The following is a 50,682-nucleotide window of genomic DNA, read 5'->3' as shown; positions in this document are numbered from 1 at the left end:
CCGGCAAGAAAATGATCCAGGACCTGGTGAAGTTCACCGACGACCCCGCCGTGAGGCACCGGATCGTGTTCCTGCCCAACTACGACATCGCCATGGCCCGCACCCTGTTCCCGGGCTGCGACGTGTGGCTGAACAACCCGCTCCGGCCCTTGGAGGCCTGCGGGACCTCCGGCATGAAAGCGGCCATCAACGGCTCGCTGAACCTCTCGGTCCTGGACGGCTGGTGGGATGAGATGTACGACGGCGAGAACGGCTGGGCGATCCCGACCGCGAACAACGACGCGTCCCCGACCGAACGCGATGACATCGAAGCCGCCGCCCTCTACGAGCTCCTGGAGACCCAGGTGGCCCCGCGCTTCTACGGCTCCACGGTCTCCGCGGACGCCGGCGCCGCCGGGCCCTCGCAGTCCGGCCCGGAAACCATCCCGACGCACTGGGTGTCCATGATCAAGCACACCCTGGCCCACCTCGGCCCGGCAGTCTCGGCCGACCGCATGCTCCAGGACTACGTCAACACCCTCTACCGCCCGGCAGCGGAGTCAGGACGGCGTGCCGTGGCTGGCTCGTTCAAGGAAGCGAAGGAACTCGCGGCCTGGACCACCAAGGTCCGCAACGCCTGGCCGCAGCTGATCGTGGAACACGTCGATTCCATCGGGGTCTCCGAAGAGCCACAGATCGGGGACATCCTCCAGGTCAACGCCTACATCGCCCTGCACACCCTGACACCGGACGACGTCAGCGTCGAGGTGGCGTATGGGCGGGCTGAAGAAAGCGATGAGCTGGAGGACATCACCGTGGCCGAACTGAGCTCGTTCGAGGACCTCGGCAACGGGCGCCACCTGTTCACCGGTTCCATCCTGATCAACCGCTCCGGATCCTTCGGCTACACCGTCCGGGTCTTCCCGAAACACCCCTCCCTGGCCTCGAAGGCCGAACTGGGGCTGATCGCCAACGCGTAGTGACAAGCGGGCCGGGTGGGCATCGCCCACCCGGCCCGCCGCGCTACTCCTGGAAGACCGTTATGACGGCGAGGTCCCGCCCGGCATAGGACTCGGCGTCCTGGAGGATTTCGCAAACCAACCCGAAGGACCGGTCCGTCCGGTAGGCCGCCGGGACCTGCCAAATCAGGGTGACGGGGGGTTGGTCATCCTCGGCCACACTGTCTGCGAAATCGTGGAGCGAATCGTTGAGCGCATCCAGGTCCACCCCGTAGTACTCGGGGAAATCGAGCACCTGGCCGAACACTTCCAAGACGGCCTTCTTGCTTGCTGCCGGCGGCACGATCACGGTGCGGCGGCCGGCGTCGGACGCTTGTTCCTGCAGTTCTTCCAGTGTCCACGTGTCTACGGAATAGATTTTCATGGTTCCTAGGTGCGGTAGACGTTGATGGTGTTGCCTTGGACGACTTCCCGCTCGCCTGCCGAGACCAGTGCTCCCTGCCTGCGGTCATTGAGCTCGGACGTCGTCAGGCGTAGCTCGAACATCCGGCTCCCCGTTCCGGATTCGGCGAGCAGTTTGGGCAGGACGACCTTCTTGTCATCCTTGTTGCCGTTGATCACGATCAAGCCGCGGTAAGCGCCGCCCTCAGAGCTCACCAAGAGCTGCACGATCCGCAGGGAGGGATCGTGCCATCGGGCCGCCGTCATGGGCTGGCCTTTTTCATCAAACCAATCCAGGCCCGTCCCGCTGTCCGGGAAGCCTGCGTCCTGGGCTTGCAGGAACTCTTTCCGGAGCCTTATCACCCGTTTGGTGCTCCGCAGCAGGTCATGCGATTCGGGTGTCTGGGTCCAGTCGATCCATGTCAGGGGGTTGTCCTGACAATAGGCGTTGTTGTTTCCCTGCTGTGTGCGTCCGAGCTCGTCGCCAGCGGTGATCATGGGTACGCCAATGGAGATCATCAACGTGGTCATGAGGTTCCGCTTCGAAAGGGCACGGGCAGCGAGAATGGTCTCGTTTTCCGTGCGGCCTTCGAATCCGTGGTTGTAGCTGAGGCTGTTGGTCTGCCCGTCGCGGTTTTGCTCGCCGTTGGCCTCGTTGTGCTTACGGTCGTAGGACACTAGATCGGTCAGGGTGAAGCCGTCGTGGGCCGTGACGAAGTTGAGCGAGGCGAGCCTGGAGCGTCCTGAAGGTTCAAAGACCCGGGCCGAGCCCGTCAAGGCGTCGGCGAGATCTCCCATGGTGCTGCCGGACATCCCGCCGTCCACAGCGGACCGCTCTGACAGCCAAAAACGGCGCACGCCGTCGCGGAAGTGATCGTTCCAGTCCACCCAGCCCTCCGGGAACCGGCCGGTCTGCCAGCCACCGTAGCCCACGTCCCACGGCTCGGAAATGAGCTTGGTCTTGGAAAGCACCGGGTCCTGGGCGATCCGTTTCAAGAATGGGTGCTCAGGGTCGAATTCATTGCCCGCATTGCGGCACAGCGTCACGGCAAGGTCGAAGCGGAAGCCGTCTATGTGGAATTCGTCCGCCCAATATCGCAGCGAATCAATGGCCAGGTCCACCACCCTGGGTTCGGCGAAGTCAAGGGTGTTGCCGCAGCCTGTCGTATCAAGGTAACGGCCATGGGCATCGTGGCGGTAGTACTGCCGCTCCCCCAGGCCCCTGAAACTGGAGGTATCGCCGTCGGGGCCGCCTTCGGCGGTGTGGTTGTAGACGACGTCGAGGATCACTTCGATCCCCGCGGCGTGCAGGAGTTTCACCATGCCTTTGAATTCGTCCTGGACGGCGTGGGGGCCCGCCTGCTGGGCGGCTTGCGTGGCGTAGTCCGCGTGTGGTGCAAAGAACGCGGCGGTGTTGTATCCCCAGTAATTGGTCAGGCCCAAGTACTGAAGGTGCTGCTCGTCCATGTGGAAGTGGATGGGCAGCAATTGGACGGCAGTCACTCCCAATGAGTGGAAGTGCTCGATCATGGCGGGGTGCGCCATGCCTGCGTAGGTGCCGCGGAGGTGCTCGGGGATATCCGGGTGCAGCATGCTTTGGCCGCGGACGTGAGCCTCGTAGACAATGGTGTCCCGCCACGGCGTGCGAAGCAGGGGATCGTTACCCCAATCGAAAGCCGATTCCATCCGCACGGAGGTCAGCAGCTCTCCGCGCTGGTGCACCGCCCGACCGTAGGGATCCAGCAACAGCTGCTCGGCGTCGTCGGCGTCAAAGTCCGGGGCAGGAACGGACAGCGGAATCGCGTCCTCGTGGACTGCTGCGCGGAAGCCGTACCGGGTGCCGGACGGTAGCCCGTCCACAATCCCGTGGTGCACGCCGTCCTCAAGCTTCGGCAGCGTGTGGACTTTCCAGGAGTCGCCGGGGGCCTTGTAGGCGATTTCGACTCGCGTGAGTCCCGGGGCCCATACAGCGACGTTGACCCTGTCCGGCGAGGGAGTGTCGTCGTCGGATATTCCAGGCCGCGGCAAACTCAGCCCGAGCGGCGAAGGCCGCGAGGCGTCCACTGTAGATGCTGTGTCAAAAATCGGCATAACCATTACTTGAGAGTTTAGTCTCCGACGCCAATTCTCCCTTGCCGGCGGCCCATATGACAGTGGTCATGCCCGGCGGTCGGAACCAAACCGGCAGTCCGTACAAACGCAAACAAGCCGCTCACCTGCTGAAACGTCGAATCACCCGGCTCGTTGCGCTTTTCGTGAAACCGGTCGTTTGAGCGGATTGTGTCGGTTGCGCCGAATACGGCCGCCCGCGCACGTGAGTTCGTATCCTCAACGCGGCCGTTGCATACTTTGGCTATACACCAATGTGGAGGTAATTGTGCGAATCGCTCTTGCTCAACTCATCAGTGGCCGCGAGCTGGCAGACAACCTGATCCTGTTGGAAGACTACGCCCGCCGGGCCAAGGAGGGCGGCGCCGAGCTCGTGGTATTCCCTGAAGCAACCATGCGGGCGTTCGGGAATTCCCTGCTCGACATCGCCGAGCCCCTCGACGGGCCATGGGCCAGCCAAGTGCGGAAGATCGCCCAGGATCTTGGGATCGTGATCGTGGCCGGAATGTTCACCCCCGGGCTGGCCTCCGACGGCGGCAGCAACGGCAAGGTCCGGAACACCCTGATCGCGACCGGGCCCGGAGTGGACACCAGTTACGACAAGATCCACCTCTTCGACGCCTTCGGCTTTGCGGAATCGGACACCGTCGACCCGGGCACCGATCCCGTGACGTTCGACGCCGGAGGCCTCACCTTTGGCCTGGCCACGTGCTACGACATCCGCTTCCCGGCCCTCTTCACTGCCAATGCCGACCGCGGAGCCGACGTGAATATCGTGTCTGCTTCCTGGGGAGCCGGGCCGGGTAAGGCGGAACAGTGGAAGCTGCTCGCTCGAGCCCGGGCGATCGACACCACAACCTTCGTGTTGGCTTGCGGGCAGGGCGATCCCGCGAGCCAAGGCCGTGAACCCAAGGGTGCGGCGCCCACCGGAGTGGGGCACTCCGTCGTCGTGTCCCCCTTGGGGAACGTGCTCGAAGAGCTCGACGCCGAACCCGGCCTCTTGTTCGCGGAGCTGGACTCCGCCGCCGTCGAGGAAGCGCGGGTCAAGCTCCCGGTCCTGGCCAACCGCCACGACTTCTAACTTGACTTCCAAGGGGAACAGCAACGCCCGCTCACATCTGGCGCCAAATGGACGGACGCTCGCTCACATCAAGTGAGCGAGCGTCCGTCGGAAACACCCTATAAGTGAGCGAGCGTCCGTATTTGGCCGGCGGCTGTGCCGCCACCCAACTGGCTACTTGGTGGCGCGCTGCCTTGAGACTTCGTACAGGGAGATGCCCACGGCCATCGAGGCGTTCAGCGATTCCATGGCGGAGTCGATCGGGATGGAGATGATCTGGTCGCAGTTTTCGCGGACCAAGCGGCTGAGCCCCTTGCCCTCGGAACCCACAACAATGCACACGGGATCGGTGGCCAGGGCGAGATCCGGCAGCGAGACATCGCCGTCGCCATCCAGGCCCAGCACAAAGATGCCCATCTGCTTGAACTGCTTGAGCGCATTGTTCAGGTTGGCGGCCCGGGCCACGGGGACGCGGACCGCCGCGCCTGCACTGGTCTTCCAAGCCGAAGCGGTGACGCCGACTGAGCGGCGCTCCGGGACAATCACGCCGTGGCCGCTAAAGGCGGAAACGGAGCGGATGATGGCGCCCAGGTTGCGGGGGTCGGTGATGCCGTCGAGCGCAACGAAGAGGGGCGCGTTGGGGATGTACCCCTTCTTCCATTTGGTGACCGTCTCTTCGGCGAGGTCGTAGGCGTCCTGGTATTCGTACGGCGGGATCTGCAGCACGAGGCCCTGGTGGACGGCGTCTTCGGTCATGCGGTCCAGCTCGGGCTTACCGGTTTCCAGCAGCGGGATGCCACGTTCGGCAGCAAGCTTGAGGGACTCCTTGACGCGGTCGTCCATCTCGATCCGAATGGCAACGTGCAGTGCCTTCGCGGGGATTCCGGCGCGGAGCGCCTCCACCACGGAGTTGCGTCCGGTGACTACTTCCTCGGTAGCGCGGCCCTTCGGGCCTGAGCGGGCTCCCGGGTTGGAGCGGCTGGCGCCCCCGGCCGCGCGCTTGGCCGCGGAGCGCTCGGCAAGCTGCTTGCTCTTGTACGCCTTGTGGTACTCGCGGTCCTCAGCCTTGGGGGTTGGACCCCGGCCTTCCAAGGCCTTTCGACCGTGGCCACCGGTTCCAGTGGTGGGGCCCTTCTTGTTTTTGACAGCCCGGCGACCGTTGTTGGCCATGAATTCCACCCTTGATTGTGTTGAGTACGTCTGCAATCAAGTCTACTGAATCAACTTAAATCGGGACGACGGCCCTTTCTCAGTCCCGTTTCAGGCTCCAGCTGGCTCCATCGGCGCCGTCTTCGACGGCGATACCGGCTGCCGCGAGAGTGTCGCGGATGGCGTCGGAAGCCGCCCAATCCTTGTTGGCCCGCGCCTCGGCGCGCGCCTGCAACTGGGCTTCCACTAGGACCTCCAGGGCTTGGGCGCCCTCGGAGTTCTCCTGGACTTCGCCGCGGACGTCGTTCAGTCCGAGCACAGTGGTCATGGCCATCACGGCCTGGAGCGCCTGCTCGGCAGCGGCGTCGTCTCCTGACGCCAGCGCCGTATTTCCTGCACGGACAGTCTCGTGGAGGGCGCCGAGGGCCTGCGGGACGTTGAGATCGTCATCCATGGCAGCAGCAAAGGCATCGGGAACGGGGCTCGACTCAGGGTGCGCGGCGAAGTCGCCACCGAACTTCTTGGAAGCCTTCGCGACAAAACCATAGATGCGTTCCACGGCGGCGGCGGCCTCCTGAAGCGAGGTGGGCCGGTAGTCCAGGATGGAACGGTACTGTGCCTGGCCAAGGTAGTACCGCACAACCCGGGGGCTCGCGAGCTCGAGCATCTCTCCGGGGCTCACCGTGTTGCCTACGGATTTGGACATCTTTTCGCCCTCATACGTGACCATGCCGTTGTGCAGCCAGAAGTTGGCGAACCCGTCACCGGCCGCCTGAGATTGTGCCATCTCGTTCTCGTGGTGCGGGAATCGGAGGTCCAATCCGCCGCCGTGGATGTCGAACTGCTGGCCCAGGTATTTCGTGGCCATGGCGGAGCACTCAAGATGCCAACCCGGGCGGCCGGTTCCCCACGGCGAAACCCAGCTCGCCGTCGTCGGCTCCCCGTCTTTGTAGCCCTTCCACAGCGCAAAGTCGCGCGGGTCGCGCTTCCGGTTGCTGAATTGAGGCTCGACGTCGGCGGCCCCCTGCATGTCGTCGATGTTCTGGCGGGTCAGCGAGCCGTACTTGCTCCAGGAGCGGACGTCGAAGTAGACGTCCCCGGAGTCGTCCAGCGCAGGATAGGCGTGGCCGCGGTCGATGAGCCTTTGAATGAGGGCGTGCATCTCCGGGATGTGGCCGGTGGCGCGAGGCTCGTAGGTGGGGCGGGAAACGCCCAGGACGTCGTAGGCCTGCTCGAATTCCTGCTCGTAGCGGTAGGCCAGGGCCCACCATTCTTCCTCGGCCTTGGCTGTGGGTTCCTCTGCCCAGTCCGGCCCGAAGGACTGCGCGGACTTGGCGAGGATCTTGTCGTCGATGTCAGTGACGTTGCGGACAACGGTGACACGCAGGCCACGGTATTCAAGCCAACGGGTCAACTGGTCGAAAGCGATCGCCGAGCGGACATGTCCCACGTGCGGCATCCCCTGCACCGTGGCACCGCAGTAGTAGACGCTGGCCTTGCCGGCTTCAAGGGGAACGAAGTCGCGGACTTCGGCGGATGCAGTGTCGTAAAAGCGCAGGGTCACCGCTCCAGATTAGCGGATGCGCACCCTCTGGCTTCGTTGCACACCCTCTATCTCTGTTTAGGCGCCATCGCTTTGGTGCGCTGCCGGCACGGCGTAGACGAGCGCCGTGGCAACGGCAGAGATGCCCTCGCCACGCCCCGTGAAACCCAGCCCATCGCTCGTGGTTGCCGTGACGCTGACGGGTGCTCCTGCGGCGGCGCTGAGGACACGCTGCGACTCTTCACGCCTGGGCCCGAACTTTGGCCTGTTGGCAACGAACTGCACTGCCACGTTGCCGATCTCGAAACCCGCAGCCCGGACAATCCTGGCTGCCTCCCCCAGGAGTTTCACCCCCGACGCACCTGCGAACTCGGGGCGGTCGGTACCGAAATGCGTGCCCAGATCACCAATGCCGCAAGCGGAGAAGAGCGCGTCAGCGGCCGCATGGGCAACGCAATCGCCGTCGGAATGCCCGGAAAGTCCGCGTTCCCCGTCCCAAAACAGCCCGCCGAGCCATAACGGCTGCGGATCGTTCTCAGGCGCGTAGGCATGCACATCCACCCCGATGCCCGTGCGCGGCAGAATCATGGCTGCGTTCTCGGAGGCGGCCATCAGCCTTCCACCCAGCGGACTCCGAGCGGCCCCTCCAGCAGGCCTTCGGCAATGATGAGATCCAGCGGCGTGGTGATCTTCAGTGATTGGCTGGCGCCCCGGACTGCGTGGACAGGCACGCCCAGGAGCTCGACGAGCATCGCGTCATCCGTGACTGCCGCCGACTGCTTGTCGTCGAAAGTCGCGGCCGCCGCGTGGGCCCGCACCAAAGTCTCATAGTCGAATCCCTGCGGGGTTTGCACGGCACGAAGTTGTTCGCGCGGGGCGGTGCCGGTGACGATCTCCGGCGCGATTCCGGCGTCGTCCCCGGCGGTCTCCTCAACCATCTTGACGGTATCCACCACCGGAATGGCGGGGATAACCGCCTTGGCGCCCGACGAGAGCGCCACGGCAACGCGGTGGAAGACCCGTTCGGGAGTCAGTGCACGCGCGGCGTCGTGAACCAGCACGGCGCGCGTTCCCTCAAGGACCGCCCCAAGGGCGGCGCGGACCGACGCGGCACGGGTGGATCCGCCGTCGACCACTGTGATCAGCGGACCGTCCGCGCCCAGTTCTTGCCGGAACTCCTCGCAAAGCTCGCGCAGCTCCAGGTCCCCTGCGGGGACGGCCACGCAGATCTGGCGGGCAACGTCCGCCGTCGCGACGCCGCGAAGGGCATGCGTGAGGATCGTTTCGCCGCCCAGCGGAACTTTCGCCTTGGGCATGCCGTAGCCAAGCCGCTCCCCGGAGCCTGCCGCAACGACGACGACGGCGGTGGCCTCGCGCTGGGATGGTGTAGTCATGCGCCCAAGCCTACGTGGTGCCCACCCGCCCAACTAGCTGGCATTAGGTGTCGTTTTGAGCGCTGAAAACGACACCTACTGCTAGTCAGTTGGGCTGCGGGGCCGGGAGCCGGGCTTTCGGGCAAAAGGAAACCCCGGCGGCACGTTGCCACCGGGGTTCAAATCTTTGAATCTCTGTTAGGAAGCCAGAACTTCGTCGAGAACGCTTGCGGCCTTCTCTTCGTCGGTCTTCTCAGCCAATGCCAGTTCTGAAATCAGAATCTGACGGGCTTTGGCCAGCATTCGCTTTTCACCTGCGGAAAGGCCGCGATCGTGATCACGGCGCCAAAGATCGCGGACGACCTCTGCAACCTTGATGACGTCGCCGGAAGCAAGCTTCTCCAGGTTTGCCTTGTAGCGACGCGACCAGTTGGTGGGCTCTTCAGTGAACTCGGCGCGGAGAACGTCAAATACGTGCTCCAAGCCTTCCTTGCCCACTACGTCGCGGACCCCAACAAGGTCTACGTTTTCTGCTGGAACTTCAATGGTCAGATCACCCTGAGCCACCTTGAGCTTGAGATACATTTTCTCTTCGCCCTTGATAGTGCGCATCTTGATTTCTTCAATTTTTGCTGCACCGTGGTGAGGGTAAACTACTGTCTCGCCGACCTCAAAAACCATGTGGACTTTCCCCTTTCCCGCAGACCAGTTTATCACGCTTAAGGCATACGATTGGCACGGAAAGGGGTCCCGAGCCCAGTAAATACGCGGAAAATGGCCTTTTCGGCCCTCCGGCGCCCCCTTGACGGGAGGGCATAAAAGTGCATAGGACACAGCGTTCCGGATGACCCTACTCCTTCCGGAGGGCCGCCACAATGGTGATCGGAATCCTTGTTCCTGCTAGTTTGCCGATAGGCTATGGCTGAAAAGTGTTCCAATGACTCTTAGAGGAGTACGTGTCGTGCGCATTACTGCGATGAACCGTGTCCAGCGCGGCAAACTGGCGATGGCGGCGGCCGCCATCAGCATCGGTCTCTTGTCCGTGACCGGCTGTGGCTATATCAACCCCCAGCAGACCAACGAGCAGTATTCTCCGTCTGACGGCGTCAGGGAAGACCTCGGTCCGCTTCAGCTGCGCAACATGCTCATCGTCTCCACGGATGCCAACAAGCCGGGACGCGTCATTGGTGCCGTGTTCAACACCTCCTCGAGCGATGCAACCCTCACCATCAGTGGCGCGGGCGGGTCACTGGCGACCATTCCGGTCAAGGCCAAGTCCCAGACCTACCTCAACGAGACCACCGACGCCGCCGTTCTGAGCACGAGCGGCGGAGCCCCGGGTTCCACGGCTTCCGTGACCATCAAGACCGGCTCCGATTCCCGGGCCGTGCAGTTCCCGGTCCTGGATGCTTCGTTGAAGGAATACGCGAAGTACCTCCCCACGCCTTCCGCTTCTCCGAGCCCTTCGGTCAGCGGTTCCGCCACCCCAAGCAGCGGTTCCACCGGTTCAAGCAGCAGCGCGACCCCGACGCCGAGCACGAGCGCCACTGGCCACTAGGCGGCCGGCGGCCTGCGCCGCTCCCGTCGGAACCAGCCGGGTCCACGAAGACAAAAGGAAGGGCTCCCGCCACGGGAGCCCTTCCTTTTCGTCGTTGCCCTTGCAAGTTGCTCTGGCCGTGCGGCTTCCTACGGCTCGAACTTGTAGCCCAGGCCCCTCACAGTGACGAGGTAGCGGGGAACCGAGGGGTCCGGCTCGATCTTGCTGCGCAAGCGCTTCACATGGACGTCCAAGGTCTTGGTGTCGCCCACGTAGTCGGAGCCCCATACGCGGTCGATCAGCTGCCCGCGGGTAAGCACCCGGCCCGAATTGCGGAGGAGCATCTCAAGGAGTTCGAATTCCTTCAGCGGAAGCGATACCTGTTCGCCGTTGACGCTCACTACATGCCGCTCGATGTCCATGCGCACCGGACCGGCCTGCACAGTGGATGTGATGAGTTCCTCCGGCTCCCCTTGCCGGCGCAGCACAGCACGCACGCGCGCCACGAGTTCCCTGGAGGAGTACGGCTTGGTGACATAGTCGTCCGCGCCGAGCTCCAGGCCAACCACCTTGTCGATTTCCGAGTCCTTGGCCGTCAGCATGATGACCGGGACGCTGGAACGCTGGCGCAGTTGCCTGCAAACCTCGGTGCCAGGGGTCCCCGGAAGCTGCAAGTCCAGCAGCACGAGGTCGGCCCCGTTGCGGTCGAACTCCACCAAGGCGTCACTGCCGTTGTCCACCACTTGGACATCGAAGCCTTCCTTGCCCAATAGGTAGGACAGGGGGTCGCTGAACGACTCTTCGTCCTCCACGATCAGAATCCTGCTCAAGCGCCAGCTCCTTGCTCTAGGGCGCGTACGGCGCCCGTCGTTTGAATCACGTTTCGGGGCTTCGCCCCGGCGTCGTCCTCCTGGCCTTCCATTTCCGGAAGGCGGATGGTGAAAGTGGAACCTTGGCCTGGCTGGGACCAGACGGTGACCTCGCCGCCGTGGTTGGACACCACGTGCTTGACGATACTCAGGCCCAGGCCTGTTCCCCCGGTCTGCCGGGACCTCGCCGCATCCACGCGGTAGAAGCGTTCGAAGATGCGTTCCTGGTCCTCCGGGCTGAGACCCTCACCCTGGTCAGTGACTGAAATGGCCACCACGCCCTCTTTGGCGCGGACCCCCACTCCCACACGGGTGTTCTCCGGCGAATAACGGATGGCGTTGTCGATCAGGTTCCGCAAGGCGGTCACCAAAAGGTCCTGGTCGCCGAAAACCATTGTTTCCGAGCGTCCGCCGACGACGATCTTGATGTTCTTGAGCTCGGCCGGGAGCTGAGAACGGTCCACGGCCTCGGCGACCACCGTATTGATGTCCACGGCGTGCCCTTGCTGTGCGACGTTGGCGCCCTGAAGCCGGGACAGCTCAATAATGTCCTGGACCAGCGCGGCGAGTCGTGTCGATTCCTTGTGCATGCGCTTCGCGAAGCGACGCACGGCTTCTTCGTCGTCCGGGCTCGCTTCAAGCGCCTCAGCCAGCAGGGAGATAGCGCCCACTGGCGTCTTAAGTTCGTGCGAGACGTTCGCCACGAAGTCGTTGCGGATCTCTTCGGTGCGGGTGATTTCGGTACGGTCATCGGCCAGCAGGACGATATATTCCCATCCGAGCATGGCTGCCCGCACCTGCACCACGATGGTTCCCTTACCCAGGGGACCGCGGGGCAACTCGAAAGTCTCTTCCAGGATCACGCCGTCGCGCCGCACCTTTGCCGTCATGTCCAGCAACTGCTTGTGCACCACCGTGTGGCCCCTCACGAGGCCGTATGCGTAGGCCGCGGGACTGGCCCGGACGACGCCGTCGATCGCGTCCACCACGACGAAAGCGCGCCCGACGACGGACAGCACCTCCGCGGCTCCCTCCGGAAGCAGCGGCTCGGTGACGTCCAGATCCACGATCTTTCGTTGCCGTTCACTGAGCCTGAACGCGAGCACGCCAAAGACGCCGCACGACAGGCCGACTAGACCTGCGATGACACCGATGAGCACTGGATCCACGGATCTAGCTTATGCGCTCAAAACACTGCAAAATATGGAACGGTCACCAAACGGCCCCGGTTCAGCTAACGTTCACCTAAAGGTGCGCAATCGTTCATTGACCACTGCCACCCTTACTAGTTGGACCGTAGTTAGCTGTGATGATTTTCGCGCCGCCAGAAGGGTGCGGAGGAGATTTCCAAGGAGAGGACGCCACCGTGCGCAAGGTTTTTCAGGAGGAGCTCATCCAGGTCGGTGAGGACCTCATCGAGATCTCAAAGCTGGTCACTGAGGCGATCCAGAACGCGACCACCGCATTCGAAGGCGCTGACGTCGATCTCGCCCAGGACGTCATTGCCGCCGATGCCCGCATCGACTTCCTGCAGAACGGCCTCGACGAACGGGCCATCGACATCCTGGCCCTCCAGGGCCCCGTGGCAAGCGATCTCCGGATGATTGTCGGCTCCCTGCGGATGAGCGCATCCCTGGAGCGCATGGGTGACCTCGCCCGGCACGTGGCCCAGCTGGCCCGTTTGCGCTACCCGGCCACCGTCATCCCCGAGCAGCTGACGGCAACGTTCAAGGACATGGCCCGCCTCGACCTCGAAATCATCCAGAAGGTCACCCTGCTCTTGGAGTCTCGCGACCTGGAAGTCGCCCGGGACATCCTCAAGCTCAACATCCGGGTTGACGATCTGCACCTGAGCGTCTTCAGGGCAATCGCCGATCCCGCGTGGGCCGAGACTGCCGCTACCACTGTGGATGTGGCCCTCGCCAGCCGCTACTTCGAGCGTTTCGCCGACCACGGCGTTTCCGTTGCCCGCAAGGTGACCTACTTGGTCACCGGTGAATGGCAGCCGGAAGGCTTCTAACCAGTCATAACTAACAACGACGCCGGCCGGCCCACCTCGCGGTGGGCCGGCCGGCGTCGTTTCTCAAGAGCTTATTTCTTGCCTTGGGCAGCTACAGCCTTGATGGATTCTGCCGCGGCCTCGGGGTCGAGGTAGGTTCCGCCGGGGTTGATCGGCTGGAAGTTCTCGTCCAGCTCGTAGACCAACGGGATGCCCGTGGGGATGTTCAGACCGGTTATGTCTTCGTCGCTGATGCCGTCCAGGTGCTTGACGAGGGCGCGCAGGGAATTGCCGTGGGCCGTGACCATGACTGTCTTGCCGGCCTTGAGGTCTTCCTTGATGTCGGATTCCCAGTACGGCAGGAGACGTACGAGGACGTCCTTGAGGCACTCGGTGCGCGGCAGGGCGTCGCCGAGGCCCGCATAGCGCACGTCGTTCACTTGGGAGAACTCGCTGTCATCGGAAAGGGCGGGCGGCGGGGTGTCGTAGCTGCGGCGCCATTCCATGAACTGCGCTTCACCGAATTCGGCCAGGGTCTGGGCTTTGTCCTTGCCCTGCAGCGCGCCGTAGTGGCGCTCGTTGAGGCGCCAGTCACGCTTGACCGGAATCCAGCCGCGGTCGGCCTTGTCCAGGGAAATGTTCGCGGTGTTGATAGCCCGCTTGAGCAGGGAGGTGTACAGGATGTCCGGGAGAACGTTGTTCTCGACCAGGAGCTCTCCGCCGCGCGCTGCTTCCTCGCGGCCTTGGTCGTTCAGGTCGACGTCCACCCAGCCGGTGAACAGGTTCTTGGCGTTCCAGTCGCTGTGGCCGTGGCGCAGCAGAATCAGCTTGTAAGTCATGGTTTTCATCCTAAGCGATCAGGCCTTGCCGTTGCCGGGCGTTACGCCATGACCCTTTGACCGCAACGCGGGGTCACTTAGCGCCGGTGTTTGGGCGCCGGATGGGCCGTAAGTGACCCCGCGTTGGAGGATAAAGTGGGAGGGTGGTGCAAAAAGCAGAGCGGGTCCAGGGAGGACGCGGCAAACCCGTCGGCAACATCACCAGGGGCACCACGAATCCCAACCGCATGCGCCGCCTGGACCGCTGGTTGGCGGGCCCGCAGGCATGGCGGCTCCGCTCCGCCGTCGACCCCTTGGTAGTGGATCTGGGCTACGGCGCTTCCCCGGCCACCGCCGTCGAACTCTTCGAAAGGCTGCAGGCAGTCCGCCCCGACGTCCGCGTGTGCGGGATCGAGATCGAACCCGAGCGCGTCAGTATCGCGAAATCCCTGGAAAGGCCCGGGCTCAGCTTCCACGTGGGCGGTTTCGAGGTTCCCGTTCCAGGCAATCCCGTGTTGGTGAGGGCCTTCAATGTACTGCGGCAATACGAGGAATCGGATGTGGCCGGGATCTGGTCGCTGGTTCAGTCGCGGCTGGCTCCGCAGGGATTGTTCATCGACGGCACGTGTGACGAAATCGGCCGCAGGGTGACGTGGGTTGCGTTGGATCCGAACGGACCGTTGAGCCTGAGCCTGTCCATGCGGTTCGGCGGTTTCGAACTGCCCTCCGACGTGGCCGAACGCCTCCCGAAGGCACTCATCCACCGCAACATCCCTGGGGAACGCATTCATGCTTTCCTGAATGCGCTGGACCAGGCCTGGTTGGAGGCCGCACCGCTTGCGTCCTTTGGCAGCAAGCAGCGGTGGACCGCCATGTGCCAATCAATGCGCGACGCCGGTTGGCCCCTTCAGGACGGAACGTCGCGCTGGCGTCTGGGGGAACTTACCGTCGACTGGTCAGCCGTGGCTCCGGCCCTAAAGCCTGGGGCCCACGCCGGCAGGGTTCCCTGAGCGTGGGGTCACACCGGCGAGGGCCCCGGCCTGAGCTTGCGAAGGCTGGGAGCCGGTGGGGACTTGCGAGCTTAGGGGGCCGGTGGGGATTACCAGGGACCGTACGGCCCCTGGTTGCGGCCGCTGTTGCCGATTTCTCTCACCGCGGGACGGACGTCCGCCAAGTAGACACACGCCGCGGTGACGGCGGCGATGCCAAAGAGGCCAAAGCCACCGCCGCCACCGAGGACGGAAAGGCCGCCGATCACCGCGGCGACGCCGGTCAGGGCCAGCCAGAACGTCTTGGTGCGCTTGGATGCGGCTTCGAAGGACGAGGGCTTGTGGCGCAGGCAATCGACCAGCGCCCACAGCTCCAAAGCGAAGGCAACCAGTCCCAGAATGAACCAAATCCCATTCTGGATGTATGAAATCAAAATTTTTCCGTCCACGCCCTCAAGCCTAGCGGTCAAGCGACTTGAGTGCTTGCTCCACATCCGCCCAGAGGTCTTCGACGTTCTCGATCCCAACGCTCATCCTGACCAGGTTGTCCGGCACGCTGTGCGGCTCGGCGGTGTGCCGGCGTCGGCGTTCGATGAGGGACTCGACCCCGCCCAGCGACGTCGCCGGGATCCACAACCGCAATGCACGAACCAGTTGATCCGCTGCGTCGGCACCGCTGCGGGTTCCGTCTCCGGCCAACTGGATGCACAGGATGGAGCCGAAGCCCTTCATCTGGGACTTGGCCCGTTCGTGGCCGGGGTCGTCAGGCAGACCCGGGAAACGCACGGACTCGACGCGCGGGTGGGTACTCAGCCGCTCGGCCAACGTTGCGGCAGAAGCTTGCGAGCGCTCGATCCGGAGTGCCAGCGTGCGCAGGCCCCGGAGCGCGAGCCAGGCCTCGAAAGGACCCGCGATGCCGCCATGGATGATGCGGTGGTGGAGGAGTTCCGCGCGCAGCTCCGCATTCGAGGTAACCAAGGCGCCGAGTACTACGTCGGAGTGTCCAGCCAGGTATTTGGTCACCGAATGGAGCACGACGTCGGAACCCAGGCTGAGGGGCTGCTGAACAAGCGGGGTGGAGAAGGTGTTGTCCGTGACCACGATGGCGCCGGCCTCATGGGCAGCGGTGGCGAGGGCATGTACGTCGGCAATGCCGAGCATGGGGTTGGTGGGGCTTTCAATCCACAGCATGCTGGCGGGTCTTCCATCCGCGGGGGCGAGCTGGGCCTTGACGGCGTCGGTGTCCGCGATGTCAACGGTCCGCAACTCAAGGATGCCCTTGGCCGCGAGTTCGGTGGCCATGACGAGCGATCCTGCGTAGCTGTGCGTGGGCATGACGAGCACCCCGCCGGCCGGCACGAGCGACAACGCGGAGCTCACTGCGGCCAAGCCCGAGGCGTAGAGCAAGCCGGGCAGCTCGGCGCCCTCCAGCTGGGCCAGTGCTTCCTCGAACGGATCCCACGTGGGGTTCGCATAGCGCCCGTAGCCGCGGTCGCCGTCGCTCAATGCTCCCGTACCGAAATACGTGGAGGACAAAACGATCGGCGGGTTGACGGGTTGGTCATGGCAACGTTCGGGACGGCCTGCCGCCACCACCACAGTGTCAGGGGACAGATCTGCGGCATGCTCTCGGGAAAGACTCATTTCTCCAGCCTACGGCGCGGGGAGCGGGCGCTGGAAAGGTGTTACGGCTGGGTCTCGCCGAGCGGCAGGGTGCGTCCCGCGCGGGTCGGCGAGCGGCGTCGTCGGGCAGTGTCAGTGTTCCTCTGTACGCTTAGATCCGTGACTACGCAGCGCCTCAAGCAGGACCAGAGCCCCATGCCGGACCAGCGCCCAGGACTCTTCATCGCCTTCGAGGGCGGAGACGGGGCCGGCAAGTCCACGCAGGCCGCCCGCCTGGCCGAGTCGCTCGAATCGCTCGGCTTTTCCGTACTGCGCACCCGCGAGCCCGGGGGCACGCCGATCGGCGAGAAGCTGCGTTCCCTGGTGCTGGACCACGGCCACGGCACCATTGATCCCAGGACCGAAGCCCTCATGTTCGCAGCCTCCCGGGCAGCCCACGCAAGCCAGGTCATCCGCCCGGCCTTGGCACAGGGTTCAGTGGTGATCACGGACCGCTATATAGACTCCTCCGTCGCCTACCAAGGTGCCGGCAGGGACCTCGGGACCGTGGACGTCAGGCGGCTCAACGAATGGGCCACCGAAGGACTCGAACCGGACCTGACAGTACTCCTCGACGTCCACCCGGGCGATGGCCGGGACCGCAGAACTGCCGGAGACGCCGCCGAGGACCGCCTCGAGTCGGAACCGGACGATTTCCACGCCCGCATCCGTGCGGCGTTCCTGGAACTCGCGGAGGCCCACCCGGAGACGTACCTCGTGCTGCCCGCCAAGGATGCCATTGAGGGCCTCGCCGCGCAGATCCTCCGGCGCGTGCAGGACTTGCTCGGGAGCCGCACGTGAGCGTCTGGGACGAGCTCCAGGGCCAGGCGCCCGTCGTCGCACAATTGCGGGCGGCCGCCCAAGGCGAAGGCCTCACGCACGCGTGGTTGTTCACCGGACCGCCGGGTTCGGGCCGCTCCAACGCGGCCAAGGCATTCGCGGCGGCCTTGAACTGTGAGCAGGACGATGTCGCACTTCGAGGCTGCGGCGAATGCGCATCCTGCCGGACCATCCTCGGCGAGACCCACTCAGACGTGACCTTTGTCCGCACCGAGAAAGTCACCATCACCATCGAAGAAGCCCGCCAGCTGGTGTCCAAGGCCGGCGACCGGCCGGCGTCGGGCCGTTGGCGCATCATTGTGGTGGAGGACGCGGACCGCATGGCCGAACGCACCACCAACGTACTCCTCAAGGCCATCGAGGAACCCACGCCCCGGACCATCTGGATGCTGTGCGCGCCGTCGCCCGCGGATGTGCTGGTCACCATCCGTTCGCGCTGCCGCCCAGTAAGCCTCCGGATTCCGCCGGCCGCCGACGTCGCCGCCCTGCTGGTGAGGCGCGACGGCGTCGACCCCGCCATTGCTGACCGGGCCGCCCGCGCTGCCCAAAGCCACATCGGAATTGCGCGTCGGCTGGCCCGCGATCCGGAGGCCAGGGAGCGCAGGATGGAGACCGTCCGGTTCCCGCTGGGCCTGCGGGGAGTCACCGCAGCCGTGATGATGGCCGAAAAGCTGGTCAAGATCGCGACCGATGAAGCCAACAGCTCCAACGACGAACGTGACGCCGCCGAGAAGGTCGCCCTGCTCGCGAGCCTGGGCGCTCCGGAGTCGGGCACCCTGCCGCCGTCGATGCGCAGCCAGGTGAGGCAGCTTGAAGACGACCAGAAACGGCGTGCCAAGCGCTCCATCACAGATTCCCTCGACCGCACGCTGACCGATCTGCTGTCCTTCTACCGGGACGTCCTGGTCATCCAACTGGGGAACGCTGTGGAGTTGGTCAACGTTGAGCTCAGGAGCGAACTGGAGGCCTACGCGGCCGGCTCCACGCCTGAAATCACCTTGGCGCGAATGGATGCCATCAACAAGGCGCGCGTGCGGATCACCACGACCAACGTGGCACCGCTGTTGGCCGTCGAATCCATGGCGAGCGGCCTGATTCAGCAATAGCCGGATAGTTTAGAAGTACAGCACGCTTCCCCAGCCTGAGGAGAAACGCATGACCCCCGCACGACGCCGGCCCGCCGGGTCCAGTTCCAGGACACGGTTCCCCTCACTGCGGCGGGCGGCAGCGGCAGTCGCTGCCACGGTCTCCGCCAGCCTGCTGCTGAGCGGCTGCGTGTTCTCGGTACCGGTGCCCAACGATGGCGCCAGCAACGGGTCCGGCGGCGGCAACGTCAGCAGCCCCGACGCGTCCATCGCGGCCGCGGCGCCGGCAGGACTGGAGAGCTTCTACTCCCAAAAGGTGAACTGGACGTCCTGTGAGCAGGGATTCCAGTGCGCCAACATCAAAGTGCCGGTTGACTATGCCAAACCCGATGGTGACAGCATCTCCATCGCGGCGATCCGGCTCAAGAGCCAGGGCCCGAAGAAAGGCTCGCTGCTGGTGAATCCCGGCGGCCCCGGCGCTTCAGGCTATGACTTCGTCAGGGATGCGGCGAAGACGCACTTCACCAGCAAGCTGCGGTCCAGCTTCGACCTGGTGGGCTTCGACCCGCGCGGCGTCAAGCGGTCGGCACCGGTGACGTGCCTCAGCGATGCCGAGCGGGACGCTTCCCGCGAGAAGGTCTACAACTATGACACTGACCAGGGCATCGCCGCGGCACTGGCCGACACGAAGGCCATCAATGCCAAGTGCGTGGAAAAATCCGGGCCCGCACTGCCGCACATTGACACCGCCAGCTCCGCCAAGGACATGGACATCCTCCGCGCAGTGCTGAACGACGCAAAACTCAACTACCTCGGCTTCTCCTACGGAACCTCGCTCGGCGCCACCTATGCGTCCTTGTTCCCGAACAACGTCGGCAAGCTTGCTTTGGACGGCGCAGTGGATCCGTCCCTCAACAACGAAGACCTCACCGCGGGGCAGGCAGAGGCGTTCGAAAAGGAGCTCCGCACTTATGTGGCGGATTGCCAGGCAAAGTCCGGATGCCCCATGACCGGCAGCGTCGATAACGGCGTCCAGCAGATCCAGGACCTCATTGCCGACGTCGAGCAAAATCCCAAGCGCGCCAAGGACGGCCGGCTGGTCACCGGAGCGACCTTTGTCAGCGGCATTTTCACCCCGCTCTACGACAACGAATCGTGGCCTGTCCTGACCCAGGCGTTGGTGGCCGCGTTCAAGGGCGACGTGTCACTCATGCTTCGGATTGCCGACTTCGGCGCGGACAGGGACCCGAACGGCACCTATACGTCAAACACCACGTTCGCGTTCAACGCCATCAACTGCCTTGACTACCCCATGGTCACGGACACCGCCGGGATGCGTTCCGAGGAAGCCCGGCTGAAGCAGCTCTCCCCCACCTTCGGCTACTACTTCGCCTACGGCGGCATCAACTGCAAGGACTGGCCCTACAAGCCGGTGCATACGCCGGCTCCCGTCAAGTACACAGGCACGGCGCCGATTGTGGTTGTTGGCACCACCGGGGATCCCGCGACGCCTGTCGCCTGGGCTGGTTCGCTTCGGAAACAACTCGGCAACGCTTCCCTCGTGACGTGGAAGGGCGAAGGCCACACCGCCTACGGCCGCTCCAACCAATGCGTGTCCGACGCCGTCGACAACTACTTCGTGGATGGAAAGGTGCCTTCGGACGGGACTATGTGCTGACTGTTGGGCCAAGTGGTCATTTGTTGACGCGTAGCCCGGATGGCGGCCTGCACTTCCGCGACCATGGCCTCCGGGCAGTGAACAACGTCCTCGTAGAAGTACCTCAACACAGTGAAGCCGCCGGCAACAGAAGTGTTGTCCCGGCGCCGATCCCTCTTGATGGCCCGGGGTTCGAAGTGCGTCTTGCCGTCCAGCTCAACGATCAAGAAGCGCTCGACGACGAAATCAACCTCCCCGACCCCGGGCAGTTCCACCTGCTGCACGAAAGCGATTCCAGTCTGCTGGAAGTGCATGGCCGCCAGTGGTTCAAGGAGGGAATCGGCTCTGCGGCGCACGAGATCCAAGACGTCCCTCGCCCGGCCGTTCCGGTTGCCGGGCAGCTTGCCGCGTAGGAACTCCACGGTTATGTCGCCACGCGCAACGGCACATTGAACCATGACCAACGCTTCAGCTGGCGGCCGACACCGCAACCCATGCACCAGCACGTCGGCAAGAGCTGCCACCGGTCGGTCCGGCAAGGGTGGCAAGTGGTAGATCGTTGAGGAGCCGGCGCTAGAGCCGTGCCGCGCGGGGCTCCAGCAGCGCGGGAAGGTACTTGACTGAGGGCACGACGGCGGTGGCCCCGGCCGCGCGCAAAGCCGCCTCGGAGTGGAAGCCAGTAAGCACACCCACCACGGCGGAGGCGCCGGAACGAACGCCGGACAACATATCCGAGCTCGTGTCCCCCACCACGACGACCTCGCGGACATCATCCAGGTCAAGGGCCAACACGGCCGTGAGAATCATGTCCGGGTAAGGGCGACCGCGGCCTGCGTCGGCGGGGCACAAGCTGAGATCCGCCTTCCCCATCCAGCCCAGCGACTCAAGCACCATGTTCTGGGTGTGCCGGCCGAATCCCGTGGCCAGACAGACTTTCACGCCGGAGTCCCGCAACCAGTCGATGGTTTCCTCGGCGCCTGGAATAGCCCGGATGCCGCCGTCGGCAATCAGATCGTCGTAGGCGCGTTCGAAGGCCTTGTTGGCGCTCTCAGCGCGTTGAGCTTCTTCAAAAAGATGGCTGAAAACGGTCAACTTCGAAAAGCCCATGGTGTCCCGGGCGTAGCCGAGCATGCTTTCGAAACGGGGCGAACCAGGCTCGACGCCGGTCTCCTGCAGGGCGAGGGACATCGCGCGCTCGGTACGGCCTTCGTCGGTAATCGTGGTGCCCACCATGTCCAAGACAGCAAGCCGGAGCCGCTGCGCACGGTGCGCCCCGGCGTCGTCCGCGTTGATCCTCTTGCCGCTGTCCATGCTCATGGCGCCCCTTCGCTGGTTGATGACCGAAATCGTGCGGCCACGTTAGTCCGCCCAGCTTGCCCCCGGTCCGCGACGACGGCCTGAACCCGGCGCGACGAGCGGGTGAATTCCGAAACAACGGCGCCACGGGAGCTCCGCGCGGGGCTGTTTTGACCCGGACGAGGTGACTCTATTACAGTTGTATCTTGCGTGATTCAGCCGGTACCCGGACGATAACGCGGTGCTTCCTTAGCTCAGTCGGTAGAGCGTTTCACTCGTAATGAAAAGGTCATCAGTTCGATTCTGATAGGAAGCTCGAAAAGCCCCGCCATTCCGTTGGAATGAGCGGGGCTTACTTCTTAACTCCACGGCTGCCTCCACGGCCCGGGCACGAGTGCGAATCGACGACGGGTTGATTACCTTTTCGTAATCACCATGCTATGATTACGAAAAGGTAGTCAAATGGTTTGGATTACGAGTAGCTCATCAAGGTGGTCGAATGCACGGCATCATGAAGTCTGTTTCGGACCTGGGCCTGATGGTCTACGGCATACGGCAGCGCACCGGGCTCTCCCAGCGCGATCTGGCCGCACGGCTTGGGGTCAGCCAGCGGTACCTCTCCGAACTGGAGACCGGAAAGCCCAAAGTCCTCAATGACCAGTTCTTCGCTGTCATGGAGAAGCTCGGGATCGAACTGACCTTCCGGGACCGCAACCGTGGCTGAGGCCCAGGATGTCCACCTCTACGGCACCGTCATCGGCAGCATGATCCGTGCCGGTGCCAACACGGTGACATTCGAGTCCTCCGAGGCCGGGATGGCCCGGTTCGGGATCGGCTCGCGGATCCTCTCCGCCAATCTGCCGCTTGGACCCCGGACCTCAACGCCCGACGCCGCGACTGCGTTCTTCGGCGGACTGCTGCCGGAAGGCTCTGGCCGGTCCAATCTGGCCAGACAGGCCCAGGCCAGCCGCGACGACGTCTACGCCCTGGTCTCCTATGCCGGCCGGGACGTCGCCGGCGCGATCCGGATCGGCGGAGACCCCGGTGAACCGGCAGAATCCTATAAACCCCTGACCGACGAGCAGATCGCCGAACGGCTGACACTGATCAACGACTACGCCCTGGGCGCCGTCGGCGGCGGCGGTTCGCTGGCCGGATACCAGCCCAAGACCACCCTTGCCCTGCTCGACGGGGCGTGGCACGCCGGGGTCGACGGCGCCGCCTCCACACACATCATCAAACCGGTGGCCGCAGGTAACGAACAGGCACTGCACGCCGAGGCCTACTGCCTGGAACTGTCCCGCCGGATCGGGCTGACCACTTTTGCCAGCGACGTGCGCACCTTCGCGGGCCGGACCGTCCTTGTCCTGGAGCGTTACGACCGCCGGGTCTCCGGCCGCGGCGTCGAACGCATCCACCAGGAAGACGGCGCCCAGGCTCTGGGTCTGCCCTGGGACACCGACAGCAAGTTCGAAGGCGTCAATCCCGCCGCGAACCTGCGGAGTCTGGCCGGCCTGCTGCGACGCCGCCGCGACATCTTCGACGCCGGACCCGATGACCGCGAGATGCTGCTTGCGCACACTGCCTTCAATACCGCAGTGGGCAACACCGACGCTCACGCCAAAAACTTCGCCACCCTCCGGACCGACGACGGGGCCGTCACCATCGCGCCGCTCTACGACGTCTCCACCCACGCACTTGCGCCCAACGGCCAGCTGAACATGTCACTTCACGTCAACGACCGCGCCTTCCAGCCGTCCCTGACGGTCGAGGACCTGGTCACCGAAGGAGTGTCCTGGGGTCTTGAGGAGCGGTACGCACGCCAGTCAGTCACTGGCACGCTCGAAAAACTGGCTTGCGCTATCGGCCAAGCGGACGGGTCCGCCGTCGGGGAGAACGTGGTCCGATTCATTGCCCACGGGACGAAGAACCTTCTGGACGGCAAAGCTGCCGGCGTCGGCGGCGCACATCCGTCCCTTGTCGCGCTTGACCCTGTGCCCCCGCGAAACTGATGGACCGCGGAGACAGCGCGCTCCTTGCATCTCTCACGCTGCCTGCCCGGCGCGCCGGGCGCTCCGAAGTCCAGGCAACAGGATAGAAAAGATGGGCGGGAGCTACCGGCTTCCGCTCGTCTTTCCTCTTTCCGTGGGACAGACTTCCGAGCTCCCGAACACCTGAGGGTCATGAACTTCCGCAATCGCCTCTCCCTCCGCGCCGCATTCCTCTTTGCCGCATTGGCCCTCACCGGATGCCAGCAGGGAACCCACCCCGCCGCCGAAGCGATGACCAAGTCCGCGTCGCCAGCAGTTCCCCCGGCAGTTGCGGCGGCTGGTAGCGCACCCTCGGGTGCGGCGGCGGCAGCCGTGAAGTCCATCCACTCCCCCGGCGTCGTCGCTACCGACGAGCAGCTTGCCGCCGGACAGTGCTCGGCCAAGGTGATCGACGCGGCGTCCGGCGAGTACCTGCCGGACCCGGCCTGCACTCCAGGGGCAGCAGATCCAGCAGTTACCCAAGAGAACATCGATTCAACCATCTGCACGAGCGGCTACACGGCCACGGTCCGCCCGCCCGCTTCGGACACGAACAAGGTGAAGGCCGAGAGCCTGCGCGAATACGGTCAGGTCGCAGTGAAGACCACGGAGTACGATCACCTGATCAGCCTGGAGCTCGGAGGCACCAACGCCGTATCGAATCTGTGGCCTGAGCCGAACAAGGCGAGCGCCACGGGCACAACGAACCCGAAAGACGCGGTGGAGAACACTCTGCACAGGGCCATCTGTGCTCACAAGGTCACCCTGTCAGCGGCCCAGAACGCGATCGCCCACAACTGGGTCACTGCGCTCAAAGACCTCGGTTTGTAGCTGCGCGAAGCGCTGACTTCGACGATCAGGGTCGGGACATAAGGACCAGCAATGCCGGCTTATCTCAGTCCCTCAGAACTCAACGACGCTTTGACCATCCGGGATCTCTCAAATCCCGACGGCGGGCATCATGCAATGCAGGCACTCTTGCAGGGCGTCATCCACACGCTCGGCAGCAAATGGGGTGTGCCCGAACGGATCGTTCGACACAGCCCGCTGGTGAGCGTGGCCGACAACTACGACCGCCTGGGGTTCAACGAATCGGACGTGACCCGGGATCAGAGATACTCCCGCTACGTCAGTCCAACAGTGATGCTCCGCAGCCATACTTCGGCGTCCATCCCGTCTCTGCTGCGGGAGTTGGATCCAGACGAATCCAACGAAGAGCTCTGGGTCATTCCCGGTCTTGTCTACCGGCGCGATTCCATCGACCGCACCCACGTGGGAACTCCCCACCAGGTCGACTTGTGGCGCGTCAGCTCGCAGGAGGACCTCGACTCCGGCGACCTGCAGGAAATGGCCGCTTCCCTCGTTCAGGCGGTGCTTCCGGAGGCGCAATGGCGCGCGGTTCCCGCAGTTCACCCCTACACCGGCTGCGCGGGAGCGGCTCCGCATCCGCGACGGTCAGGCCAACGCCTTGATACGCGTGGTGCTTCGCCCTCTCGCCCGGACCATGACCGATACACAGGCCAACCAGATCCGGGACGATGTGTACTTGGCCTTGCACGAAGGTCCGGTCAAGGAGCTCATCGCTGGATCGAGCATGCTCCGCCCGAGGACCAGGGGCAGCTCCATTCTCAGCCCTCGACGATGGACACCGGCAAACCGCCTCCATGCTCGGAAGGGTCGATGCTGTCGAGCTGCCATCCGTCCGCGGATGCCCGGAACGTCGCGTTCTGCGATACCGAGTAGCCCGACGGGACGCGGCTCGGCCCGTTCGCCGCCGAGGCAAGGTATTCCTCGGTCTGTTCCTTGAAATGGACGATCGCCTTCGAACCGGTCACCTCGATCGACTCAACAGTGACCTTTGTCGTAAAGGACGTATACCAGAAGCCTAATGACCTGAATCGAGCCTTCGAACGCTCCACCACCGGCAGGTCCCGACCACGCTTGGCCCGGTAGGCGGCCGTCGTCTGCCTGTCGGCGAGGCGCGGGGCCTGCGGGGTGTCGAGAACGGTGCCGTTACGATCCTCGACGGCGGTCTGGACGATGGCCTCAAGCTCGGCCGACGACGGGCTGGGCGCCGATGAGGTCGGTTCCGGTTCGGGCTGCCCGGCTGCAGCCTGGCACCCGGAAAGGGCCAACCCGAGCAGCACGGCGACGGCGGCCAAAGTGCATGGAAGCTTCATCCTGATCCCCTTGCTGTGGATGTCCCCACAGCCTAAGGGCGTTTCGCGAATTCAATGCGTATGTAGCCGAGCTCGTCGCGTGGGAGCACCGCCGTCACAACGCCGCCCTGTCCGAAGGACGCGCCAACCCCGTACACGAGGGGGTCCGTGTCGATCTCCACCCCCTGCGCTTCGACGCCGTCAATCCATACGTTTACCTCGCGGTTGGCTGGACGACTTCTTAGGTCCCCTGCCTTACGGTCCCAGGCAATGCCTCCCAGCCACTCGCGCCGGTAGCGATTGATGAGGATATGGTTCATATGTTCGGCCAGCACCCGGGCCGGGGACGAGCGGTCGGAAGCCTCGCGGTGCCACGTGGTCCGCACGGCCTCCCAGAGCTGGGGGTATCGCATGCGTTCGACCCCTTCAACCAGCCAGGCCGGTCGCGGCCAAGGCGGAACGTCTTCGATCGACCGTCGCGTCTGCTCGTCGAGCTCGGCCAGATTTATCGGGTCGGATCGGTCAGCGGGGTTGCGCCACAGCGTGTAGGTGATGCTAGCCGACATCTCGTTGTATCCGCGGGAATCCTGCCCGTACTGGATGCCAAGCAAGTCCGGATCTTCCAGCGATGGCTGCGGCACCAGTCCCATGATGAGGATCGGCATCAGCTCCAGACGCCTGGCATGCTCGAGGCGCGGGTCAGGTGCGTCTTCGGGGAGAACTCCATCGAATCTCACTTGCCGATTGTGCGCGGGTCACGAGTGGTTGGCAATACCGCCTCGGCATGGATCCCAGGGACATGACCGGCAGTTGTCGTCGGGCAGTCCTGGTAAAGATCGCTCGGTCCTTGCATTTGGGCTCAAAGGCCTATCGAGGCGGATGTGCTTGCATTCGGCCTTTCGGGAAGCCGCAAGTTCGTCCTATCGATAGGCGTCGCGGCGATGCGCGATCGAGACGATCTCGATCAGTACGACGTCCTCCACGATCCGGTAGATGACGCGGTACTCTCCCCGCCTGGCCGAATACAAGGGGAACAGCGGCTCGTGCAACTGCTTGCCCACGCGTTGAGGGTTCTCACTCAGGGCGCCCGTGATGAACTCAAAGGCCGCAGCTGCAACCTTCTCTGGCAGGTCATGGGTTAGAGCCCGCTTCGCCGACTTTGAGAATCTGACCTCATAACGAGGGCTCACGCCCCGTGCTTGGTCGTGCGCATGTCCGCCTTGACCTCGTCGATGGTGAAGGTTTCTCCGCCAGCCAGTTCCCTCAACCCCTTGCCAATATCCTTGACGAGTTTCGCGTCGGACAATACCGCCACCGTTTCGATCATGGCGTCGTAATCGTCGGCGCCCAAGAGGACCGCGGCACGTGCGCCGTTCCGGGTGATTTCGAACCGTTCATGCGTGGACGATGCCTGTTCCACGATCCGCGAGAAATGCGACCGGGCCTCTGCAACGGGAAGGGTTGTCATGTACATAATTCTAGCGCAACCGCCTAGGGTCTAGGCCGGTTAAAAGCCCCTCATTCGCCAGGTTCGGCCGCCACCGGCCCCCATGATGCCGTGCACCCCCCGCCCAGGTGAGAGGCCCTGCTGTTTCCTCTCCGACAGCGTTACGCTGACGCCATGAAGACCAGGGGACTTCCAGGACTAATGTTGGCGATGCTTCCGGCGGTGGTGCTTGCTCTTGCTGCGTCGGGCTGCACCCCGGAAGCCTGTCCCGCCGTCGGCTTCGTCAACCTGGGCCCGGTCGAGCTTGATCTCTCCGGCCTCCCTGGCGGCACGACTGTCTCCGCCTGCTTCGGAGTCAGCGACCGCTGTGATCCGGTGAAGGTCACCCGCGACAGCTCCGGACGGTTGATGGTTCCTCAGACTCCGCCGTTCGTCCAGCCCGACAACGCTGCGGTGCCGCTCCCCCGGATCCGCATCGTCGCGGCCAAGCCCGACCATTCCATCTCCGACCATCTGTACGGGATAGAGCACACCGCGCCGCGCGGAGGCTGCGACAATACCTACGACCTCATACCCGTGAAAGTCCTCTGAGCAAACCTGCGGCGCCGCATCCCAACCGGCCGGACGAAAGCCACAGCCGCTTCGCTTCCCGCGCCGTCAGGTCGTGCGGCATGATGGGCCGGCGATAGCCGTGAACCCGGAGCGGAAAAGTTTTAGTGGCGGTTGGGCAGGCATATTAAGAGGACTCGAGGCTGCGCCCGTCGCCTTTCGTGTGATCCGATTTGTTTCTCGTCCCGGCCATCATCGTGTTCTCCGCGTTGTGATTCTTCTTTGTGTTCTTCGGGGCCTGGCGGCCCGAACCCCCGGCCCGGCGGCCGTGAGCTCCGCGGCACGTTTTTCGCCTCGGTGATCTTTTCGCCTCACACTGTTGTTCGTCCTTCGCTTCGCTCCGCGCCCGGGTGGACCAGCCGGACTGGATTTGAAATCCAAACCCTAAGCATGCTTAGTATGGAGTAACGGCCGTATCGATCGGCTGCCGAACCAGAGGAGGAAACACCATGGGACTAGGCGACAAGATTGAGAACGCTGCCGGGAAGGCCGGCGGCAAGGGCAAGGAAGCTGCCGGCAACGCCACGGGCGACGAAAACCTGAAGGCGGAAGGCCAGGCCGACCAGGCCAAGGGCGATTTGAAGCAGGCCGGCGAGAAAGTCAAGGACGCCTTCAAAAAGGACTGACCTGACGGTCTAGCGAAGGGCGCATCCCATCGGGGTGCGTCCTTCGCTGTAGGCACGGACTCCCTGCACAGCACTGCCCGACCCGGTACTTCTCCGACGAACAAGAAGCCTTGGGGTGGCTGCGCGTCCTGCGTGCCGCCCGTGCGCCAAGAACCGGCCCGTCCGGCGGAAGTCGCGGACAAGAAGCCCCATCCCGGCAAGTAGCACAGCCACGCCAGTTGCCTCAAACCACGCGCCCGGAAGGTCATTGCGAAGCGCAAAGTTCGCCGACTGAGGAATGAAGATGAGCGGCCTGTGCCCAACGATAAGAACAGAAGGCCCCGCACCCAATTGGGCGGGGCCTTCTGTTGTAAATCTCCGCGAAGTTGTGAAACTGCGCGAGTTGAGAACTATGCGAAGTCTGAGACTGCCGGATCCGGTCCGATGCGGCCTTCGGCGCCTCGGTCCAGGCCGTTGATGGCCTCAATGTCGGCCTCATCCAAGGTGACGCCAAGTGCTGCGAAGTTTTCCTGGATCCGGGACTCGGTCACGGACTTCGGGATCACGACGTTGCCGATCGCCAGGTGCCAGGCGATAACCACTTGCGCCGGAGTGGCGCCGTGCTCGGCAGCGATCCGGGCGATCGTGGCGTTCTCAAGGAGCTCGCCGCCCTGGCCCAAAGGCGACCAGGCCTGCGTCAAAATGCCCCGTGCCGCAGCGAACTCCCGGAGTTCTGCCTGGTTGAAGAACGGGTGCAGTTCGATCTGGTGGATCGCCGGAACAACGCCGGTCTCCTCGATCAGGCGCTGCAGACCTTCCTTGCTGAAGTTGGAGACGCCGATGGACTTGATGCGTCCGCGCTTCTGGAGCTCGATGAGCGCCTTCCAGGTGTCGACGAACTTGTCCTGCTTGGGCTGCATCCAGTGGATCAGGTACAGGTCGAGGGTTTCCAGGCCGAGGCGGTTCATGGACTCTTCGAAAGCGGCGAGCGTGGACTCGTAGCCCTGGTCCGCATTCCACAGCTTGGTGGTGATGAAGATTTCCTCGGGCTTGAGGCCGGAGGATGCGATGGCGCGTCCCACTCCTGCCTCGTTGCCATAGATCTTGGCGGTATCGATGTGGCGGTAGCCGGCGTCGAAGGCCTGACGCACCACCTTTTCGGCTACATCGTCCTCAACCTGCCACACCCCGTAGCCGAGCTGGGGAATGGAGTTGCCGTCGTTAAAAGTAAGGTTCGGTGACGAAGTCATGGCTTCCATCCTGCCAGCGCTCACACGCAGTGGCTACGGATTCCGGCGCCTCTAAGCTAGGCGCTTAATAGTTGCTATGTGGGAATAGACGCGTCTGCACCTAAATCCGCCGATAGCCTACGAGCCGGCTTCGGCCTGCAGCAGCCGTTCGGCTTCGTCTACATGTTCGTAAACGGCTTCAGCGCGTCGTCGCACCGAAACGGCTCCTACAGGAACGGGCCCGACGGCGAGACGCAGCATCGCGGCCGCCTCCGCCGTCGTGGCAAGAGAGTTTCCCGCTTTGGACAGCGCACGATGGACGCCCGCGAGCGATCCGGGAATGTCCAGCCCATCACTGGGCGCACGGAGCTGGGCCTCGGCGCAGATGGCACGTACCCTGGACGACAAGTCCGCAAGTTCGTTCGCAATGGCCACGAGTTCGACGTAGAGCTGTTCGTCTTCTACGCCTTCAAGCACTTGGTGATACCGGTCAAGGCCGCGATGGAATCGGTCGTGGGCACGCCTCCACAGTCCTTTGCCAAGTTCAGCATCATCCTTCCGTCCTTGTCGGACGGCCCCAAAGAATCCCAACCCAGCGCTCAGAGGTATTGACCCGGGTGTCGGTCCGGGTCTTGAACGCGAGAAGGTTTGCCGGGTTCCGCTTCCTTGCCGGGAAGGTGGGCACGCTGCGGTTCACCATTTTCGCCGATAACGACGCCCGGGGCGATCATGGTTCCAGGCGGCAGTTGGCGAAGCTGCAGCTGGGCGACAGCATGCTCCCGGGCTGCCTGCTGGGCAGCAATAGCGGTCTGGATTCCATGGAACAACCCTTCGAGCCAACCGACAAGCTGGGCCTGCGCGATCCGTAGTTCGGCGTCAGAGGGCGTGGCGTGTTCGGGGAAGGGGAGGCTGATGCGCTCCAGTTCTTCCACAAGTTCCGGCGCGAGGCCCTCTTCCAGCTCTTTGATGGAGCGTTCGTGGATGGCGGCAAGGCGCCCGCGTGCTGCCTCGTCCAAGGGGGCACTTTTCACTTCTTCGAGGAGCTGGCGGATCATGGTGCCGATGCGCATGACCTTGGCTGGTTCGTCGACGAGGTCCTGCAGGGTGCTGCCCTTCTTGACGCCAGGCTTGCCTTCTACCTTGGGACCCGCTTCCGATGTGCTCTGTGCCGTGCCAGCGTCCAAGGTTGTGCCCTCCACCGGGATGTCGTCAAAACTCTCGCCACTGGGTTGAGTGTCGTCCTGATCGCTCATGCGTTCATACTCTCATGGGCCGCAACTCAGCCCAGCGCCTTGACGAGTATTTCGCCTTCGTCCTTAGCGAAACCACATTTTTCGTAGAAGCCCGTGGCATAGAGATTGGCGGGGACCCAGACTTCTTCCATCCCGTGTTCCCGCATCCACTCCTCCATGACGGCCAGGAGGGACCGGCCGATGCCTCGGCGGCGCCAATCCGTATGGGTACCCATTTCCATGAGGAGCAGCTCGGCCCAAGGTCCGGCATTACGACGGCGCTGAATGCAGCAGTGGAGGAATCCCACGAACCCGCCGCCGAGCTCAGCCAACCAAAACAGCACGGCGGGGTCGCCCAAAAAGGAGCGGGCGCCGTCGTACGTCAACGCGCCCGAGGGCGTGACGGAAGGATCCTCGTCAAACAAGTTATCCGTCTCCGCCAGGCGGATCAGCGCGTCGGCGTCGTCGGGGCCGAGCAGCCGGATCCGAACGTCGGCATTCGTCAATGTTCCGATGTCGGCACCTCCCTTGCGGAGCAGTCTATGCGTTGGGCGCTCCCGTAGCGCGGACGGTTCCGATCATGCCGTTGCTGGCGCCATTGGCCTGCTGGACCAGCCTGGCGTCGCAAAGATCAAGCCAGCGGGCCTCCGCCTCGGCATGGAAGATCAGGGAGTCGAGGACGAGCAGCCTGGCGGTATCCGTCACCCTTTGGTTGGCGGCCAAGTCCTTGCGGTCCTGGGTGTAGTCCTGCAATTCCCGCAGGGAAATCTCACGTTGGGCTTGGATGAGCGCGGGGACGTCGGTGCCCGCCGTCGTGACGGCCAGCGCCAGCTTGATGGCCAATTCGTTCCTCAGAGGAGCTCCACGATCCACCGCGGTTGAAAACCATCGGCGGATCTCCGCAGTCCCGGCGTCGGTGATGCTGAAAAGCACGTGGCCGCGGCCGTCGTCGCCCTCTTTGCGGACCAAGGCGTCGCGCTCCAGGCGGGCCAGGGTGGTGTACACCTGTCCGATGTTCAGCGGCCAGACGGCTCCTGTGCGCTCCTCGAACGCCGCCCGCAATTGGTAGCCATGGCGCGGCTGCTCCTGAAGCAATGCCAGGATGCTGTACCGGATGGACATCGCTCTCCTTCGTACTGCCGATTTGGCGGGCGCGGCTAAAGCAGCAGCAGGACTTTGCCCATGTGCTCGCCGGAATCGAAGTATTCGTGGGCTTCACGGACCTGCTCCAAAGGGAACGACTTGGCCACGAACGGCTTGATCCGGCCGTCTGCCAGCATAGGCCAAACGGATTCGCGGACGGCGTTCATGATGACGCCCTTTTCCGCAACAGGACGCGGACGGAGCGCTGTGCCGATGATCGCCGCGCGTTTGCTGAGCAACTGACCGAGGTTGAGTTCGCCCTTGACACCCCCCTGCAGCCCGATCACTACCAGCCGGCCGTAGTCGGCGAGCGCTTCCACGTTCTGCTGCAGGTATTTGGCACCGACGACGTCGAGAATCACGTCCGCGCCTTTGCCGCCGTTTTGTGCCTTGAGGCTTTCGGCGAAATCTTCTTCCACATAATTGATGGCAATGTCGGCGCCGAGGAAGGCTTTCGCGGTTCCGACCTTTTCGGCCGTACCGGCCGTCGCCGCGACCCTGGCACCGAACGCTTTGGCGAGTTGGATCGCCATGGTGCCGATGCCGCCCGTGGCGCCATGGATCAATACCGTCTCACCCGCTTGCAGCTGTGCAGTCATGATGAGGTTTGAGTACACCGTGGCTGCCACCTCAGGCAAGGACGCCGCGGTGACCAGATCCACGCCGTCAGGCAATCGCAAAACCTGCTCCGCCGGGACAGCAACCTGCTGCGCGTAGCCGCCACCCGAAAGCAGGGCCACTACCTTGTCACCCACGGAAAACGGCTTGCTCACCCCGGGTCCGAAAGCGGCAATCCTGCCGGAGACCTCAAGCCCCGGAATTTCGGATGCTCCCGGTGGTGGCGGGTAGAACCCGCGGCGCTGCTGGACATCCGCCCTGTTGAGACCGGCGGCGACGACGTCGATGAGAACCTCGCCGGGGCCGGGAACCGGAGCGGGGACGTCCCGGATTTCCAGAACCTCAGGCCCGCCCGGTTCGGAGATGTAGACGGCTTTCATAGAGTGCTCCCGATCCCTTGCTCAGTGCAGTTGGCCTTTCAGACACCTTAACCGCGTTAATCGCGGCGGCAGGTTTTTGGCGCAGCCAACTCCCTATGAAACACTACTAGGCAGGGAAGGTTGTCCGAGCGGCCTAAGGAGCTGGTCTTGAAAACCAGTGTGCGGTAACCCCGCACCAAGGGTTCAAATCCCTTACCTTCCGCGTGGCGCGGCACAGCGCAGCTGAGAGGCCGGTTCATGTGAATCTTTGGATTCCATGGCCGGCCTCTTTTGCATTAAACGGTTGGAATCCCGATGCAATGCCAAGAAACACCAATGGCCGGTTCCGCGGGCGGAACCGGCCGGAATCGGCGTCGGGGGCTGAAGCAGCCTAGACGGCTACTTCGACGTATCCGTCCACCAGTCGGGTGGCGTAGCTTGCGAGCCGCAGTTCGGGGTTGGTGAAGCATTCGCCGGTTTCAAGGTCGTAGACCTCTTTGTGAAGCGGCGAGGCGATGGTGGGACGGCTGCCCCTTGACCCGACGATTCCCCGCGCCATGACATTGGACAGCGTTGCCGGGTCCTGCTGGGACACCGCCAGGACCTCGTCCGGCGTCGTGCGGAAAAGCGCTACTTGCTTGCCTCCGACCAAGGCCGCTTCGCCCCAAGCCGGTTCCAGCTCGTCGATTGCGCACACGCGGTGCCAGCCGCCGGACGCGGTCGGTGCGCTCTGCTGTTGTAGTTTTTCCCGATCCAGAATTACGGTCATTTCAGCCCCTATCGCTTAAGCCTGCCGGTCCGGCGGATCCAATTCCGCCATCCGGCACGGGCCGTTTGCGGCCACAACTTCACGGTAGGCCTGCGATGTTTCGCCGGAATGCAATCAATGTGTCCTGCTCGTAAAGGAGACCTCACATTGCCGCAATCCTCACCGTGATGCCGAAGTTAAGTCCCCGAAACAAAGGGGAAACTGACGCGAAACTGCGTGTCTTTAGTCTGAAGTGACAAGTCGCGGATGACGGTTCTGCGGCACATGCGAAAGGCCGCCAGTGACCGGACATACTTCCCCCTCAGAGAACCCGCGCCGCATTGTCGTCGCCGGTGGAGGCCCTGCGGCCCACCGTTTTGCCGATGCCATGCATACCCGCGGTCTCAAGGGCTGGCACGTCACGGTCCTCACCGAGGAAGCGCATCTTCCCTATGACCGCGTCACGCTGAGCAGGGCGCTCATCGAGGTGGACTGCGACCTCACCTTGGGCGACATGTCCATGTGGGACCACGATGCGCTGGACCTGCGCACTGGCGAGCGGGTGGTCAAGATCAACCCCGATGCCAAGTCCGTGGAAACCGCGGCCGGCAACAGCTACGAATACGACGCCCTCGTGGTCGCGACGGGTTCGAATGCCGCCCGCCTGCCCATCCCGGGCGCCGAGCACACGCACGTCTACCGCACGCTCGAAGACGTCTGGGCCATCAACGAAGCAATCACGCAGCTCACGGAAAAGCTCGGCCGCAAGGTCAACGCCGTCACCATCGGCGGCGGGCTCCTCGGCCTCGAATCAGCCGCCGGGACTGAGCGGCTGGGCGCCACCCCGATCGTCATCGACGGCGCGTCCTGGCTGATGGCCACGCAGCTCGACGAAGGCGCCGGCCAGGCAATGGGCCGGCTCATCAAGGACAAGGGCTTCGAAATCCACGGCGGCGTGTTCCCCTCGGAAGTATTGTCCGACGACGACGGCCAGGTCACCGGTGTCCTCATGGCTGACGGCCGCATCATCGACGCCGACATCGTGATCGTCGCGATCGGTGTCCGGCCGCGCGATGAGCTCTTCCGTGCAGCGGAGGGCGAGGAGCAGGTCTTCACGCTTGGCCCGCGCGGCGGTGTTGTCATTTCCGACGGTTGCGAAACCGAGATCCCCGGCATCTTCGCCATCGGCGAAGTCGCGAACTTCGGCGGCATGTGCCTGGGGCTCGTGGCTCCGGCGAACACGATGGCCGAGATCGTCGCCGACCGCCTGCACGGCGGCCAAGCGACCTTCCCCGGTTTCGACACCGCCACCAAGCTCAAGCTCTCCGGCGTGGACGTGGCCAGCTTCGGCGACGCGTTCGCCAAGACTCCACATTCCTTGGAGATCGTGTACGCGGATCCGGCCCGCGGCGTCTACCAGAAGATCGTCACCACCGACGACGCCAAGACCCTCCTGGGCGGGATCTTCGTCGGCGACGCAACCCCCTACATGAGCCTGCGCCCGCTGCTCGGCCGGGAACTGCCCGCCGAACCCGGCGCCTACCTCACCGCGGCAGGCGGCGGGGACGCCCCCGAGACCGAACTGCCGGATGACGCGATCCTATGCTCGTGCAACAACGTCCCTGCCGGGTCCATCCGGGACGCCGTCAACGCGTGCGGGACGTGCGAAGGCAAGGATCCGGTCCGCGACGTGCCAGGCCTCAAGGCCTGCACCCGGGCCGGGACGCAGTGCGGTTCGTGCGTGCCGATGATCAAGAAGCTCCTCGAAGGGGAACTGAAGAAGTCCGGCATCGAGGTCTCCAAGGCCCTATGCGAGCACTTCGAGCTCTCCCGGCAGGAACTCTTCGACGCCATCCGAGTGCTGGAACTGACATCCTTCGAGGACATCCTGGCCAAATATGGCACCGGCGCGGGCTGCGACATCTGCAAACCGACCATCGCCTCGATCCTCGCGTCGCAGCATTCCGCGTACGTGCTCGACGCCGGCCGCGGGTCCCTGCAGGACACCAACGACCGCGCCCTGGCCAACATGCAAAAAGACGGCACCTACTCCGTGGTCCCACGCATCCCGGGCGGGGAGATTACGCCCGACAAGCTCGTGGTCATCGGCACGATCGCCAAGAAGTACGGCCTGTATACGAAGATCACCGGCGGGCAGCGGATCGACATGTTCGGCGCCCGCCTCGAACAACTCCCGCTCATCTGGGGCGAGCTCATTGACGCAGGCATGGAGTCCGGCCAGGCGTACGGCAAGAGCCTGCGCACCGTGAAATCCTGCGTGGGCTCCACCTGGTGCCGCTTCGGCGTCCTCGACTCGGTCGCCATGGCCATCAACCTCGAGCTGCGCTACCGCGGCCTGCGCAGCCCGCACAAACTCAAAATGGGCGTCTCCGGCTGCGCCCGCGAATGCGCCGAAGCCCGCGGCAAGGACGTCGGCGTGATCGCGACTGCGGAAGGGTGGAACCTCTACGTCGGCGGCAACGGCGGCGCTAACCCCGCCCATGCCCAGCTCCTCGCCGGCGGCTTGGACGACGAGACCCTGATCAAATACATCGACCGCTACTTCATGTACTACATCCGCACCGCGGACCGGCTCCAGCGCACGGCTCATTGGCAGACGGAGCTCGACGGCGGCCTTGAGCACGTGCGCCAGGTGGTCGTCGAGGACTCCCTCGGCATCGCCGACGAGCTCGAAGCCGCCATGGCCAAGCACGTCGGGTCCTACGAGGACGAGTGGGCCGCGACCCTGAAGGACCCGGAACGGCTCCGTCGCTTCCGCTCCTTCGTCAACGCCCCCGAAGAGGAAGACGAGGCCATCGTCTTCGTCCCAGAACGCGGCCAGATCCGCCCCGCCACCAACGAAGAAAAGAGCGCGGTCTTGATCTCTTCCTCGAGCATCCCCGTCCGCGCGAAGGACTAAGAACGCGCCTCGTCGGCGAGCTTAGGGTGGCGAGCTACGGCGACGGCGAGTGGTCGCCGCGGGCTCCGACCAGGCCGCCCCGTAGCTCGCCGTCGGCGTTTTCCAAAAGGGCACTCAGGCGCTCGACCTGCCCAGCCAACCGGCGAATCTCCTGCTTCATGGGCTCCTCGGCGACCGTCGCTGCCGCCGCAGCTCCGGAGGAGACCTGTTCAACAAGCCACGAGGCAACCGAAGCGGTCACGACGCCCAGGACAGCGATCCCACAGACCATCAAACCGCCGGCAACGCAGCGGCCCACGACAGTCACCGGGTAGTGGTCCCCATATCCGACGGTGGTAATGGTGACCATCGCCCACCACATGGCATCGCCAAAGTTGGTGATGTTGGCGCCCGCGGCGTTCTCCTCCGCATCAAGGACGGCGAGCGCCCCACAGTACGTCAGGAGGGCAGCGGACCCTAGAACAAAAGTGAGGATGCGGCCCCGTATGGCGTTCCCGGCGGTGCGATGAAGCAGCTTCAGCAGTGTTACCAGCCGCAACAACCTCAACGGCCTGAGGACCGGGAGGGCCAGTATCAGCAATTCGTGCAGGTTCCGCACGAACCACTGCGCGCGACGCCGCGCCAAGACGAGGCACATCGCGTAATCCAGGGCAAACACCAGCCAGGTGACCCAGATGATGGTGTCAACAACGGTGGATTGGGCCTCGGTGAGATTCGCGATCACCTGGAATGAGTAGGCCGCCAGGAACAGCACTGCTGCCGCCACCATGGGCCATTCGGACACCTGCCGCCATCGCTCTTGGGTCATTCGTCGATATTAGCCACCTGCCCCCGTAGTCGCGTTGACCTGTTGGCACACGGCGGCCTCCCAGCAAACGTTCATCTCCCGGTAATCGGTACTGGCTAGGATCGAGCCCATGATTAATATGATCCAGGCCATCGTTATGGGCCTGCTGCAGGGAATCACCGAGCTCTTCCCGATTTCCAGCCTCGGCCACAGCGTCATCTTGCCCAAACTCTTCGGTTGGGGCCTGGACCAGAAGGCACCGGAATTCCTGAACTTCCTCATCGCCACCCACTTGGCTACAGCAATTGTGCTGTTCTTCTTCTTCCTCCGCGACTGGATTGAGATTGCCAAGGGTCTTGGCCGTTCCATCCGCGACAGGAAGATTGCTCCGTCAGACACGTATGCAAAGCTCGGCTGGCTCCTCGTGGTTGGAACCGTGCCTGCCGGAATCATCGGTTTGGTCCTGGAAAAGCCCATTCGGAACCTCTTTGGTTCCCCACTGATCGCTGCCGTCTTCCTGGTTGTCAACGGTCTCGTTCTTTTTGCGGCCGAACGTCTGCGGACCAGGGAAAACCTCCGCGCGGCCGCGCAACCGGTGACTGCAACGGCTTCCGACGCCGAAATCGCCACCTTGTCGTGGAAGCGCGCCTTGGGAATCGGAACGGCCCAGGCGGCCGCGCTGATCCCGGGAATCTCCCGCTCCGGCTCGTCAATGGCCGGCGGCCTGCTGTCCGGTCTGAACAACGAGAACGCCGCGAGGTTCAGTTTCCTGCTCGCGACGCCGATCATCGGCGCAGCAGCCGTGCTCAAGCTGCCTGACCTCTTCACCCCGGCCATGGCCGACGAGCGCGGCGTGTTCCTGGTGGGTGCGCTGTGCGCGGGTGTCGCTGCATGGTTCGCCACCAAGTTCCTGCTTCGTTTCTTTGAGACCCGGACCCTGACGCCCTTCGCCATCTACTCGGTGGTTGGCGGCGCGATCTACTTCATCTTGATGCTCGTCATGGGCTAGGTTCCGCTGAAGGCATTGACCCAAGGCATTGAAACTGCCAGAGGCCCCGCATAGGGTTTTGTCTGTCTCCACCACCCACTCAAGAAACCGTGGCAACAACCGCGGTAACGACACAGGAGCAAACATGCCCACGCCTGACATCACCCCCGGCTCACCTTGCTGGATCGACCTGATGACCTCGGACCCGGAGAAGGCAAAGTCCTTCTACAACACACTCTTCGGCTGGACCTACGAGACCGGGGACCAGGAAAAGTACGGTGGCTACATCACGGCTTCGAAGGACGGCAAGATGGTGGCCGGAATCATGCAGAAGCAGGAAGAAATGGCCCAGATGCCCGATGTCTGGTCCACTTACCTGCGCACTGACGACATCAAGGCAACCACCGAAGCGGCGGTCGCCAACGGCGGCCAGGTCTACATGGAACCCATGGAAGTGCCCGACCAGGGAACCATGGCCATGTACGCGGATTCCTCCGGAGCAGCCATCGGTGCCTGGCAGTTCGGCGAGATGAAGGGCTATCAGCTGGCTGCCGAAACAGGCGCGCCCGCTTGGCACGAGCTCTTTGCCAAGGAGTACGACTCGGCAGTTTCCTTCTACCAGAACGTCTTCGGCTGGGAAACGACCGTCGTGGGCGATACCCCGGAGTTCCGTTACACCACGCTCGGGGCGGGCGACGACTCGAAGGCCGGCATCATGGATGCTTCCGGTTTCCTCCCGGCCGAGGTGCCGTCCTACTGGGGCGTCTACTTCGCGGTGGACAAGGTCGATGCCACCATCGAGCAGGCTGTCTCCCTGGGCGCCACGATTGTTCAGGCAGCTGAGGACACTCCCTACGGCCGGATGGCCACCCTGACCGACCCGACGGGTGCGATCTTCAAGCTCATCGAAAACCAGGCTTCATAAGCCCGCAACCCCGGATGAGCATGCTCTCTCCCGGCCTTGGCGAATGGACATATTAGGTTTATGTCCACTCGCAGGATCGGGCGGGGAGCATGCTCATTTTGCTTGGCGAAGCATGCTCATTTTTGGAGAGGAAGGCCGAGTATGTCCCTTGCGATTTCGTCGGCGTCGCGGAGGGTCCGTTGGCCGCTTCGGTAGCTGGTGCCGTCGGAAGGCCGGGCTTCGGCGGCGATGGCCGTTCCCCATTGGGTGGAGGAAAGCTGCAGGCCAAGGGCGTACATCCCCGGAGTCACGGAACCGTTGGCGCCCACCAGGCGGTAGGGGTGCGGTTGGACATCCAACCCGGAGGTCTGCACAGGCGTTCCCTCGGCAGTCATCATCACTTTGGGCCGCACCAACCCGTCGGCGAGCAACTGCCGCAGGAACGGAGAAACGCTTACACCCACCCGGTTCGACGGCGACATCGCCTCAATCAGGGTCCTGGCTTCCGCGGCAACGGCCTGCACCCAGGCAGACACCGCGCGGAAGACGCCTTTGGAATGATCAACGCTGAATCGCGGATCCGGGCCAACGAAACTCACGACGCCGGCACGCGCCAAAGCGGCCAACTGTTCGGCGCGCAGGGCGGGAGGACCGCTCGCGAGGCCCTCGACGAAGGATTCGAACCAGCCCCGCAGCTCGCCAACCCACGATTCGTCCGTGATGCCGCCGTCGGCCACAGCGCTCTTCAGGATCGCCCGTCCCGTGTGCAAGGCACCGATGGCCATCTTCACGGGATCTGCTTCCCCGAGCGCGGAGCGGCGGGCGTCGTCGTCCAGATAGTCCACGACGGCGGCGTCGAGTTCCTTCCTGGACGCGAACGAATGCCCGGCCAAGGGCGCCGCGAGGCCCAGAAGGTCAAGCCGGCGCGACGATGCAACGTGGATGGAGACCAACTCCCCGACCTGGTTTTCCCATCGCCCGGTGGCATGCGCATGTGGCCGCAACAAGTCTTCCAAGGCCGCAAGGAATTCAGTCGCATCCGACACGGCTACAGGTTCCGCCACGACCAACGTTGAATAGTAAGCCCACAGGGCGTCCCGATGCAGGAGGGGCCAAAGGTCGTGATCGAAGCCAGGTTGGATTCCGGCCGCGGCGAAGCGTTCCACCGCGCTCTCGGTCAGATACCGCAAGCGCACGGACTTGGGATAGTAACCGTCCAAGCCGGCCTTGGCCCGGTACGGGGTGCCACGCCTGGATGCCGCGATGATCCTCGGTTCCCGGCCCGAAGGCAGGTACTTAAGCTTCCCCTGGAGACCGTCTTCAGCCGGCACGAACCGTCCCCCGCGGCCTTCGGTCAGCTGGCCCATGACGTCGAAGAAATTCAGGCCCATGCCCCGCACCAGGACAGTCTCCCCGTCCGGGACCAGTGCCCAGTCTACGTCGGCGGGTGCGGCGGGCGGCACGTACAGGAGCCCGAGCTCGGACGCCACCTCCCTGAACGAACGCTGCTCCGGGTTGAGCCGGGACTCGAGGTGGCCCAGCGCGAGGACGAGGGAATCCACGGTGAGCCGGGCGCCGTCGTCGAGTTCGACGTCGAACCCTCCGCCCGCGGGCTCACCCGGCGAACCGTCCGCCGGGCCGCCCGGCAGGGGACGCGCCGCCACGGCCTTGGTCCGGTGGAAGGCGATCTCAACGCCGGCCGGGACACGGTCCAGCAGTTCCTCCAGCGTCGAGCGCAGATACCGCCCGTAAAGGGCGCGGCTGGGAAAATCGTGGGAAGCGAGCGCGGCAAGTTCGGCCCGTTCCTCGGCGCTCAGGCCCGGTCCGCCGACGGACCGTTGCTCCGCTCGCCACTGCTCAAAGGAGCCGCCGGCCAAGGGTGGCGCGAGTCGCTCGTCCTCCGGGATCAATGTGGGGTAGAAAGACTGCGTGTTCATGAGGTACAGCCGGGATTGTTCGGGCTGCCACACGTGCCCGGGACCGGCTGGATAGGGGTCCACGACGTCGATGTGCAGGGAACGCGTTTGGGTTTCCGTCGCGGCCCAATTGGCGAGCAAACGCTCCAGCACACTGGTGCCGCGGGGACCTGCCCCGATCAGCCCAACCCGAATGTTCTGCGATTTACCCACGCCCAAGCCTAACTTCTTGTGACTTGCTTCCTTCTCAGACAGTCACTCTAGGATGAGGGATGACCACCACAGCAGCTGATCAAGCGCCCGCGCCCGACAACGAAACTGCCCAGGGAACCGCAATCGCCCCCGAGCCTGTCGACGAGAATATCTGGCTCGAAGACATTCACGGCGAGGAACAGCTGGCCTGGGTGCGGGAGCAAAATGCCCGCACCGAAGACTTGCTCGACGACGCCGACTACGCCGCCTTGGAAGCCGGAATCCTGGAGGTTCTGGACTCCACGGACAGGATCGCCATGGTCAACAAGCGTGGCGAGCACTACTACAACTTCTGGAAAGACCAGCAGAACCCCAAGGGCCTCTGGCGCCGGACAACGTGGGAAAGCTACCTCCGCGACGCACCGGAATGGGACGTGCTGCTCGACATCGATGCGCTGGCCGCCGCTGAAGGCGAAGAGTGGGTTTTCCACGGCGCCAACTTCCTTCGCCCGGCCGAGGGCGAACCGCACCGCCTCGCCATCATTGCCCTCTCCCCCGACGGCGGCGACGCCAACCGCCACCGCGAGTTCGACGTCGAGACCCGCACCTTCGTGGACCCTGCCGCAGGCGGTTTCGACCTCCCGACTGCGAAGGGCAACGTGAGCTGGCTCGATGGCGATACCCTGCTGGTTGCCACCACCGCCGAGGGCCTGCCGAAGACCAGCTCGTCCTACTCGCGCACCGGCGTGAAGCTCCGTCGGGGCCAATCCCTGACTGAGGCCGAACGGATTTTCGAGATTCCCGAAGACCACATGATGGCCCTCGTCGCCCACGACTCCACCCCGGGTTTCGAACGGACGTTCGCCGTGGACTGGATCGACTTCTTCAACCGGACCACCTCCGTGCTGCGCGACGACGCGTGGCTCGCCATTGATGTCCCCACTGACGTCAACCTCAGTTCCCACCGCGAATGGCTCGTGTTCCGTCCACGGCAGGACTGGAACGTCGACGGAACCACCTACGCCGCCGGGTCTCTGTTGGCCGCCGACTTTGACAGCTATCTGTCCGGGGCACGCGACTTCACGGTGCTTTTCACCCCGGATGAGCACACGTCCCTCCAGTCGTGGAGTTGGACCCGGAGCTACCTCCTCCTGAACCTGCTGCACGATGTCTCTTCCGAAATCAGAGTGCTCGACCCGGCCCGCAAGGACTCCGCCGGCGGGTGGGCCTCGACCTTGTTGGATGCGTGCCCGCCCCTGCACGACGTGAACGCCTACGCCGTCGACGACGAGGACGAAGCAGAAGGCGACGACGCCGGCAACGACTACTGGCTCGTCGCTACCGGCTTCACCACCCCCACCACGCTCATGCGCGGCACCCTGTCCCCGGGCATCGCCAGCTACAGCCTCGACGCAGGCCACGACGGCGGGGTGTCCAGCACTCACGCGGTGGTGAAGTCCTCGCCGTCGTTCTTCAATGAGGCAGACTACGAGGTCCAGCAGCACTTCGCCACCTCGGCAGACGGCACGCGCGTGCCTTATTTCCAGGTGGCGTCCAAAGATCTTGACCTCGACGGCGAGAACCCCACACAGCTCTCGGGCTACGGCGGGTTCGAGGTCTCAAGGACCCCGGCCTACAGCGGATCCGTCGGGCGCGCCTGGCTGGAGCGCCGGAGCGAAAGCATCACGACCGAAGACGGCTCCGCGGCACATTCACGCGGAGGCGTCTACGTCGTGGCCAACATCCGCGGCGGCGGCGAATACGGTCCCGCTTGGCACCGCGCAGCCTTGCAGGCGAATCGACACCGCGCGTTCGAGGACTTCGCCGCTGTGGCCCGGCACCTCATTTCGCGGGGCGTCACCAGCCCGCGGCGGCTCGGCTGCGTGGGCGGCTCCAACGGCGGACTGCTGGTGGGCAACATGCTGACCCAGTACCCGGAGTTGTTCGGAGCCATCTCCTGCGGCGTCCCGTTGCTGGACATGCGCCGCTACACCAAGCTTTCGGCCGGCTACTCCTGGATTGCCGAGTACGGCGACCCCGACGTCCCGGAACAGTGGGAGTACATCCGTACCTTCTCGCCGTACCACCTGTTGCGCGACGGCGTGGAGTACCCGGAGACGTTCATCTGGACGGCCACCTCCGATGACCGCGTAGGCCCGGTCCAGGCGCGGAAGATGGCAGCCCGGATGCAGGCAATGGGCATCCCGAACGTGTGGTTCCACGAGGCACTCGAAGGCGGTCACGCGGGAGCCTCGGACAACCGCCAGGCGGCCTCGCTCCAAGCCCGCAGCCAGCACTTCCTGTGGCGGGCGCTTGCGGGCAAGGAGGGTTCGGGGCAGTAGCGCTCTCCACGGCGGTGCGGCGCCCGACGGCGGTCCGCGCCAGGTCCGACAGGCGGCGGTGCGGCGCCCGACGGCGGCCCGCGCCCCCGTTTTGCACTGGGTGCCCAATTCTGCGTATCCTTGGTTGGCTAGCAATAGCAACTGGAGACGTGCCAGAGCGGCCGAATGGGCTTCACTGCTAATGAAGTGTGGGGCACAACTCCACCGGGGGTTCAAATCCCCCCGTCTCCGCGTTTTGGCCCCGGTCCCTGACCGGGGCCTTTTTGCGTTCCTGGGCCTTTTTGCGTTCCAGGGCCTTTTTGCAGCGGAACCTGGTGGGGAAGATTCATGTCTCGGACTCTTTGAATTCAGCTCGCGCCAATAACCTCGTCCGGGTAACCGAGACCAACGACGAGGAGAGATTCATGCGTTCAATGACGAGATTCGCGATCGCAACGGTTGGGGCCGTCCTGCTGTCAACCACGTTGCTCATGTCGCCTGCACTGGCGGCCAATGACGGTAGCAACTCAGGACAAAACGGCTCTAACGGCAACGGGCACCAAGGCAATACCGAGGGCTTCAGCTTCGGCGTGATCGGCGACGTGCCCTACGGTGACGCTGAGATCCAGGCCTTCCCGTCCTACGTCGAGGACCTGAATGCGCACAAGGAACTGAGTTTTGTAGCACACGTGGGCGATATCAAGAATGGATCCTCCCAGTGCACAGACCAGTACTTCGAAGCCATCAAGAAGAACTTTGACAGCTTTACCGTCCCGCTCGTCTACACCCCGGGCGACAACGAGTGGACTGACTGCCACCGAACGAACAACGGCGCCTACAACCCCCTGGAAAGACTGGCCAAGGTCCGGGAAGTCTTCTTCCCGAAGCCCGGATTCACACTTGGCGCATCGATGACGGTGAAGTCGCAGGCAAAAGAAGGCTTCCCGGAGAACGTCAGCTTCCGCAAGCATGAGGTCGCCTTCACTGCCGTCAACATTCCGGGCAGCAATAACTCGATGCTGCCGTGGACGGGACTCGGCCAGACCCGGCCCACGGCTGCCCAACTCAACGAGGTACAGCAGAGGACCGATGCCGACATCCAGGAGTTGAGGGATACCTTCCGCAAGGCGCGGAACAACGGTGACCGGGCCGTCGTCGTGATGACGCAGGCGGACATGTTCGACCCGACAGTCGCGGCCCCTTCCCAAGCGGATTTTGGTGCTTTCAAGCCCCTGGTACAGACCTTGATCGAGGAATCGAACTCGTTCGGCGGCCCGGTCTACCTGATCAACGGTGACAGCCACGTGTACAACCAAGACCACCCCCTTGCTGCTGGTTCGACGTGGCTGTCTTTCTACGGCCAGGCCACAGCAGCGAAGAACCTGACGCGGATCACCGTGGATGGCTCCAACAATGCGAAGGACTGGCTCAAGGTCACGGTCAACCCGGACGAAGCAACGAGCGTCATGTCGTTCGACCGGATCCCGTTCACGCACCCGGCGTCGTAGCTAAAGCAATCCAGGCAAGACGGCGGGCAGCCAAAAGTCGCCGGAATCTCCGCGGTAGGGGTTCCGGCGACAGGCGTATCCAAACACCCCTAGCCCCGCCGCTTCTCGGGTTTGCCCACAACACTGCGACTGACTTCAGCTCCGGCGTACCGGTGCAGCGTGAGGCTGTCCACTGTGCTCAAGAGCATGACGGCAGCCATGGCGAGGAAGGCGCCACGGTACGCCGAGGAAGGGCCGTCGCCAAAGAGCGACGCATGGTCGAAGAGACGCAGGAAGAGGGCACCCACGGCAATACCGCCACCCGCGGCCAGTTGCACCAATGTCGCTGACACGGCGTTGGCCGAGGGAAGCTCCCCGGGGACGATATCCGCATACTGCACGGAGGCGTACGCCGAGAATCCGATCGAACGGAAGGCCCCGCTGGCCAGCAGCAAGGCAAAAATCAACGGCTCCGGGGTCCCTGCATTGAGCGCCGCACAAGCGGCAAAGGTGACGGCCGAGGCGAAGGAGGCGAAGACCAACACGGGTTTGAAGCCGAACCGCCGAATGATGGGCGTCGTGGCGGGCTTGATGCCGATGTTGCCGATGAACACCGCGGCCACCATGGCACCTGATTTTAGTGGATCCCAGCCAAAGCCGTCCTGGAACAACAGCGGCAGCAGGAAGGGCACCGAGCTGATGGTCAGGCGGTAGACGAACCCTCCGGTGGAGGTGGCCCGGAACGTGCGCGTGGCGAAAACCCGGAGATCGAAGAGCGGAGCCTTGGCCTTGAGCATCCACCAGGCCGCTCCGGCCAAAGCCAGTGCTCCGGCCAACAGCACGGCGGCGGGGACCGCGCCCGCGCCATGGCCACCAACACCTTCAAGGCCCACCACAAGCGATCCGACGCCGAAGGTGGTAAGCATGAGCCCCAGCCAGTCGAGCCGCCGGGCAGCATCGCCTCCGGTACGCGGAACCAGCCTCAGGGCTGCGATGAACGCAGCAAGCCCCAGCGGTACGTTGATCAGGAAGATCCAGTGCCAGGAAAGATAGGTAGTGAAAGCTCCGCCCACAAGCGGTGCCAAAACGGGGGCCAGCAACCCGGGCCAGACAAGGAATGCCGTGGCTCGGAGAAGCTCCGACTTGGGTGTGCCCCGCAGCACTACGAGAGTCCCGACCGGCACCATCATGGCCCCGCCGGCACCCTGCGCCACCCGGCTCAACGTCAGCAGGGTGAGGTCCTGGCTGGCTGCGCACAACAGCGACGCCACGGTGAACACGGCGATCGCCAGGCAGAAGATCCGACGTGCACCAAAGCGTTCCGCGAGCCAGCTGCTGAGCGGAATTCCCATGGCCACAGTCACCAGGTAGGCAGTCATGGTGATGTTGACATCGGCCGAGACCACTTTGAAGTCGGCGGCGATGCTCGGCATGGCAGTAGTAAGGACTGTTCCGTCAAGGAACTCCATGAAAAAGGTGGCGGCAACCAGCAACGCGAGCCGTGGCTGCCACTTGGCTTCGGACTGGACGTCCGGGACTGCGCCGGTCACGCTGCTTGACCGAGGACGAGAGGCAACACCGATCCTGCCCCGGCTTGCCTGAGGGCGCGGCCGGCAACGGTCATCGTCCAGCGGCTGTCCGTCAGGTCATCGACCAGGAGGATGCCTTGACCGCCTAGCGACGCAAGGTTCTGTCCAAGTTCGGGACCCACCACGAGGCGCTCCCAGACACCGGCCAGCCGATAGGCGCTGTTGCCACCGCGCCCGCCCGCGGGTCCGCCATGCTGGAGTTGAAGGGAACCCAAATACGGCATCCGGCCGATGCCGGCTATGCCGCGGGCCAAGGATTCGACCAGCGCCGGCTTGTTCCTGGAGGGGATGCTCACGACGGCTGCCGGACGCCCTTGGCCGCTCCATCCGGTGGATCGGCCGTCTCCGGCAGACCATTCCCGCAACACCTGTACGCAGGCCTGCAGCATGGCAGGTTCAACCTCGCGGTCTGCCGCCCCGGCAGCAAAGAGCTCACGGAGGGCACCACCCCAGCCGAGGTCGGTCAGTCGGGCCAGGACGCGTCCTTCGGCCAGCAACTCCTCGGGCTTGATCTTGCCTTTCACCGTCACGCCCAGCCGGTCCATGCCACTGGGCCATTGAAGCCGTGGTTCTAGCGCAAGACCCGCGCGCCGAAGGGTCTGCCCGGCGGCGTCGGCGGCTGCTGCTGCCACGTCCGCCGGGAACCACTTGCCGGCGCAATTGTCGCAACGGCCGCATGCACGTGCGGATTCGTCGTCGAGGACCGCGGTGATGTATTCCATGCGGCATCCAGCGGTGTCCTGGTAAATCACCATGGAATCCTGCTCGTCCACCCGGGCCTCGGCGATGCGGGCGTAGCGTTCGGCGTCGTAGATCCACGGCCGTCCCGTGGACCTCCACCCACCGCCCACGCGCTCCACCGCTCCATCCACGGCCAGGACCTTCAGCAGGAGTTCCAAAGGCGTCCGGCGCAGGTCCACCCGTGCTTCGAGGGCCACCGTGGACAAGGCAGAGCCGGATTCGGCCAAGACGTTGAGTACGGCTGCGGCCTTTTCCTCCGAGGGCATTGAAGCCGTCGCAAAGTACTGCCAGATCTCGCGGTCCTCGGATCCAGGCAGGAGGAGCACATCGGCATTTGCGGCGCCGCGGCCGGCACGGCCAACTTGCTGGTAGTAAGCCACCGGCGATGACGGGGCACCAAGGTGGATGACGAACCCGAGATCCGGCTTATCGAAGCCCATGCCGAGCGCCGAAGTGGCCACTAGCGCCTTCACTTCGTTGTCCTTGAGGAGTTGCTCGGCCCGTTCACGATCCGCGGGGTCCGTCCTCCCGGTGTAGGACAAGACGTTGTGGCCTGCCTCGGAGAGCAGCCGGGCGGTGTCTTCGGCGGCCGAAACGGTCAGGGTGTAGATGATTCCGCTGCCTGGCATGTCTGCCAGATGGGTCAGCAACCAGCCAAGGCGATCCCGCGAGTCGGCGAGCTTCAAGACACCCAGCCGCAAGGACTCCCGGCCAAGCTCCCCACGGATGGTCAGCACTCCGGCGCCGAGCTGTTCTTCGATGTCATGGACCACCCGGGAGTTGGCCGTCGCCGTGGTGGCAAGTACGGGAACACTGCCGGGCAGTTGCTCGATGAGATCGGAGATGCGCCGATAGTCGGGACGGAAATCGTGCCCCCAGTCCGAAATGCAGTGTGCCTCGTCAATCACCAGGAGACCGGTACGGCGGATGAGCTCGGGAAGCTGGTTTTCCCGGAACGAAGGATTGGTGAGCCGCTCCGGCGAAACCAGGAGAACGTCCACCTCGTCCGCGGCGAGTTGCTCGCGGACGTTGTCCCACTCAAGCTGGTTGGCGGAGTTGATCGCCACGGCCCGCACCCCGGCACGTGCGGCTGCTGCCACTTGGTCCCGCATGAGTGCGAGCAGCGGGGAAACGATGAGGGTGGGCCCTGCGCCGCGGCGCCTCAACAACAACGACGAGACGAAGTACACAGCCGACTTGCCCCAGCCCGTCCGCTGCACCACCAAAGCGCGCCGTCCGGCGTCGACGAGGGCCTCTATCGCCTCATACTGGCCGTCGTGGAATCGGGCGTCCGCATTTCCCACAAGCTCCTTCAAGACTTCAAGGGCCTGGATCCGGGTGGTGGACTGTTCTGCTGCGAGTAGGGCAGCATCCGGGTTGTTGGGCATGGCTTCAGTATTCCAGCACCCGCAGACAGCCAGAACCCGGGAGGTCATCTATGTGGACAAGCGTTTTCCACATAGATGACCTCCCGGCGCAGTGACCACCTCGCTCCACAGTAAGATTGAGCGCGTGACTAGCGAGCAGAACAAGACATTTGACCTCTCGGCTTCCTTCAAGGCCTATGACGTCCGGGGAATCGTCGGCGAATCCATCACAGCCCACATCGTGGAATCCGTCGGCGCGGCCTTCGTCGACACCCTCGGCCTCGCTGGCGAGACTGTGCTGGTTGGCGGCGACATGCGCCCGTCATCCCCCGAATTCATCAAGGCATTCGCCGACGGCGCTGCCCGCCGCGGCGCCAATGTCCAGCTCCTGGACCTCATCTCCACCGACGAGCTCTATTACGCTTGCGGTGCCCTCAATGCGGCCGGCGCCACGTTCACCGCAAGCCACAACCCCGCCGAGTACAACGGCATCAAGATGTCCAAGGCCGGCGCCCAGCCGATCTCCTCCGAAACAGGCCTCAAGGAAATCCAGGCGCTGGCGGAGAAGTACCTCAACAACGGAAGCATCCCGGCTGCAGATGCGGAAGGCAAGGTCAGCGTCCGCGATGTCCTGAAGGACTACTCGGAGTACTTGCGCAGCCTGGTTGACCTCAACGGCTCCCGTCCGCTGAAGATCGTCGTCGACGCCGGAAACGGCATGGCCGGGCTGACCACTCCCGCAGTGCTTGGTGACCAGTTGCTTCCTGCCCTGCCGTTCGAGATCGTCCCCCTGTACTTTGAGCTGGACGGCTCTTTCCCGAACCACCCCGCCAATCCGCTTGAGCCCGAAAACCTGCGCGATCTGCAAGCCGCAGTCATCGAGCACGGTGCGGATATCGGCCTCGCGTTCGACGGCGACGCCGACCGTTGCTTCGTGATTGACGAGAAGGGCGAACCCGTGTCGCCGTCTGCCATCACCGGGATGGTTGCGCGCCGGGAAATCGCCCGCGCACAGGCCGCGGGTGAAAAGACCCCCGTGATCATCCACAACCTGCTGACCTCGCGGGCAGTCCCGGAGCTCGTGGCGGCGGATGGTGGCAGGGCTGTGCGCACACGTGTGGGGCACTCGTTCATCAAGGCTGTCATGGCCGAAGAAGGAGCCGTCTTCGGCGGCGAACACTCGGCGCACTTCTACTTCCGCGATTTTTGGAACGCGGACACCGGCATGCTCGCGGCCATGCACGTCTTGGCGGCATTGGGCGAGCAGGATGGCCCGCTGTCCGACCTTGGCCGCCAGTACGAGCCTTATGTCTCTTCCGGTGAAATCAATTCCGAAATCGAAGACAAGGCAGGAGCCGTTGAGCGGGTCCGCGCCGAATTTGATGGCGAAGACGTCGACGTGGACACCATGGATGGCAGCACCTTCACCGCGAAGGACGGCAGCTGGTGGTTCAATCTGCGTCCGTCCAACACAGAGCCTTTCCTGCGGCTGAACGCCGAGGCGAAGGATGTTGCCACGATGGAAAAGGTGCGGGACCGCGTCCTCGCACTGGTCCGGTCCTAGCCTGCAGCCCCGAAGGCGAGCATCAGCATGAATCCCCAGATCAACGGTCTCGAAAGCACAGAGGAACACGAACTCCGCGAAGTGCGTGAAACGCTTGGGGCCGCCTTGGCAACAGCGCAGGAACACCTGGAACAAAACGGTGGCTTCCTGCCCTTCGCAGTCACGCTCGCCGAAGACAACGAACTTCGGATCGTCTTCGTAACGCCTGAAGAGCCGGACGACGAGGGAAACGTCGACACAGAGTCGATGCTGGCAGACATCCTCGAATTGCTGCGCCAAGGCCGTGACGAATACCGTGCGGTGGCGATTGCGAGCGATGTCATCCTTCCGGAACACGGCTCGGACGGGATCCACGCCGCGGC

Annotated in this window: 50 protein-coding genes and 3 tRNA genes (1 of these 53 running past the window's edge); 24 read left to right on the top strand and 29 right to left on the bottom strand. The window is 64.0% G+C overall.

The genetic code is table 11. From position 1 onward, the window contains the following. Nucleotides 1-959: alpha-glucan family phosphorylase (gene glgP, locus AB4Z38_RS03725; protein ID WP_441428455.1), on the top strand; the 959-nt coding region annotated here is incomplete at its 5' end. A 43-nt stretch (nucleotides 960-1,002) separates the two neighbouring features. Here the strand turns inward: glgP and AB4Z38_RS03720 are convergent. Then, complete coding sequence (locus AB4Z38_RS03720) at nucleotides 1,003-1,362, bottom strand: barstar family protein (protein ID WP_441428454.1); 360 nt, start codon at nucleotides 1,360-1,362, stop codon at nucleotides 1,003-1,005. A gap of 5 nt (nucleotides 1,363-1,367) precedes the next feature. Further along, on the bottom strand, nucleotides 1,368-3,476 hold the full coding sequence (gene glgX, locus AB4Z38_RS03715) for a glycogen debranching protein GlgX (protein ID WP_441428453.1): 2,109 nt from the start codon (nucleotides 3,474-3,476) through the stop codon (nucleotides 1,368-1,370). A gap of 280 nt (nucleotides 3,477-3,756) precedes the next feature. On the opposite strand from glgX, the gene AB4Z38_RS03710 reads away from it, so the two are divergent. Next, entirely contained in the window at nucleotides 3,757-4,569 is an 813-nt protein-coding gene (locus AB4Z38_RS03710) for a carbon-nitrogen hydrolase family protein (protein ID WP_441428452.1), read from the top strand. A 153-nt stretch (nucleotides 4,570-4,722) separates the two neighbouring features. Here the strand turns inward: AB4Z38_RS03710 and rlmB are convergent, their stop codons facing one another. The 5 genes from rlmB to AB4Z38_RS03685 form a co-directional block, all read right to left on the bottom strand. Continuing rightward, the gene (rlmB, locus tag AB4Z38_RS03705) at nucleotides 4,723-5,718 is read right to left on the bottom strand and encodes a 23S rRNA (guanosine(2251)-2'-O)-methyltransferase RlmB (protein WP_284983629.1); all 996 of its coding nucleotides are present in this window, start codon (nucleotides 5,716-5,718) and stop codon (nucleotides 4,723-4,725) included. Between the two features lie 79 nt (nucleotides 5,719-5,797). After that, a complete protein-coding gene (gene cysS, locus AB4Z38_RS03700) occupies nucleotides 5,798-7,261 on the bottom strand; it encodes a cysteine--tRNA ligase (RefSeq protein WP_441428451.1) in 1,464 nt (487 codons plus the stop codon). A gap of 57 nt (nucleotides 7,262-7,318) precedes the next feature. Continuing rightward, nucleotides 7,319-7,828, bottom strand: a complete 510-nt coding sequence (gene ispF, locus AB4Z38_RS03695; RefSeq protein ID WP_441428465.1) for a 2-C-methyl-D-erythritol 2,4-cyclodiphosphate synthase — start codon at nucleotides 7,826-7,828, stop codon at nucleotides 7,319-7,321. A 23-nt stretch (nucleotides 7,829-7,851) separates the two neighbouring features. Continuing rightward, entirely contained in the window at nucleotides 7,852-8,634 is a 783-nt protein-coding gene (gene ispD, locus AB4Z38_RS03690; protein ID WP_441428450.1) for a 2-C-methyl-D-erythritol 4-phosphate cytidylyltransferase, read from the bottom strand. Nucleotides 8,635-8,811: 177 nt separating this feature from the next. Further along, the gene (locus AB4Z38_RS03685) at nucleotides 8,812-9,294 is read right to left on the bottom strand and encodes a CarD family transcriptional regulator (RefSeq protein WP_011690592.1); all 483 of its coding nucleotides are present in this window, start codon (nucleotides 9,292-9,294) and stop codon (nucleotides 8,812-8,814) included. A 295-nt stretch (nucleotides 9,295-9,589) separates the two neighbouring features. Between AB4Z38_RS03685 and AB4Z38_RS03680 the strand changes: the two genes are divergently transcribed. Next, nucleotides 9,590-10,171: a hypothetical protein gene (locus AB4Z38_RS03680; protein ID WP_441428464.1), complete on the top strand. Its 582-nt coding sequence runs from the start codon at nucleotides 9,590-9,592 to the stop codon at nucleotides 10,169-10,171. A 128-nt stretch (nucleotides 10,172-10,299) separates the two neighbouring features. Here the strand turns inward: AB4Z38_RS03680 and AB4Z38_RS03675 are convergent, their stop codons facing one another. Together AB4Z38_RS03675 and AB4Z38_RS03670 are read right to left on the bottom strand one after the other, a co-directional pair. Further along, a complete protein-coding gene (locus AB4Z38_RS03675) occupies nucleotides 10,300-10,980 on the bottom strand; it encodes a response regulator transcription factor (RefSeq protein WP_059388662.1) in 681 nt (226 codons plus the stop codon). Next, a complete protein-coding gene (locus AB4Z38_RS03670; protein WP_441428463.1) occupies nucleotides 10,977-12,179 on the bottom strand; it encodes a sensor histidine kinase in 1,203 nt (400 codons plus the stop codon). The genes AB4Z38_RS03675 and AB4Z38_RS03670 overlap by 4 nt, the downstream gene beginning before the upstream one ends. A gap of 206 nt (nucleotides 12,180-12,385) precedes the next feature. On the opposite strand from AB4Z38_RS03670, the gene phoU reads away from it, so the two are divergent. Next, nucleotides 12,386-13,039 carry a phosphate signaling complex protein PhoU gene (gene phoU / locus AB4Z38_RS03665; protein ID WP_284753411.1) on the top strand — a complete coding sequence of 218 codons (654 nt, stop codon included), beginning with the start codon at nucleotides 12,386-12,388 and terminating at the stop codon, nucleotides 13,037-13,039. A 71-nt stretch (nucleotides 13,040-13,110) separates the two neighbouring features. Here the strand turns inward: phoU and AB4Z38_RS03660 are convergent, their stop codons facing one another. Continuing rightward, the gene (locus AB4Z38_RS03660; RefSeq protein WP_441428449.1) at nucleotides 13,111-13,857 is read right to left on the bottom strand and encodes a phosphoglyceromutase; all 747 of its coding nucleotides are present in this window, start codon (nucleotides 13,855-13,857) and stop codon (nucleotides 13,111-13,113) included. A 143-nt stretch (nucleotides 13,858-14,000) separates the two neighbouring features. Here AB4Z38_RS03660 and AB4Z38_RS03655 point away from each other — a divergent pair, with 143 nt between their 5' ends. Next, nucleotides 14,001-14,846, top strand: coding sequence for a class I SAM-dependent methyltransferase (locus tag AB4Z38_RS03655; RefSeq protein WP_441428448.1), 846 nt, complete (start codon nucleotides 14,001-14,003; stop codon nucleotides 14,844-14,846). A gap of 89 nt (nucleotides 14,847-14,935) precedes the next feature. Here AB4Z38_RS03655 and AB4Z38_RS03650 read toward each other — a convergent pair whose 3' ends face one another. After that, nucleotides 14,936-15,274: a DUF2516 family protein gene (locus AB4Z38_RS03650; protein ID WP_441428447.1), complete on the bottom strand. Its 339-nt coding sequence runs from the start codon at nucleotides 15,272-15,274 to the stop codon at nucleotides 14,936-14,938. Between the two features lie 10 nt (nucleotides 15,275-15,284). Then, a complete protein-coding gene (locus AB4Z38_RS03645) occupies nucleotides 15,285-16,469 on the bottom strand; it encodes a trans-sulfuration enzyme family protein (protein ID WP_441428446.1) in 1,185 nt (394 codons plus the stop codon). A gap of 174 nt (nucleotides 16,470-16,643) precedes the next feature. On the opposite strand from AB4Z38_RS03645, the gene tmk reads away from it, so the two are divergent. The 3 genes from tmk to AB4Z38_RS03630 are packed head-to-tail and all read left to right on the top strand — an operon-like array spanning nucleotide 16,644 to nucleotide 20,090. Then, nucleotides 16,644-17,288 (top strand): dTMP kinase, encoded by a 645-nt coding sequence (tmk, locus tag AB4Z38_RS03640; RefSeq protein WP_441428462.1) that lies wholly within the window; start codon nucleotides 16,644-16,646, stop codon nucleotides 17,286-17,288. Next, nucleotides 17,285-18,433, top strand: coding sequence for a DNA polymerase III subunit delta' (locus AB4Z38_RS03635; RefSeq protein ID WP_441428445.1), 1,149 nt, complete (start codon nucleotides 17,285-17,287; stop codon nucleotides 18,431-18,433). Before tmk ends, AB4Z38_RS03635 begins: the two co-directional genes overlap by 4 nt. Before the next feature lie 49 nt (nucleotides 18,434-18,482). After that, nucleotides 18,483-20,090: an alpha/beta hydrolase gene (locus tag AB4Z38_RS03630; RefSeq protein ID WP_441428444.1), complete on the top strand. Its 1,608-nt coding sequence runs from the start codon at nucleotides 18,483-18,485 to the stop codon at nucleotides 20,088-20,090. On the opposite strand, the gene AB4Z38_RS03625 is transcribed toward AB4Z38_RS03630, so the two are convergent. Both AB4Z38_RS03625 and AB4Z38_RS03620 read right to left on the bottom strand, forming a co-directional pair. Next, nucleotides 20,045-20,527, bottom strand: a complete 483-nt coding sequence (locus tag AB4Z38_RS03625; RefSeq protein WP_441428443.1) for an endonuclease domain-containing protein — start codon at nucleotides 20,525-20,527, stop codon at nucleotides 20,045-20,047. The two genes, AB4Z38_RS03630 and AB4Z38_RS03625, sit on opposite strands and share 46 nt — an antisense overlap. A gap of 115 nt (nucleotides 20,528-20,642) precedes the next feature. Continuing rightward, nucleotides 20,643-21,386 (bottom strand): HAD-IA family hydrolase, encoded by a 744-nt coding sequence (locus tag AB4Z38_RS03620; protein ID WP_441428442.1) that lies wholly within the window; start codon nucleotides 21,384-21,386, stop codon nucleotides 20,643-20,645. A 222-nt stretch (nucleotides 21,387-21,608) separates the two neighbouring features. On the opposite strand from AB4Z38_RS03620, the gene AB4Z38_RS03615 reads away from it, so the two are divergent. From AB4Z38_RS03615 to AB4Z38_RS03595, 5 genes are all read left to right on the top strand, one after another. Beyond that, nucleotides 21,609-21,681 (top strand) — tRNA-Thr (locus AB4Z38_RS03615). A gap of 183 nt (nucleotides 21,682-21,864) precedes the next feature. Further along, entirely contained in the window at nucleotides 21,865-22,089 is a 225-nt protein-coding gene (locus tag AB4Z38_RS03610) for a helix-turn-helix domain-containing protein (RefSeq protein WP_404503081.1), read from the top strand. After that, nucleotides 22,082-23,377, top strand: a complete 1,296-nt coding sequence (locus AB4Z38_RS03605; protein WP_441428441.1) for a type II toxin-antitoxin system HipA family toxin — start codon at nucleotides 22,082-22,084, stop codon at nucleotides 23,375-23,377. Before AB4Z38_RS03610 ends, AB4Z38_RS03605 begins: the two co-directional genes overlap by 8 nt. 171 nt (nucleotides 23,378-23,548) lie before the next feature. Then, nucleotides 23,549-24,226 carry a hypothetical protein gene (locus AB4Z38_RS03600; RefSeq protein ID WP_441428440.1) on the top strand — a complete coding sequence of 226 codons (678 nt, stop codon included), beginning with the start codon at nucleotides 23,549-23,551 and terminating at the stop codon, nucleotides 24,224-24,226. Between the two features lie 51 nt (nucleotides 24,227-24,277). Beyond that, complete coding sequence (locus tag AB4Z38_RS03595; protein WP_441428439.1) at nucleotides 24,278-25,138, top strand: tRNA ligase subunit PheS family protein; 861 nt, start codon at nucleotides 24,278-24,280, stop codon at nucleotides 25,136-25,138. Here AB4Z38_RS03595 and AB4Z38_RS03590 read toward each other — a convergent pair. The 4 genes from AB4Z38_RS03590 to AB4Z38_RS03575 form a co-directional block, all read right to left on the bottom strand. Next, on the bottom strand, nucleotides 25,024-25,575 hold the full coding sequence (locus AB4Z38_RS03590) for a hypothetical protein (protein ID WP_441428438.1): 552 nt from the start codon (nucleotides 25,573-25,575) through the stop codon (nucleotides 25,024-25,026). The two genes, AB4Z38_RS03595 and AB4Z38_RS03590, sit on opposite strands and share 115 nt — an antisense overlap. 32 nt (nucleotides 25,576-25,607) lie before the next feature. Then, on the bottom strand, nucleotides 25,608-26,291 hold the full coding sequence (locus tag AB4Z38_RS03585; RefSeq protein WP_441428437.1) for a hypothetical protein: 684 nt from the start codon (nucleotides 26,289-26,291) through the stop codon (nucleotides 25,608-25,610). Nucleotides 26,292-26,474: 183 nt separating this feature from the next. Next, nucleotides 26,475-26,744, bottom strand: coding sequence for a type II toxin-antitoxin system RelE family toxin (locus AB4Z38_RS03580; protein ID WP_441428436.1), 270 nt, complete (start codon nucleotides 26,742-26,744; stop codon nucleotides 26,475-26,477). Beyond that, nucleotides 26,741-27,022: a type II toxin-antitoxin system Phd/YefM family antitoxin gene (locus AB4Z38_RS03575; RefSeq protein ID WP_441428435.1), complete on the bottom strand. Its 282-nt coding sequence runs from the start codon at nucleotides 27,020-27,022 to the stop codon at nucleotides 26,741-26,743. Before AB4Z38_RS03575 ends, AB4Z38_RS03580 begins: the two co-directional genes overlap by 4 nt. Before the next feature lie 153 nt (nucleotides 27,023-27,175). Between AB4Z38_RS03575 and AB4Z38_RS03570 the strand changes: the two genes are divergently transcribed. Together AB4Z38_RS03570 and AB4Z38_RS03565 are read left to right on the top strand one after the other, a co-directional pair. After that, entirely contained in the window at nucleotides 27,176-27,592 is a 417-nt protein-coding gene (locus tag AB4Z38_RS03570; protein WP_441428434.1) for a hypothetical protein, read from the top strand. A 467-nt stretch (nucleotides 27,593-28,059) separates the two neighbouring features. Further along, nucleotides 28,060-28,236: a CsbD family protein gene (locus AB4Z38_RS03565; RefSeq protein ID WP_441428433.1), complete on the top strand. Its 177-nt coding sequence runs from the start codon at nucleotides 28,060-28,062 to the stop codon at nucleotides 28,234-28,236. A 389-nt stretch (nucleotides 28,237-28,625) separates the two neighbouring features. Here the strand turns inward: AB4Z38_RS03565 and AB4Z38_RS03560 are convergent, their stop codons facing one another. The 6 genes from AB4Z38_RS03560 to AB4Z38_RS03535 form a co-directional block, all read right to left on the bottom strand. Further along, nucleotides 28,626-29,465 carry an aldo/keto reductase gene (locus AB4Z38_RS03560; protein ID WP_441428432.1) on the bottom strand — a complete coding sequence of 280 codons (840 nt, stop codon included), beginning with the start codon at nucleotides 29,463-29,465 and terminating at the stop codon, nucleotides 28,626-28,628. A 117-nt stretch (nucleotides 29,466-29,582) separates the two neighbouring features. Next, nucleotides 29,583-30,035 (bottom strand): hypothetical protein, encoded by a 453-nt coding sequence (locus AB4Z38_RS03555; RefSeq protein ID WP_441428431.1) that lies wholly within the window; start codon nucleotides 30,033-30,035, stop codon nucleotides 29,583-29,585. Between the two features lie 8 nt (nucleotides 30,036-30,043). Then, a complete protein-coding gene (locus AB4Z38_RS03550; protein WP_441428430.1) occupies nucleotides 30,044-30,697 on the bottom strand; it encodes a bacterial proteasome activator family protein in 654 nt (217 codons plus the stop codon). A 26-nt stretch (nucleotides 30,698-30,723) separates the two neighbouring features. Next, nucleotides 30,724-31,182: a GNAT family N-acetyltransferase gene (locus AB4Z38_RS03545; RefSeq protein WP_441428429.1), complete on the bottom strand. Its 459-nt coding sequence runs from the start codon at nucleotides 31,180-31,182 to the stop codon at nucleotides 30,724-30,726. A 34-nt stretch (nucleotides 31,183-31,216) separates the two neighbouring features. Then, nucleotides 31,217-31,798 carry a PadR family transcriptional regulator gene (locus AB4Z38_RS03540; protein WP_441428428.1) on the bottom strand — a complete coding sequence of 194 codons (582 nt, stop codon included), beginning with the start codon at nucleotides 31,796-31,798 and terminating at the stop codon, nucleotides 31,217-31,219. Nucleotides 31,799-31,833: 35 nt separating this feature from the next. Then, nucleotides 31,834-32,817: an NAD(P)H-quinone oxidoreductase gene (locus AB4Z38_RS03535; protein ID WP_441428427.1), complete on the bottom strand. Its 984-nt coding sequence runs from the start codon at nucleotides 32,815-32,817 to the stop codon at nucleotides 31,834-31,836. A 114-nt stretch (nucleotides 32,818-32,931) separates the two neighbouring features. Here AB4Z38_RS03535 and AB4Z38_RS03530 point away from each other — a divergent pair. Beyond that, nucleotides 32,932-33,019, top strand: a tRNA-Ser gene (locus tag AB4Z38_RS03530). Nucleotides 33,020-33,187: 168 nt separating this feature from the next. Here AB4Z38_RS03530 and nirD read toward each other — a convergent pair. Next, nucleotides 33,188-33,565, bottom strand: a complete 378-nt coding sequence (gene nirD / locus AB4Z38_RS03525; RefSeq protein WP_441428426.1) for a nitrite reductase small subunit NirD — start codon at nucleotides 33,563-33,565, stop codon at nucleotides 33,188-33,190. A gap of 280 nt (nucleotides 33,566-33,845) precedes the next feature. On the opposite strand from nirD, the gene nirB reads away from it, so the two are divergent. After that, nucleotides 33,846-36,464 carry a nitrite reductase large subunit NirB gene (gene nirB / locus AB4Z38_RS03520; RefSeq protein ID WP_441428425.1) on the top strand — a complete coding sequence of 873 codons (2,619 nt, stop codon included), beginning with the start codon at nucleotides 33,846-33,848 and terminating at the stop codon, nucleotides 36,462-36,464. 34 nt (nucleotides 36,465-36,498) lie between these two features. Here the strand turns inward: nirB and AB4Z38_RS03515 are convergent, their stop codons facing one another. Further along, a complete protein-coding gene (locus AB4Z38_RS03515) occupies nucleotides 36,499-37,272 on the bottom strand; it encodes a potassium channel family protein (RefSeq protein WP_441428424.1) in 774 nt (257 codons plus the stop codon). A gap of 109 nt (nucleotides 37,273-37,381) precedes the next feature. Between AB4Z38_RS03515 and AB4Z38_RS03510 the strand changes: the two genes are divergently transcribed. Then, entirely contained in the window at nucleotides 37,382-38,260 is an 879-nt protein-coding gene (locus AB4Z38_RS03510) for an undecaprenyl-diphosphate phosphatase (protein ID WP_441428423.1), read from the top strand. 124 nt (nucleotides 38,261-38,384) lie between these two features. Further along, nucleotides 38,385-39,164 carry a VOC family protein gene (locus tag AB4Z38_RS03505; RefSeq protein WP_441428422.1) on the top strand — a complete coding sequence of 260 codons (780 nt, stop codon included), beginning with the start codon at nucleotides 38,385-38,387 and terminating at the stop codon, nucleotides 39,162-39,164. A 116-nt stretch (nucleotides 39,165-39,280) separates the two neighbouring features. Here AB4Z38_RS03505 and AB4Z38_RS03500 read toward each other — a convergent pair whose 3' ends face one another. Then, nucleotides 39,281-41,272 carry an FAD/NAD(P)-binding protein gene (locus tag AB4Z38_RS03500; RefSeq protein WP_441428421.1) on the bottom strand — a complete coding sequence of 664 codons (1,992 nt, stop codon included), beginning with the start codon at nucleotides 41,270-41,272 and terminating at the stop codon, nucleotides 39,281-39,283. Nucleotides 41,273-41,331: 59 nt separating this feature from the next. On the opposite strand from AB4Z38_RS03500, the gene AB4Z38_RS03495 reads away from it, so the two are divergent. The 3 genes from AB4Z38_RS03495 (at nucleotide 41,332) to AB4Z38_RS03485 (ending at nucleotide 45,080) form a co-directional block, all read left to right on the top strand. Beyond that, on the top strand, nucleotides 41,332-43,593 hold the full coding sequence (locus AB4Z38_RS03495) for a prolyl oligopeptidase family serine peptidase (protein WP_441428420.1): 2,262 nt from the start codon (nucleotides 41,332-41,334) through the stop codon (nucleotides 43,591-43,593). 143 nt (nucleotides 43,594-43,736) lie between these two features. Continuing rightward, a tRNA-Ser gene (locus tag AB4Z38_RS03490) sits at nucleotides 43,737-43,824 on the top strand. 173 nt (nucleotides 43,825-43,997) lie between these two features. Beyond that, nucleotides 43,998-45,080, top strand: coding sequence for a hypothetical protein (locus AB4Z38_RS03485; protein WP_441428419.1), 1,083 nt, complete (start codon nucleotides 43,998-44,000; stop codon nucleotides 45,078-45,080). A gap of 89 nt (nucleotides 45,081-45,169) precedes the next feature. Here the strand turns inward: AB4Z38_RS03485 and AB4Z38_RS03480 are convergent, their stop codons facing one another. Together AB4Z38_RS03480 and AB4Z38_RS03475 are read right to left on the bottom strand one after the other, a co-directional pair. Beyond that, entirely contained in the window at nucleotides 45,170-46,609 is a 1,440-nt protein-coding gene (locus AB4Z38_RS03480) for an MFS transporter (RefSeq protein ID WP_441428418.1), read from the bottom strand. Beyond that, nucleotides 46,606-48,777 (bottom strand): RecQ family ATP-dependent DNA helicase, encoded by a 2,172-nt coding sequence (locus AB4Z38_RS03475; protein ID WP_441428417.1) that lies wholly within the window; start codon nucleotides 48,775-48,777, stop codon nucleotides 46,606-46,608. Before AB4Z38_RS03475 ends, AB4Z38_RS03480 begins: the two co-directional genes overlap by 4 nt. Nucleotides 48,778-48,901: 124 nt before the next feature. Between AB4Z38_RS03475 and AB4Z38_RS03470 the strand changes: the two genes are divergently transcribed. Together AB4Z38_RS03470 and AB4Z38_RS03465 are read left to right on the top strand one after the other, a co-directional pair. After that, nucleotides 48,902-50,320, top strand: a complete 1,419-nt coding sequence (locus AB4Z38_RS03470; protein WP_441428416.1) for a phosphomannomutase/phosphoglucomutase — start codon at nucleotides 48,902-48,904, stop codon at nucleotides 50,318-50,320. A 27-nt stretch (nucleotides 50,321-50,347) separates the two neighbouring features. Next, nucleotides 50,348-50,682, top strand: the 5' portion of a protein-coding gene (locus AB4Z38_RS03465) for a hypothetical protein (RefSeq protein ID WP_441428415.1). The gene runs 118 nt beyond the window's last position; only the first 335 of its 453 coding nucleotides appear in the window; it begins with the start codon at nucleotides 50,348-50,350; its stop codon lies off the right edge, out of view.

Origin of the sequence: Arthrobacter sp. 2RAF6 (genome assembly GCF_052115205.1) — a bacterium.
Lineage (GTDB): Bacteria > Actinomycetota > Actinomycetes > Actinomycetales > Micrococcaceae > Arthrobacter.
Note: the sequence above shows the minus strand (reverse complement) of the source record. Positions and strands in the feature narration are given on the sequence as shown.

What these genes read in the sequence shown, in the direction of transcription:
- AB4Z38_RS03720 (WP_441428454.1), bottom strand. Translation starts at nt 1,362, where the DNA reads ATGAAAATCTATTCCGTAGACACGTGGACACTGGAAGAACTGCAGGAA.
- glgX (WP_441428453.1), bottom strand. Translation starts at nt 3,476, where the DNA reads ATGGTTATGCCGATTTTTGACACAGCATCTACAGTGGACGCCTCGCGG.
- rlmB (WP_284983629.1), bottom strand. Translation starts at nt 5,718, where the DNA reads ATGGCCAACAACGGTCGCCGGGCTGTCAAAAACAAGAAGGGCCCCACC.
- ispF (WP_441428465.1), bottom strand. Translation starts at nt 7,828, where the DNA reads ATGATTCTGCCGCGCACGGGCATCGGGGTGGATGTGCATGCCTACGCG.
- ispD (WP_441428450.1), bottom strand. Translation starts at nt 8,634, where the DNA reads ATGACTACACCATCCCAGCGCGAGGCCACCGCCGTCGTCGTCGTTGCG.
- AB4Z38_RS03685 (WP_011690592.1), bottom strand. Translation starts at nt 9,294, where the DNA reads ATGGTTTTTGAGGTCGGCGAGACAGTAGTTTACCCTCACCACGGTGCA.
- AB4Z38_RS03680 (WP_441428464.1), top strand. Translation starts at nt 9,590, where the DNA reads ATGAACCGTGTCCAGCGCGGCAAACTGGCGATGGCGGCGGCCGCCATC.
- AB4Z38_RS03660 (WP_441428449.1), bottom strand. Translation starts at nt 13,857, where the DNA reads ATGACTTACAAGCTGATTCTGCTGCGCCACGGCCACAGCGACTGGAAC.
- AB4Z38_RS03645 (WP_441428446.1), bottom strand. Translation starts at nt 16,469, where the DNA reads ATGAGTCTTTCCCGAGAGCATGCCGCAGATCTGTCCCCTGACACTGTG.
- tmk (WP_441428462.1), top strand. Translation starts at nt 16,644, where the DNA reads ATGCCGGACCAGCGCCCAGGACTCTTCATCGCCTTCGAGGGCGGAGAC.
- AB4Z38_RS03630 (WP_441428444.1), top strand. Translation starts at nt 18,483, where the DNA reads ATGACCCCCGCACGACGCCGGCCCGCCGGGTCCAGTTCCAGGACACGG.
- AB4Z38_RS03625 (WP_441428443.1), bottom strand. Translation starts at nt 20,527, where the DNA reads ATGGTTCAATGTGCCGTTGCGCGTGGCGACATAACCGTGGAGTTCCTA.
- AB4Z38_RS03620 (WP_441428442.1), bottom strand. Translation starts at nt 21,386, where the DNA reads ATGAGCATGGACAGCGGCAAGAGGATCAACGCGGACGACGCCGGGGCG.
- AB4Z38_RS03610 (WP_404503081.1), top strand. Translation starts at nt 21,865, where the DNA reads ATGCACGGCATCATGAAGTCTGTTTCGGACCTGGGCCTGATGGTCTAC.
- AB4Z38_RS03600 (WP_441428440.1), top strand. Translation starts at nt 23,549, where the DNA reads ATGAACTTCCGCAATCGCCTCTCCCTCCGCGCCGCATTCCTCTTTGCC.
- AB4Z38_RS03595 (WP_441428439.1), top strand. Translation starts at nt 24,278, where the DNA reads ATGCCGGCTTATCTCAGTCCCTCAGAACTCAACGACGCTTTGACCATC.
- AB4Z38_RS03590 (WP_441428438.1), bottom strand. Translation starts at nt 25,575, where the DNA reads ATGAAGCTTCCATGCACTTTGGCCGCCGTCGCCGTGCTGCTCGGGTTG.
- AB4Z38_RS03575 (WP_441428435.1), bottom strand. Translation starts at nt 27,022, where the DNA reads ATGACAACCCTTCCCGTTGCAGAGGCCCGGTCGCATTTCTCGCGGATC.
- AB4Z38_RS03570 (WP_441428434.1), top strand. Translation starts at nt 27,176, where the DNA reads ATGAAGACCAGGGGACTTCCAGGACTAATGTTGGCGATGCTTCCGGCG.
- AB4Z38_RS03565 (WP_441428433.1), top strand. Translation starts at nt 28,060, where the DNA reads ATGGGACTAGGCGACAAGATTGAGAACGCTGCCGGGAAGGCCGGCGGC.
- AB4Z38_RS03560 (WP_441428432.1), bottom strand. Translation starts at nt 29,465, where the DNA reads ATGACTTCGTCACCGAACCTTACTTTTAACGACGGCAACTCCATTCCC.
- AB4Z38_RS03550 (WP_441428430.1), bottom strand. Translation starts at nt 30,697, where the DNA reads ATGAGCGATCAGGACGACACTCAACCCAGTGGCGAGAGTTTTGACGAC.
- AB4Z38_RS03540 (WP_441428428.1), bottom strand. Translation starts at nt 31,798, where the DNA reads ATGTCCATCCGGTACAGCATCCTGGCATTGCTTCAGGAGCAGCCGCGC.
- AB4Z38_RS03535 (WP_441428427.1), bottom strand. Translation starts at nt 32,817, where the DNA reads ATGAAAGCCGTCTACATCTCCGAACCGGGCGGGCCTGAGGTTCTGGAA.
- nirD (WP_441428426.1), bottom strand. Translation starts at nt 33,565, where the DNA reads ATGACCGTAATTCTGGATCGGGAAAAACTACAACAGCAGAGCGCACCG.
- AB4Z38_RS03515 (WP_441428424.1), bottom strand. Translation starts at nt 37,272, where the DNA reads ATGACCCAAGAGCGATGGCGGCAGGTGTCCGAATGGCCCATGGTGGCG.
- AB4Z38_RS03510 (WP_441428423.1), top strand. Translation starts at nt 37,382, where the DNA reads ATGATTAATATGATCCAGGCCATCGTTATGGGCCTGCTGCAGGGAATC.
- AB4Z38_RS03505 (WP_441428422.1), top strand. Translation starts at nt 38,385, where the DNA reads ATGCCCACGCCTGACATCACCCCCGGCTCACCTTGCTGGATCGACCTG.
- AB4Z38_RS03495 (WP_441428420.1), top strand. Translation starts at nt 41,332, where the DNA reads ATGACCACCACAGCAGCTGATCAAGCGCCCGCGCCCGACAACGAAACT.
- AB4Z38_RS03485 (WP_441428419.1), top strand. Translation starts at nt 43,998, where the DNA reads ATGCGTTCAATGACGAGATTCGCGATCGCAACGGTTGGGGCCGTCCTG.
- AB4Z38_RS03475 (WP_441428417.1), bottom strand. Translation starts at nt 48,777, where the DNA reads ATGCCCAACAACCCGGATGCTGCCCTACTCGCAGCAGAACAGTCCACC.